Source organism: uncultured Photobacterium sp. (assembly GCF_947502415.1).
Classification (GTDB): Bacteria; Pseudomonadota; Gammaproteobacteria; order Enterobacterales; family Vibrionaceae; genus Photobacterium.
On sequence record NZ_CANMZV010000004.1, the window covers coordinates 115,343 to 173,013 of the forward strand.

Sequence of the window (57,671 nt, forward strand, 5' to 3'; positions counted from 1 at the left end):
TAACAACGCGAACAACTCCGCTACCAATTCGCTGTCCGATAGCCCGTCCTTCAATCAGCGTCTTACCAGCATCACTTAAATGGAAACGCTCCATGACTTGCGCATCATCTCGTGATCGAACCGTTTCCGGGCGGGCCTGCACGATAAAGAGCTCACCGGTAACACCGTCTTTTGCCCATTCGATATCCATCGGGCGACCATAATGTTTCTCAATGATCATCGCCTGTTTGGCCAACGATTCAATTTCATCATCAATCAGAGAAAATTGCTTGCGTTCCTGGTCTGTCGTGTCCAACACTTCGACCTGTGTACCTAACTCCCGCCCCTCGGCATACACCATCTTAATCAGCTTCGAACCGATAGTCCGACGCACTACCGCCGGGTTGCCGGCCTGAAGCATTGGTTTGTGAACATAAAATTCATCCGGGTTAACAGCCCCCTGGACAACCATCTCACCCAGTCCCCACGATGAAGTAATAAACACGACCTGATCGAAACCGGACTCAGTATCCAGCGTAAACATTACGCCTGAAGATGCCTTGTCAGAACGCACCATACGCTGCACCCCGGCAGATAGTGCAACGCCTCTGTGGTCAAAGCCCTGATGAACACGGTAAGAAATCGCACGATCATTGAACAAAGATGCAAAAACATGCTTTACGGCTTCGATAACTGCATCAATACCGCGCACATTAAGGAAAGTCTCTTGCTGACCGGCGAACGAGGCATCAGGCAAATCTTCAGCCGTAGCTGAGGAGCGTACAGCGACAGAAAGCATCTCATCGCCTTCAGCCAGTTGGCTATAGCATTCCCGGATATCCTTTTCCAGTTCGGCCGGAAGCGGCGCTTCATAAACCCAATTTCGGATAGTTTCCCCGGCCTGCTGCAACGCATTCACATTATCGACATCCAGCTCATCGAGCAGATCATGGATTCGATCATTCAGGCTGTTTGCTTCAAGAAACTGATTGAATGCATGAGACGTCGTTGCATACCCGTTAGGGACCTTCACGCCTGCATTTGCCAGGTTAGAAACCATTTCACCCAGTGACGCATTCTTTCCACCGACTTTGTCAACATCGCTCATTGACAAGCCATCATACCAAACAACGTTCTGTTGCACGGCCACTCTCCTTTCTTGGATTCAACAGTTTATGTGGGCAACCTCCCAACGAAAACGATTGCGCTAGCAGTAAAAAAAATACTGCGTCACAATAAGCTTTCGCTAAGGCATTTCTTCATTACATTAGGAAATGTAACAAAAGCATAGATGCCCCGTAAGGTTATTGTTATAAGTATTAATGAGCCTTACGTTACAGGTATTTTTTAAGGATTCAACTTTTTATGCAGCGCAAATCCAATTTTCGTGATGTGTTTTACGTTTCTGACGCAACAGCGATTACTTCTGAGACACTTGGCCATGCTGTTTTAGGGCAATTCCCTGTCGAGATCCGCCAGCATACCCGCCCGTTTATTGAGACCGTTGAGCGGGCTTTAGCCGTCCAGAAACAGATCAACCAGACATATGAAAAAACCGGTATCAAACCTCTGGTTTTCTATTCCATTGTACTCCCGGAAGTCAAAGCAATTATCGAACAAAGCCAGGCTAACCTCTATGACGTACTGAGTGCCCTGGTCGAACCACTCAAGCATGATCTGCAAATGGAGCCGAAACCCATGCTTCAGCGCTCCCACAGTATCAACCGCGATGCAGCCAGTTACAACGACCGTATAGCTGCCGTCGAATATACGCTTGCCCACGACGATGGGATCTCACTCAATAACCTGGATCAAGCCGACGTTATCCTTCTGGGTGTTTCCCGCTGCGGCAAGACGCCAACCAGCCTCTATCTCGCAATGCAGTTCGGTATCCGCGCCGTTAACTACCCTTTCATTGCCGAAGATATGAAGAACCTGAAACTGCCTTCGGCCATTGAGCCCTATCGCTATAAAACCTATGGCCTCACCATTGATACTGAGCGTCTGGTCGAAATACGTAATGGTCGCTATGCCAACAGTGACTACTCCAGTGAGAAGCAGTGCGACAGCGAACTTCACAAAGTAGAAGCGATGTTCCGCCGTGAGGCCATTCCTTATCTCAATACGACATCTTTATCGGTAGAAGAAATAGCAACCAGACTGCTTGATATCAGTGGACTCAAACGCCGCATGTGCTGATAGCAATCATCATCTAGACATTTTAATGCTTGAAAATTAACCCTTACAGACGGGCTCATTTATGCTCTGGTATGAGCCCTGAATAAAGAAATAACTACTGATAGCTCAGATCCTACACCCTCTGTTCAGATCGCCATTCTAATGGTCAATCTCTCTGAATTAGCTCTGTGACTCATATAGGATAAAAAGAGCTAACAAAAAGCGTTCCAACTTAGATCTCACCTCAAATTCTCATTCTTGAGAGCAAAATAACCACTAAATTTCAGATGTTTATAAAATACTCAATTTTCTCCCTCTGATTCGTCAAAAAATCACCAGTTCTTGAAATATGCTTACTTTGAGCTTCATAAATAATTACAAACAAGGTTCGTCACATGATTAGGTCAGCGCTTACAGTTTTGTTTTCTCTTTGTGTTGCATCATGCGGTGGAGGAAGTTCATCAGACACGGGAACAGCACAAGATTCATCAGCTCGTCAAGTTGACATCGACTTTATCAATACAGCAGGTAAGTCCATCGATTATTTTGTTGCCGATGCTAATAATCAGGAGTTACTTTACGAAGAAAGCAATAAAGCAACCTCCTGCAGCAACAAAGAAATTAATAAAAAATCGTTTAGCTGGAATACGCCGACGCCATTAAGCCTTAAAGTTGGCGCACGTGACACAAATACCCAATCACAAACCAGTGATATAACTCAATTAACACTAAATAGTTCAGAGAAGGCCTGGGCAATTGCCTGGACAGATAATGATAAGCTGATGCTTTCAACCACAACTCAGCAATCATCAAACCTAGCTAACCATTATCGTATTCGTGTTTTTAGTCATCAGGACACACGAGTACAAATCGTATCGAGCATGGTCTCTACAATGGAGGTGAAAAAAGGCCAATTAAGTACCTATATGACAATGGAAAATTGCAGCGGGGAACTGTTTTTTGGCGCAGAGGCTATCAGCCTATGTGATTTGGACGCAGGGAAGTCGTACTTACTGATCACCAACGGGGAAGACCTTTTGGTAGCAGCAGAAGAAAAATAACAATAAAAAAATAACTTGGGGATAATAACAACAAAAAAAATGACTCAGTGCGCTATTACAGTGGAAACACTGTTTTGAAATCGCAAGGAATGCCTACATCAAACAACAGATGCGTTAAATAACGAGCTCAATGTGCTTTAGTACTCTGTGCGGGCGATGGGGAAAGAGCTCAAAAAAACAAACGCAACGAATTCGTAGGCAGCGGTGGCAAAAAGCCCCGGCATTAACTTTAATGCCGGGGCTTTCTTTCAACTGTCGTAAGCTTGCGACTTAACTACGACGATTGGGCATTCATCAACCAAAACCACTTTTGAATTAACGTTAAACAAATCCCAGATTAACTGTGGGGTGATCATTGTTAGTGGTTCTCCGTAGGCGAATAGCTCACCATTGTGCAAGGCTGCCACTTTGTTTGAATATTGAATAGCCAGATTTAAGTCGTGGATGACCATCAGTACACAGGCTTGCTCACGTTTCGCATAGTACCTAACGTACTCCAGCAGCTTTAGCTGGTTCTGCATATCAAGCGCCGATGTTGGCTCATCCAGAATTAATACTTTAGGTTTGTTGATTACCGCGTGCGCCAAACCGACCATCTGGCTTTCACCGCCAGATAGCTCAGTACAAACTTTGTTGGCAAGATGCAGGATCCCTATCTCTTCTAACAAAGCTAAACTTTGTTTAGCACTGTTTGCTTTAGTAAATAGTGAGCTCGAACTTATGTTTAACGTTGTAATTAAAAGCTCTAGCACGGTAATACTGGCTGAAATTCGGTGGTCTTGAGGTAAATAGCCGATATCCTCGAGTTTTAAAGGAATACCTTGATAGCGAATATGCTCAGGGTTAAGCCGGAGCAGTTTGGTCATTTGCCGCAATAACGTTGATTTACCGGCACCGTTTTTGCCAATTAGCGATACCATTTCCCCATCAGCTATCTCTGGAATAGAAAGCTGGTTTAGGACTCGTTTATTACCGAATGTCACTGAAATATTCTTAATTTCAAGGCCCATTAGAAGCGACCTCCTTTTTTAATAATTAGGAAAATAAAGAACGGTATACCGACGATTGACATCACTACAGTCAGAGGCAAAATTATACCCGGCATAATCGCTTTACTGGCGATTGAAGCAAGCTCTAGCAATACAGACCCTACTAAAACCGACGCCGGAAGGAAGAAGCGTTGGTCTTCTCCTAGGATCATTCGCGCAATATGCGGTGCAACTAAGCCAACAAAACCAACCGCTCCGACAAATGATACTGACAGTGAAGTGATGACTGACACAAGCAGTAATGTTTTAATGCGTAAGCGTTTAACATTAATACCCATTGATTCTGCGCGTCCTTCACCAATTTTCAGCGTAGATAGCTTCCAGGCATCTTTCATCATAATGGCCAGAACAATAGGTAGAACAGTCGCCAGTACCGTGATTTTTTCCCAGCTACCGCGATCAAGCGAACCCATTTGCCAAAAGACTAAGGTTTGTAATTGAGTTTCGCTGGCAACAAATTGCATCATGGTCAACAGACTATCGTAGGCAAACATGACAGCGATACCGAATAACATCACTCCTTCAATTGAAATTCGTTTTACCGATGAAATACCGGCGATCATAAACGTCGTAAGCAAACACATCACAAATGCCATAAATGCAATTTGATATTCCGCTGGTATGAAAGGAACCGCAATAATGTTGGTGATTACCAAGGATGCTCCGAACCCTGCAGCAGCAGATATACCAAATGTGTAAGGATCTGCCAATGGATTATTAAGGGTTGTTTGCATTTGAGCGCCAGCTAATGCTAATGCTCCACCTATAAACGGTGCCATTAAGGACATTGGCATTCGAATATCCCAAACAATTATTCGGCTCGAGATATTACTATTTTCTGGATTAAAAATAGCCTGCACTACTTGTGAGAAATTAAGCCCTTGGGAGCCAATAATAATATCTGCAATTAAACAGAAGATGCTCATAATAAAGAAGGCAGCAAGTGCTACCTTCTTTTTACGATTACGAGCCTTGTGAGCATTTAGCTCCAGGGTCATCGTATTCACTATTACATAGCCTCAAAATTATTCTGACCAAATTGACCACTAAGTTTGCGATTACCAAATTTCTGATTCATTTCTTCAAATGTTTTTTCAGGGTCAAGTGAGCTAAATAAATCAGGGTGAATCCATTTAGCAAAGTATTCCATCGCTACCAAGTTGTAAGGTGAGTTATAAAACGGCATGTAGATCGAATAGACATTTTTAGTTTGATAGCCTTTTACTGCCTTCAGCCATTTACGCCCCATTAGCCCTTCAGTCGCTTTTTTGATTGCCGCTTTATTTGGCGAATACCCTAGCGGAATACCATTCATTACATTGCCACTTTTATCAACCCAGCCAGTGGTCTGCATGATGTATACATCTGGCTGTGATGTTATTACTGTTTCTGGCGACATGGTTCCACTAGAAGCACCTTTTAATGGTTTGTCTGCAATATTCGTTGCATTTAAAAATGGGATATATGCCCCCATGTTACCTGTCGCAAAAGTTTTGCAGCATGAATCTGAATAACCGGCGGCACGTTCGATAAATACACGCTTATGAGCAGCTTCAGGATGTTTCGCCAATGTCGTTTCTAGCATTTTTACATGCTGACGATAGTAATCGGCAAAAGCTTTTCCTTGTTCTTCGCGGTCAACGGCTTTAGCCAAAGCTTCAACAGACTGTAGAGTGTGATTGAACGGATCTTCACGAAAATCAATTGCAAGGACTTTGATTCCGGCATCATCCAGCTTTTTGATAAGACCTTTATCCTGAGCTAGCTTGATATTTGATAGATCAACCACAAACAAATCAGGTTTTGGTTTGAGGTTGATAAAACGTTCTGCATCAAACTCCCCTGACTTAATTTTACCAATTACAGGAACATCTTTTAGTGATGGGTATTTTTCAACATAGCTCGCGTACATGCTTGGTGCAGAAAAACGCATATCATCACGCGCAGCAACAAGGTGTTTTGCTGCATCTTGCTGATAAATGATCTCGAGTAAAGGAAATACACGACTTGTTGACAAAGCAATATTTTGCGGCTGATGGTCAAAAGTTACCATCCGCCCAGCGACATCGGTCACTGTCACCGGATATTGAGCAGCCAACGTTGAACATGATAATAATGTACCGATAGAAAGAGTAAGTAATTTAAGCGTTTTATTCACACAAGACACCTTGTAAAATAATTTCCGTAATAATAGCGATAACGGTTATTATGGAGTGGTATTTAAATAGAAAAGTAAACCTATGCAGGTTTCCCGACATGGTTATTTTCTTCTCAAGATTAATTAAAAATCAAAACGTATGCCGACGGCTTCTTGCATTTCGTTATTCACAGTATCGAAATTAACTGCCACGTATGTTCTAAATTGTTTCGTCAATTTAGCGGTAATATCTGCATTAACAGCGCGAGTGGAATCGCCGTCTTCGAAATGCAGCTCACCAAAGCCTAAAGTAGCTTTGTATGTACTATCAATCTTGTAAGAGGTAGCAATGTCATAACCTTGGGCTTTCTTACCTTTGACTGTCTGCTCGCTATAGAGAGCGCCTACATAAACCTTGTCAACTTGATAGCCTAGAGCCACATCAAACTGTGTCGAGTCCTTTTTCTGTACTGCAGATTGCTTAGCGTAACCAATACCCGCTGATAGTCCTGTATCACCGATTTTCTGTGATAAACCTACAGAGTAACCACCGTCAAAAGCACCGCTTTCTGTACCCTCTGCGCTAGCATAGTTTGCGCAAAATAATGTACCAGTAGTGTTTGAGTAAGTAGCGGCTATGCTATTAGCTACGCGTTTACCTACTTTGAACTTATCTGAGGCTACAGCTCCATAGAATGCTTGGATATCGGTAAAGTCAGTAACTACGCCCATAGAACCTTTAGTCTTTCCATAGACTAGCAACGCTTCACCGTCGCCTACTTCTGCTTTTACACCAGCGTAAAGGTATCTGGTTTTATTTAAGTCCTTTTTAAATTCTTCCTCAAAGAAAGCTATTCCACTAATTGTGTCGGTGATTTTGCTTTCTCCTGCAATATTCACACGCGCACGACTCAAATCTTGTATCTCGCTGTCTCTATTTTCTGCGCGAGCCTCAATTCGTCCTCCAATTTTTACGCTAGGGTATTCTACGGTTACAGCATCCGCAGCATTAGCAACACCTGCGATTCCGCCTAGACACAAAACCCCACAAATAAGGTGCTTATTATTCATTTTTACCAAACCTCTATATTATTACATACCCAGCCAGCAAGCCGGTCTTATGTATGCATACCAAATGGGAATGAGAACAATAATCACTTAACTGTGACCCAGCAAGCTTTTTTATTGATTGATTTGCAAATTAATCAATTACATTGCAAAGAAGGCGAACCGTGTTCAAGCTTTCATATATTAACCCACAAAATATTTGCCTTTTCGGAAAATTGATGATAAGAGGCATTTCAACAGTTGATAAATGATGAGGAGAAGGGGATCAACTTGCCAAAAAATTACGTCCATGCTCATCACTATTAGTTCAAGAAATAAATGGTGAAATCTTTGAGGTGACTATATAAATATGATCTTTCCCACCCTATCTCAAGGTATTGGACTAGCTGTGAGTGCAGATAATAATAATGAAATATGTTTATCTTGCATTATTGCTAAGCGTTATCTTGCTATATTATAAATATACATGAATGACAGGTGACGATCTAAATACAGAAGTATTAATAAGCAAGTCAATTAGGCATTGGATTATTATCTTCGGTATTTTGTCTAATTAAATTTTACGTTCTCCAATAAACGATGAGTATATTAAAGAAGTGATAAGCAACATCATGTCAAAATTATTTTTGACAATTGGTTAGATAATCTTATTATGCAATCAGGCTCATTAATTACATTAAACATATGAATTTCAAATTTAATATCCCAACTTTAATTATCATTGTTTGTATTTCATTAACCTTTACTCCGCTATTCTATACAATTGAGCAAAAAGGAATGGAACTCCCTCAATGTGTCGATGAACCACTTGTCACAACCACTGTACACTTCTTCATCTCACAAGATGCCATCAAAAATCGTTCTATAACAGATGTTGAAAATCAGCTAAACGCCGCGATAAAACAAAGTAATAGAATATTAGCTAACTCTTGTATCCCAATGCGCAGACAGTTAGGCAATATTAAAGGCGTTGATTTTAGCCAATACACTCTTACCAGTATTAATCAAATAGACAGCATTCTGAAAAGAATAGTTGGTCAGCCATTAATTCAACAAATTCACACGAAACCAAACCATTTTTATGCTGTTATGCTGGGTAAAAACGACAGCTACTTTGATGATGAATTTTGTGGTGAAGCTGATGTCGACGCAAATGATCGTTTCTTCATCATATCTGATGATGCCGATGAGTACACTGTCGAGCATGAGCTGGGTCACCTTGCCTGGGCGCAGCATCTTGATAGTTCATGGTTTTCTAATTTAGAAAAACGACTTAAAAAGTACACATCGGCAGAAAATCAACACATGCTCAAGCCCTACGCGCGTGGCTATAATTGCGCTGGTAAAGGAACTGTAATGAGTTATGAATACGATATTCTTCCTATTTACTCGAGCCCAGATATTTTGTACCAAGGTGAAGCATGCGGGGATATGAAAGAAGCGGATAATGCTCGTATGGTAAGAGATTACGCGCGTGAACTACGACAAAAAGTAGCAGACGATGAAAATCGTTCTGTTCTTGGCGTATACTCGAGTAAAACCTAACGCCTCGAACTGCCAAAATTCCATATCACAAATAGCAAAAAAACCCGGCATTAATCTAAATGCCGGGGTTTTCATTTATGACTTGTCGTTGACTTTATTACTTGGCAGTTGCCGCTACTAATTTCTCTTCATCGGATTTTTTCAGGAAAGCGTATGTCACGCCGGTAACCAGCGTACCAGCCGCAATCGCAACCAGATACATCAGTACAGGTGTAATTGCATTCGGAATAAACAAAACAAACAGACCACCGTGAGGTGCCATCAGCTTCGCACCGAACAACATTGAAAGCGCACCGGTCAGAGCACCACCCGCCATACAACTTGGGATAACTCGCATTGGATCACGTGCCGCAAACGGAATTGCACCTTCAGAGATAAAGCACAAACCAAGCACAAATGATGCCTTGCCTGCTTCATTTTCACTTTCAGTAAACTTACGCTTGGCAAGGAATGTCGCCAGTCCCATACCCAGCGCAGGGACCATACCCGCCGCCATTACAGCAGCCATTGGCGCATAAGTCTGAGATGCCAGCAGGCCAACACCAAAGGTATATGCCGCTTTGTTTACCGGACCACCTAGATCGAAACACATCATGCTACCCAGAATCACACCCAGCAATACTGCATTGGCTGAACCCATGTTATTCAGGAACTCTGTCAGACCTGTCATCGCCGCAGATACCGGGCCACCAACCACATAAATCATGATAAGGCCGGTGATCAGGCTAGATGCCAGAGGAATGATCAGAATTGGCTTCAGCGCTTCCATGGACTGAGGTAACTTCACATTATCAGCAACCATCTTGGCGCTGTAACCAGCCAGGAAGCCCGCCACGATACCACCAAGGAAACCGGCACCGGTTGAACTCGCCAGCATACCGCCGATCAGACCCGGAGCCAGACCAGGACGATCTGCAATCGAGAATGCAATAAAACCGGCCAGAACTGGTACCATCAAGGCAAATGCCGAACCACCACCGATAGTCATCAGCGCCGCAGCCAGTGTGCCCTCTTCTTTAAATGCTTCGATACCGAAGACAAAAGACAGAGCAATTGCCAGACCACCCGCCACAACAAGTGGCAGCATGTGAGACACACCCGTCATCAGGTGCTTGTATGCACCAGTCTTTTCTTTCTTCTGATCTTCAGCACTAGAAGATGCGCTTCCCTGATGCTGATAAACCGTTGCTGTTGCAAACGCTTTCTCCAGTTCCTGGCTTGTTTTCTTCAATGCCAAACCGGTGCTGGTTTTATACAGTTTCTTACCGTCAAAGCGAGATAAATCCACTTCAATATCAGCAGCAATCACAACCAGATCTGCCGCCGCGATTTCCTCTGCTGTCAGCTGGTTTTTCGCCCCTACAGATCCGCGGGTTTCAACCTTGATTTCATGTCCCTGACGCTTGCCTTCATCTTCCAGCGCTTCAGCAGCCATGAAAGTGTGAGCTACGCCGGTAGGACAGGCTGTAATAGCAACAATTTTCTTGGTACCGGTAGCAGTTACAGAAGTGACTTCTTTAACTTCGCTCAACAGAGTCGCTTCAACAACCGCCTTTTCCAGAAATGCTTTCGGATCAGTCAGGCATGCATCAATCGACGACTGATAAACCATCTTTCCTTTAAAACGGCAGGTATCGACGTCAGTGTTTGCCGCAATAACGATGTAATCAGCATCGTTGATCTGAGCCGATGTCAATGCCTTAACCGGCATTACCGTTGACTGGCACTCGATGTCTGCCGTCCATTTCAATTCCGCTGCGGCTTTTTCCATTAAGCCGGCAGCAATAACACTATTTGCAATACCGCTAGGGCAAGCTGTTACAACTGCGATTTTCATCTTGATACCCTCTGATCCGAATTAACTCTTCACACTTTGATTTGAGATTAGGACACTTTCTTTTACGGTCAGTACTGCATCGATATCCTCAACGCCGACCCCCACCTGACTTACAGCTAACGCCGAAAGTGCAGTGGCAAAACTGAGTGTCTCTTGTTTGGTCCAGTTCTTGAGTTTCCCCCAGCACATCCCGGCAACCAAAGTGTCACCTGCACCAACGGTACTCACCACATTCATTTTTGGCGGGCGAGAACCCAGCCAGCCTTCACTGTCGAGCCACATCACACCTTCTGCGCCCAATGACACCACAACGTTCGCGATGCCTTTGTCGGCCAGCTGTTCCGCCGCTTCGATCAATTCCTGTTCTGTTTCTAACTTACGACCAGCCCAGTCTGACAATTCCTCATCATTCGGCTTAACCAGCCACGGCACCGCATTCAGGCCTGCAGCCAATGCAGCTTTACTGCTGTCGAAAAAGACAAACTTTCCTTGCTGCTGCAACCGCGCCACCCAGCCTGCGCACTGCTCAGGGGAGAGCCCGGCAGGCAGGCTGCCTGCGATAACAAACACATCATGGCTTTCTGCCAGTTCAAACAGAGTCTGCTCAAAGTTAGCGACATCCTGCTCAGATACAGTCACACCAGGGAAGTTGATATCGCTGACCTGACCGCTGGCTTCCACCAGCTTGACATTAATTCGGCTGGCCCCACGCACACGAACAAATTTATCTGTTACACCAAGCTCTTCGAATAACTGGCAGAATGGCTCCTGATTATCTGCGCCCAGTAAACCGGTTACCGTTACATCGGCACCCAGCTCTGCCAGCACCTTGGCAACATTCACCCCTTTACCTGCCGGGTGCAGGCTACCTTTTTCCACCAGGTTTACGGTGCCTGCTGTTAAGGCATTCAAGTTCCCGGTCAGATCCAGTGCCGGATTTAAGGTGACAGTGACAACTTTTGGCATTTCGTTTTTACTCATTACTTACCCTCACCCAAGCCATCTGTGATAGCCTGTCCGATGGCCTGAAGTGCCTGATCTGCATCCGCACCATTTGCTGTAAATTCCAGTTCGTGCCCCTGTTTCACACCCAAAGCAATCACCTTCATCAGGCTCTTGGCATTTACGGCTTTACCGTCACCGTTAAGATTGGCAACCAGAATGTTTGATTCGAACTTCTTAGCCACACTCACCAGCATTGCGCCCGGACGCGCATGAAGACCATGAGGATTACGGATTTTGAAAATTTCGGAATTACCCTCAACCAGCTCCTGGGTCAGCAAAGTCACAACCTTGTCAGCATCTCCCGCAAACAGCTTGCCTGCCTGCTGCTTATACAACAGCTGCGTCAGGTAGTTGATGTTGTTAATATGGGAGCCGTTACACGCTGCAACCATCAGCAAACCTTTTACCGGGTTGCCCTGTTCAACAAACGGTACTTGTGGGGTAACAAAAGAAAGGGTCGTCTTAGTCACATCTTTGCCCGTTTTCGCTAACCATAACCCCTGACCGAGATAAGTCGCCCCTGAAGCAATCGCATCAGCAACACTGACATTACCTGCGGCCTGACGGTTCTTGATTAGGCCGGCTGCAACAGCAATCAGCTGAACCAAATCGGTTGCAGGAAAGTCCTGCTGAACCAAAGTCGTATCAAAATCTGCTTCAAGCTGTGATTCACCGTTCAGAATCTTAATCAGTTCATCAGCACTATTGCTCTGCTGAAGTTTCGCTTCAACGCCGTCACTTGAAAGCACTTTGGTCAGCTGCTTGAGGATGCCAAGGTGCTCATCGGATTTAGCCGCAATACCGATTGCCAGATAAGCGGTTTTACCATCCCCCCAATCTACCCCTTGCGGAAAATGATGAACACGGACACCGGTCTGCTTTACCAGGCCTCGAGTATCTGTCGACCCGTGCGGAATGGCGATACCGTTACCCAGAAAAGTGGAATTCTGATTTTCACGAGCCAGCATTCCATTAACGTAGCCAGTCTCAACAAGCCCCTGCTGTTCCAACCCTGTCGCCAGAGCCTTAATCGCTTCTTGTTTGTCAGCTGCTGACTGCCTCAGCTGAATATCATTGGTTGATAGTGACAACATACCCTCTCCAGTATCCGGTTGATGCGGCAAAAGCACTTTCGCTCTGTCTTTTACCTTTCCCTACACACCTAAAATTAGTTTAAATCAGCTTTACTGAATCGATTCAGCAAAAGCTGAAAATAAAAGCTCCAGCAAAACCCATTCGGTTTTATTTGCTTTGCTGAAACCTTTCAGCTGACATGCTGAATGGTTTCAGCTAACATTGCAATTGTTCCGTATCAGATCATTTGCCAATATATGATCCGCCGCACAATTCTGTTGGGATCGAGAAAAAACCAGAATGAAGTTAGATGAAATTGCAAAACTGGCCGGGGTGTCGAGAACGACCGCCAGCTACGTTATTAACGGCAAGGCCGCTAAATACCGGATCAGTGAAAAGACACAACAAAAAGTCATGGCTGTCGTTAATGAGTTTAACTTTCGGCCTGATCATGCCGCGACATCCCTTCGTGCAGGCAGCAGCCGTTCTTTCGGCCTGATCATTCCTGATCTCGAAAACAGCAGTTATGCCAAGCTGGCCAAGTTACTGGAGCGGGATGCCCGTAAAGCCGGCTATCAACTCATTATCTCCTGCTCGGACGATAATGCCGAAACCGAGATGAAAGTAGCTGATACTTTACTCAGCCGCCGAATTGATGCCCTGCTGGTTGCGAGTGCCCTGCCGCCGGATCACCCTTTTTACAAAAAGATCCAGGCTAGCGGCGTTCCCGTTATCGCTCTCGACCGTGCGATGGATGATGAGGTCTTTGCCAGTGTGATCAGTGAAGATTTGGATGGCGCTTTCGAACTGACCCAAAGCCTGATCAATAAAGGTATTAACAGCATCGGCCTGGTTGGTGCTGTACCTGAGCTGGGCGTATCAAAAGAACGTGAACAGGGATTCCTCGCCGCGATTCAAGCCAAACAGCCAGAGATAAGCACACTGGTGTCCTATGGTGAACACTTCAGTCAAGCTCAGGGACAAGAAATGGTTCAGCAATGGATTAACGAAGGCACGATGCCGGATGCTATTCTGGCAACCTCCTATACCCTGTTTGAAGGCGTGCTGGATTGCTTGCTTGCCAACCCGGAACTAATGCAAAAAACGCAACTGGCAACCTTCGGTGACAACCGCCTGCTGGACTTTCTGCCAATCCGAATTCAGTCACTGCCACAGCAGTTTGAATTTATTGCCGAAAATGCTCTCGAACTGGCACTCAACGCAACAGCCGGACGCTACAGAACGGGTGTGGAAGTAGTTCCGCGGAAAATAAAACATCGCTAACACCAGATGCCCTGAGATGAATACGCTTTAATTGGATTGGTCAGGGCTCAATCTGTCAGTTCCAAAATCACGATGTAATCGGATCTGACAGGTTGCTCTAAGTCGCCTTTGTCGGGTAGACGACACCACTATCAAAGTAGATTACAACACCCTTGATACTGCGGTGGTAATTTCAGAAGATGCGCGTGACACCCTTGCACAGCTAAAGGCTGTTCTTAATGATGAAACCAAAACAACGAAGTAAATTGTGCCTTTGCTATTAGCGAAAATGTTCTATAAGGAGCACTGAGATAATGTAGTTAAGTCACCAATGTTGATAGCTGATGACTCAAAAAGAAGTACACTATAAGTGTGCTCCTCTTTTTGTTCTGGATGTCTCGTAATCTAATCAGGTTTTCTATCTCATATGCACAAACTGGACTGTTCTGAAGTGGGCAACTTCCCGCCAAAAATCTAGATCATGTTTGTCCCGATGTGTGCCAGCTGAATCTCTGCTAACTCGCCTCTTTCCCTGAGCGACTTAGGGCGATCACTCTAAGTCTGTGAAATTTCCAACGCCCCTTTTAGAAAAATCGGGCTAGGAAAACCAGTTCAAAAGCGCCTCACCCATCAAATATTCATCTCGACATAAAGCTGCGTTTCTCAATAGTTATTATCACTATTAAATTAGCCATTTTCACCACCCCTTCAGTCACCACACCTAATGATAAATAATGTATTATTACCATAAAATCATGCAATTAAAACCAGCAAGATGACTAAGCAGAGTTATAGTGAAGGCATAAACGAATGGGGGTGGGATCGCGACCGCGAAATCACAAAACCGAAGCATTTTGTGAATGCTGCGTTCACTCCCCTTCATTTACGAGAAACCTATGTCCCTGAAACCAACCAGCCCTTACCAAAAGTAAAAGTAAAAGAAACGGCTGAGCCAGAGGCGCAATTTGAATACACCGTAGAAATTGCTTGCACAGAAGAAGAATTACAGCTCTCTGGCATTCAGATGTTTGCGCTGGGAAAAACCCAGAATGAAAATTCTGTCGCCTCATGGAAACAGAAGCTACACCACGAAACGGGTCATGTTCTATTTACTTGCTCAGTGATGGAAAACGAACCGAAAACACTTCATCACTCCTTTATTATTGGCGTGAACAGTGCTCTTCGGGTTCAAGATGTTATGCCATCAGAAAAAGGAACATCTGTCGCCAAAGAATCGTTCATTCCGATAAAGCCCGCCGTTCAGGTTGGGCAGCTATTAGGATGGCCCGCGGAAGGATTCTTTTATCACTTTATTGATGGCGAGCTTATTCATGAATACCGACTGCTAGGTAAAGGGTGCCTGGCTTTTCAAGTGACCGCATCTACCGCGGCGAAAATTTCAGATCAGCTTCTCTTTCCACATTGGCAAACGGTCATATTGCTGCCATGGAAACGTAAGGAGCAAATTGTAGCAAGGCAACACATCCTGTACTCACAAGAAAAGATGTCAAACCAACAGCTTGGTGAGATCACACTAAGTTGGTTAGATGAGCACGGTTGTGCATTGGACATCGAAAAGATTGTAGCTTCCCGTTCATTGCCAATAATGCCACGTGAAAAAGAAGACGAAAGCGAGGCCGATGACGCTGCTTCCGAGCCTAGTTACCATGTCGTCGCGATGAAAGATGATAATTCAGCGAGCGAATGGTGGAGCGATATTGCACCTAAATACAACCTTACGGCAAAAGGGCTACTGGATTTAAACCCAAGTTTTGATGACGATCCAATGGCACTAAAATTAGGCGATGTGCTTTCAGTGGTATCGAATAAGAACCAACAAAGCACAATGAAAACAAAAAGTACGTTACCTCCATTGAAGCCTCCTTATACCGTAGCTCCATTTGGGAATCTCCACTATCAATACTGGCAACGGATGCTTGCCTCCCAGGTAGTCGCGCTACATTCTTCAAGCCAATTGACACCTACATTTCCTGTTGTGAACGTTGCGCAGACAAAACATTGTCAATCCGCCCCATTTACCTTTTCTGGCTAACAGGTCATTATGAAATTTGTATCTATAATCCCGAAGGCTGACGGCACCAATTTTAGCGATCAAGCCGAATTGGAAAATCAGCTAAAACAGGAAACCAAAGGGCAATTTGGTTTCAACCCATCGAACCACTGTTGGCACGGTGGCCTTCATATCACTGAAAAGAATGCACCATGGGTGAAACATAAGCACCCCGTGCGTGCCATTGCAGACGGCGAAGTGGTGGCGTTTCGTATGGGATCGGAATATCAAACCTCGACTTTTAAAAACGAAACGCTCTCATACAGTAATGGGTTCTGTTTGCTCAAGCACCAAATCAAAGATGAAAACAGCAGTTCGTTTACGTTTTACTCGCTGTATATGCATTTAAAACCACGCTCATCAGGCGAACCACCACGTTATCAGTTAACAGAAGAGCGGAACGTACGTTTTTCCCCGCCGCCTTATGACGGGCAGACACGCACATTACCGCTAAATAAAGAGGCTATTTTAGAGCGAACCACTTCCGCCATTGTCAGTGGTTATTTGTCCGGTAACCGCTATAAATTTGCCGAATTTACCGTGGTTGATAAAGGTGAGCACAATGCATCCACTGAGATTGCAGACGGTACTAAGGTATGGATCGCCATTGAAAAAAGTGCAGAAAACGATCTGTTTAAGAAATATCTAAAAGAAACACCAAGCCCGCAATGGGTGTATGACAAAACCGAAGCGAAGCTAAAAACCGCGATCAGTGGGCGAAAAGATCCGCACGCAACCCAGAGGGGGGATTCAGGATGTCTACTGGCAGGGGAAAGGCAGTATCAAATACCTGCTGGAAGCCGTATTCGTTTCCACATGCACAAAGACAATGCCCTGCAAGACATTAATAACCGCGCGCGGCAAATGGCAAAATGTGAATTGCTGGATGAAACACCCACTAAAACAGCGTGGGTGTGTGTAGAAGCTGAAAATATTACTATCACCAATCAGGAGCTGGTTGATTTAGATAGCCTGATAACACCAACGAGCAAGGTCAGAATCAAAGCAGGCGATCCGATTGGCTACCTTGGTCAGTTTGATGCAGCACAAATTGACAGCGACGACGGGGTGAAAGAAACCCGCCATCAAATTCATTTTGAGCTGTTCTCGTTAGCGAAACCGCCCCTCTTCTTTCTGAAGAAATTCTTCGGGGAAGAGGCGGCAGCACAGCTACAGTTTCTCGAAAATAACGACGGCGATGAAGAATATTTTGATATTGATTCGCCGTCCGATTTTTTCAAGCTATTGTCAAACCTGATTTCGCCCACCGACGATGAGGAACAAGTCTCTGGCTTAGATATGCGAAACAACCTCACGCCTTGGGATAGTGCAAAACAAATAGTCGCCAAACACAACAGTGAGTGGTACGGCAAAGCCGAAGAAAGGTCGTTTTTGAATAAGCTGATCGACAGGTTTATACATCCCGATTTTCCCGCGCTCATTGAACATGAAAAAACGCGAATGGATAACCTTGTCTGGATTCAAGATGCGCCCAGCCTGAACTTAAGCAAAGAGATCTGGAATTGGTGGCCTGTGGGTAAAGATATGGGGAGATATGAATTTACCCTTGATGTGATGAAGCGACTCTATCCAGAAGTCGCGACAAGTAAAGCATCGGAGCTGCAAGCGATTGCGGATGAGTTAAATGCCCATATTGATTTTTATAAGCTGGATACACCGCTAAGACGTACCCATTTTTTTGCGCAGATACTGCAAGAAACCGGGCCAACCCTGAAACTAGAAGAAAATGATTTCATGTATTCTAGTTCATCTTTAATAAGTACATTTTCTTATTTTAGGAATAATCCCCAAAAGGCGAAAAAGCATGGTTACATGCCAGGGAATAAGCCATATAAACAAGATGGTAATAGATTTTCATTACAGGATAATATTTATATAGCTAATGCTTCTTATTCTAATCGAAATGGAAATGGAGATTATGATAGTGGAGATGGGTGGAAGTATAGGGGGCGTGGTTTGAAGCACCTAACAGGTAGGATTAATTATAGTGCATTCAATGACTGGCATGCGACAAATCAGAATAAGTGGTCTGATGAACGATTGGATTTTATAATTACCCCTAATGTGATAAATAATGCAAAATTTGCAGCGAGATCTGCGGCATGGTTCTGGCTAAACACAAAAAACAATGAAGGTAAGCGATGTTATGAGTTGGCAGAAGAAGCTTCAAGTAGTGCAGTAGATAAAATAACAGATATAGTTAATTATGGCACACGTAGTCGGCAGTTACGCAAGGATAACTTTAAAAAACTATGGGATGGAAAGGTTGTTTCATGAAAGTTAGAATGATTTTGATCTCATTTCTGGGGTATTTGGTAAGCGGTAGTGTTTCACTGGCTAATGTTTCTGAAAGCTTAAGTCAAGGTACATTATGTTTGGTGAGTGAAGATGTCTATTTTAGTTGCAAGTTGAAAAACAGTAAAGTCGTATCTGTTTGTGGATCAATAACCTATCCACAAGAAGGATATTTTACTCCTAATGACGGATATGTTCAGTATCGATACGGAAGTATTAATAATGTAGAGCTTGAGTATCCTGAAAATAAAGTATCTCCAATTAACAAATTCACCCTGATTATTAATGATATGAGTAAGCAATTTGCTCATGATAATGGTGTCGCATGGTTTAATACGAATAAGTTAAAGTTTAACAATGGGAGTTTTCAATATGTGTTAACTAGTTCTAAATTTGGCTCTAATGAGCTAGATAATGCATTTTTAGATGTTTACAAAAACGGTGAGAATATATTTTCACAAGAGTGTCAAATGGAAGTGACTAGTAATTTCTTTGAACTATATAGATACAAGCATAGATTTGATTATAAAACCAAAATAGAAATATGAACCGGAATTTGGGGGCATGAGCGTATTTTGTGACCTTTTTTGATTTGTTTATCCCATTGGTCAGCCTCGAAATAATATTTTCATTTTGAGGCTGTGCCACAAACTTAAATAAACAAGGGTTAACGGCTGATGGGTTAATGGTATCGTTGTTTTGCGTGGCATTATGATTCGTAAAAGGTCGTTAAAAATGCCACTTTAGGGGCTTTGTTGAAGCAGGCGAACCGATTGGCTACCTTGGACAGTTTGATGCGGCACAAATTGACAGCGACGACGGGGTGAAAGAAACCCGCCATCAAATTCATTTTGAGCTGTTCTCGTTAGCGAAACCGCCCCTCTTCTTTCTGAAGAAATTCTTCGGGGAAGAGGCGGCAGCACAGCTACAGTTTCTCGAAAATAACGACGGCGATGAAGAATATTTTGATATTGATTCGCCGTCCGATTTTTTCAAGCTATTGTCAAACCTGATTTCGCCCACCGACGATGAGGAACAAGTCTCTGGCTTAGATATGCGAAACAACCTCACACCTTGGGATAGTGCAAAACAAATAGTCGCCAAACACAACAGTGAGTGGTACGCCAAAGCCGAAGAAAGGTCGTTTTTGAATAAGCTGATCGACAGGTTTATACATCCCGATTTTCCCGCGCTCATTGAACATGAAAAAACACGAATGGATAACCTTGTCTGGATTCAAGATTCGCCCAGCCTGAACTTAAGCAAAGAGGTCTGGAATTGGTGGCCTTTGGGTAATAATTCAACGTGTATATGTGGTTCTCCATTAACTCTAGTACACTTAGAAGCGATTCTTTCTCCACAAAGAGTTAGAAATGGTTTATTTGAGCAATCTTCCTACAGTACGATGAAAAATATTTCTTCACAGCTTTTCCTTGACAAGCTTAATGCTGCTATGGATGCTTTTGGTGTTAATACCTGCTTAGATAAAATCCATTTTTTAGCACAAGCTCTTATTGAGTCAAACAATTTTAAAACAACTGAAGAATATCGAAATAATAATGGCAGCATTCCTTCTGGATGGAACAATTATCGTGGCGGCAACTTTTATCATGGACGAGGAATTATTCAAGTTACGCATAAAGATAATTATGCCAAGTATTGGCGAAAAATGGATGTGGCAACAATGACTGATAACCATGTCATTAAATTATCATCAGACCTTCATCATTCACTTTATTCTGCATTATGGTTCTGGCGTTTTGGTTCTGCTTGGGGAGATATTAGTAACTTTGCAAAAGCAAATGATTTCCTTAAGGTTACGATTGCAGTAAATGGCGGATACAACCATGTTTTCGAACGAAATAAAGCACTACTGTCATTATCACGAGTTATTCGCTGCAATACCGTTAGTTGGGGAGATAATAGTTTCAAAAACTTCAAATTTGAAGATAGCTCCATTTCTAATTCTAGATGGTATAGAAACAACACATCAACAGTCAACTTAGCAAAAGGTAAATTAGAAGGAATAAAACATGTATAAAACGTTATTTTGGGTGAGCTTGCTTGTTTCTAGCCTTTATAATCCATCAATAGCTCAAGGTATTGATGATACAGTAATGTCATATGATATAGAGCCATACATTGCTGATGGTGAGCCATTATGCAATCTCAATATTGCCTACAAGAACAATTATTTCAAACGAACTCTAACAATAGGGTGCGGCAACGTAACATCTAGAAAAATAACGGATTTAATAACTTCAATATCTGTGATAAATGACAGAGGTAATATCAGCAACCAATTCTTTTTTTTAAATGCATTAGGGAAATTTGAATATATTGGCAACATTGAACTGCATCACGATCACGGACAGCTTAAATATAAAGGAATTGGCTCCATTGAATATGGGAACATCACATTATCTAAAGAGAGTTTTAACGGCATTACTAATCAAGAGGATCTAATCTTACTTGGTCATTTCAGCAAAGAAAAACCAAACATCAATATAACCCCACTTAATAAACTAATAAATGATGAGAGTTATTTAGCTATAGACTATCAAGCAGAAATTCAAAACTTAAAGATATGCGATGATGCTGACAAGGCGGTTTATTATTGTTCGCTGAATAAGAATAAGATCCTAAACCTATGTTGGAACCCATACACTTTAAGCTTAAGCTATCAATATGGAACCATCCATAATAAAGAGCTAACTTTAGATGAAACAAAACGTATAAACAACGATTATACTAATTTGTTTGAGTTTAAAAATGGAACATATAAGTATTCAGTAAACACTATTAATAACACGATAAGTGTCTATAAAAAAGACAATCTCATTATGAATGAGTTATGCAAGAATTAATTTACAGGCAATTAATTCTAATCATATTGTCTACTTGAATCGTTTTTCGTAATAACTAACCAATTACAACTACCACATATGAAAATGGCGACCACTTAAAAAGTCGCCATCCCTGCATAGAACAGTGTTAATGCTAAATATCGCTGATTCATACTGGAAATTAGGTGAATTTGACTTGGCGAAAAGTTATTATCGAAAATATATAAAGCGCATGCAAGCAACAAACAAAGAAGGAAGAATTCCGAAGTTTGTTTTTAAAAGAATAAATTAACCCGTAACATTAATTTTCATAGTTACCGATGAGTTAAGTGATTAGTAAGTCGCATTTTGTGACCTTTTTTTGATTTGTTTGTCCTGTTGGTCAGTCTCGAAATAATATCTTCATTTTGAGGCTGTGCCACAAGCTTGGTTACTCAGAGTAAGGAAGCCTTAACACGAAAATGTCCAGAGGCGTGCTAGCATGATCATTGAAATGGCATGTCATATCAAGACTGAATGCTTACTAACCCTGATTGATATAAGTAAGGCAATGCTGTGAACAACATCTGAGCAAAGGTTTGAGTTACATACATATTTTGGTGGTTATATCAGGTCGGGATGAGTATATTGCACTCAGAAAAAACTCCTTTAATGAATAAGAAGCTCAGTCAATATGGTTAGCACTTACCCTCGTAAAGCAAAATGCGCAATGTGTGGATTTGCCTGTGTGAGTGCTGTTAATCCATATGATTGATTAAAATAGAATAATATGAACATATCTTTATATAACTTAGGTTTTAAGCAACGAGTTATTTTGACCGTTGCGACATTGGTTACGATTTCTTTATCTATTACGAACTGGATGGCGTATAGCAAATTTAAAGCGGATAAAATTGCCGCTATTGAAAATAAATCACGCTTGATTGTTGAGAATGCGAGGCATGAAGTCGAGCTTTCGATGAAAAAAGCGACTGACGCATTAGAGTCCACCAAGATGTTTTATGCCGAAGAGCATTCAGAACAAGAATATGTTGATGTTGCCCAGATAATTACCCGAGCTGCGGGTTACTCCGGTTTTACCGCTGGTTATAGTGATGGCCGTGCTTATGGTGATTCTGGCGGTCATGATGGCGTTTTTGATATCAATAATTTTGATCCTCGTACCAGAAATTGGTATCAGGAGGCGCTTGCCGAAAATGGAACTATCTTGACGGATATCTATACGGATGTGACAACCAATAACCTTATGATCAGTATTGCAATGCCGATTAGCAGTAATAAAAAAGGCGTTATTGTTGGTGATCTTTCATTAAACAGTCTTAATGAGTCAATAAATCGGGTTGATTTTCCTGGCGCTGTTGCTTTGATCCTGAGCGAAGATTTCGTGAAGTTAGCATCAACTGATTCTAGTGATGATCTTGGATCTGCATTCAGGTTACCTGGGCTGGCAAGAGTAATGGTTGAACGGGGAACGGGCGCAGAGGATTACCAGTGGAATGGTGTGGAAAAGCGTGCCTACTTCTCAAATATATCATTGGTTGATGGTAGCAAGTGGTACTTGTATGTCGGTGTAAACAAATCAGTTGTATATGCTGATGTCAATAAAGCCTTCAAAGAAGCAGTGACAACATCTGTTGTTATTTTGCTTATTTCCTTAACAATTGTATTTGCTGTACTGAACCAACTTTACAGACCAATTACAGCACTTAAAGAAACCGTCGTGGATCTTTCTGCTGGTACAGGTGATTTAACCCGCCGTCTTGAAGTGACTAGTGAAGATGATCTTGGTCAGATCGCTGAAAGTGTGAATATTTTTATTGCTAATTTACAACAGATGATGCTGGAGGTATCGCAGGCAACCAGCCATATTTCGGCCAGCGTCGAAGACTTGAGGCTGCAGTCTGAACAGAATGCCAACGTATTGCAGGCACATGTTGATGAAACTGATCAGGTCGTGACGGCCATTAATGAAATGAGCAGTACGGCAGAGAATGTTTCGACGAATGCTGCGGATGCTTCATCTCACCTTCACAGTATCAATGATCGTGCGAAGGAATCTAAAGGTAGTGTCATTAATGCAGTAGGTTCAGTTTCGGCATTAGCCAATGATGTTGATTTGATGGGTGAAAGTATTAGTGATATGAACGTCCATATTACTGATATTGCCAGTGTGCTAAAAGTGATTGGTGAGATTGCAGATCAGACCAACTTGCTGGCGTTGAACGCGGCAATTGAAGCTGCACGTGCAGGTGAGCAGGGACGAGGCTTTGCTGTGGTTGCTGATGAAGTACGCGCCTTAGCGGGACGTACTCAGCAGAGTACATCAGAAATTGAGCAGATGCTGAAGAAGCTGACTTCAGGGGCTGATGTGTTGGTTAGCAATATGAACGTTATCAAAGACAGCTGTCATCAAACCTCGACGAATACTGAGCAGGTTAATACCGATCTTGATCAGGTGGCTAGCTCGATTAATGAAGTGAATAACCTGGCGACAGAAATTGCCACAGCGGCAGAGCAGCAAAGCTCGGTATCGGAAGAGATCAGCAAGAATATGACATCTATCCGCCACATGGCAGATACTCTGGCCGAAAGTGGTCGACTGAATCTGGAAAACAGCCAGATGTTGGCAACCGCTAATACTCAGTTATCGATGATAGTGAGTAAATTCAAACTGAATTAGTATTAGATATGATAAAAAATTATCAGGGTTAGCTTTTGCTAATCCTGATAATATCTGTCTTGCAAACGAGTCCTGCCATTTTTCCATACTTAAATGTACTAATTGATAACTCTCTAAATTAGTAAAATCACTAACTCACTTCTGTCCAAAAGCGAGTTGGATGGTGTAGCAGAACTGTAAGATTAATTAATGCTTAAGCTGTTTATATCTATTTCTGAAACTCTTTGAATGCGCGCTCGACCAACCGGTATAACCTTGTGATCTGATCACCGAGCGCTGCACTCTTATGCTCTATCCGACGACGGTTTAACTGCGTATTTACCCCATCCGGATAGTTCTCCAGTAAAAATTCGACAATGTGTTCAATGTTGTAATCCGGTTGCCCTTCAAGCACGGCAACCGCCATGATCTCATCCGGAATTAATTGCTGACGGTTATATTCCAAAGCAGCGCGGATCACCTCTGCTTTCGCTGACTTCGGCTGAACAATATCATACGGCGGGGCCCACTCTTCTGTCGGTTTTAACCTGTCAATCTGGTTCACCAGAGCCAGAATCATCGGTCTTTTCCGCTTTCTGTGTTTTTCATCCTGATAAAAAGTATCCAGCTGTTTTCGTAACTCAACATCCAGCTTTCTAGCCGGTTGGTTCGCTTTAACAACCCAAAAGATCAAATCACTGTTAGTCATTTGATCTATAAGTAACTCTGCGGTTTTCAGGTTTCCGTCAATGCCGGGAAGATCAACCAAATGCACCAAGTCGATCCCATCGAATTCACAACGATGTACTGTTACCTCATCAGTCGAAGGCAACACATGCACCTCTGCCACCATATTTCCCGAAATAGCGTTTATCAGTGATGACTTACCGGCGCTGACCTGCCCCACCACCGCAATCCACAGCGGCTCAATTTCAACCGCAAACCTTAATTGATCATCAGCTAAAACCTGACTTTTGCCGAGTTCACTCTCTCTTGCAGCAAAGCGTCCGCTGTAAAGATCGATAGCTACAGCCACCACTTCCTGTAGCAGTACCCGTTTTAACTGGCCCTGAACCTCTTCACTTATATCCTCAAAAATCCGCCCGAGGATCTGGCCGCGGGCTTCAGCAATTAATCCGGCGGGCGTCATCGCCCTGAACACCCGGTAAATATCGTAAGCCTGTTTAGCAACGCCTATCTTGTCTTTTTGCTCATAGCCCTTAACCAGCGTCCGTAACCGGACTCTCTCAGCAAAAGGTACATGCTCTAACAGAAAATGACGGTAACGATGGCTCACCTCTTCCACCATCAATAAAAATTCAGGAGCAGTAAAAGCTAGCTCTTTATCGGCTTTATCAGGAAAATAATAACCGGCGGCATCAGCAACAAGCTGAAAGGCATGGGGGCGCATCATCCCCCACTCAGAATTTAACGCCAGCAGAGTCTCAATGCGCAGGTTCAGCTCGTCCCACACCTTGTTATCGAAGTCACTCCATTGCCCTGATGGCTTCACCTGATAACCGGGCAAAGCTTCAAGTACCAGCTTTTCTGCTTTTCTCTGCCTGACCAGATAAAGATAAGGAATGGATACAATGAGTGAAGAGAGAGCTAACAGCAGCGCAAACCACAACCATCCGCCCAGCTGCACTAAGGTCACCGCGCCTACAATTGCCAACATCAGAGTTGGTATCACCAGCAAAGCGAGAAACAACGGTACAATGCCGCCGGACAGCTCAGTAAGAAAATTAATCCCGCCGCGTGTTTTTTTCATGTCGCTCCTTTGTATGAGTGAAAGCCTGCTCAAATGCCTGCCTGATATCCTGACTCGACACTGGCTCCTCTTTATTCAGGTGATACAAATACATACATGCTGCCCGACCAATTCCATAAGTTGAACCAAAACTGATGGCAACCGCTGAGGCACTACCGATGGTCTGGCCATATACAGGAATGATCTTTACCAACTGTCGCAACCCCAGTTTAGAGGCGTACTGAAAGGCAAAACTGGAACCGAGTAATCCGGTAAATTCACTGAAACGTTGCCAGTTCCATTCAATCCCGTAATGATTTGCTAAGCTATGAAGCATCTTGCCCTGAATTGCAGGCACAGACACCAACCCGACAACCGGTATCGCATCCGAAGCTCCCGCGATACCTGCATACCAGATCACTTCCCGTTTCAACTTGTTGAAATTCGCTTCTTCGCGGTTGTGATGCTCTTCTTCCTCCATCAGCAAAAATAAAATCGGCAGCATCTCCCCCAGCGATGATTTAAGGACATCCAATCCAGCCGGTTCCGGCGTATGGGCAAAATCAACCGCTACTGACGGCACCTCCCCTTTCCAGGCGCTTTCAACCTGAGACTGGTTGTAAGCAATGGCATTTTTCCTTTCATCAGCATTAGCAATCGACATCACACCGGTATGAACAACCAGTACCTGCTTTATCTGACCTGTACCGCGAATTTGCTCCAACGCCTTAATGATATCGCTCTGCTCCGGCTCTTCGGCTTTCATAACAACCAATAAGGCATGGCTTCGATTCTGACAGGCGGCAATATCTTCCTGGGGATCATAGTCAGCTTCAGACAGTCCCCGGGTATCAAGGAAACAAAGCAAAGGGTTGGATTGAGGATAAATGTAGCTCATGGCGGTAGGAGTACAGGGCTGAAAACCATTACCGATATCAATGACCGTATTACCGGTTAACGACTGAATCAGAGAAGATTTCCCCGCGCCGGTTTTCCCCAGCAACCATAGCGTTGGCAAATGAGCCTGCCACTGAGAAACTGCAGGCTCAATATCCGGGCTTTCCGGTGGACTGATGTACTGATAGATCGTCTTGAAAAATTGCTGCATTACCAGTGGCCCCTTTTGCTCCTGTGCACCAATATACCCACAACTATTTGAACCCCAGGTCAAACAACTGACAATAACACTCTGAATATTAAAGCCGAAATATTAAAGCGGCTCCCTACCTACTGATCTTATTCGCTGCTCAGTGATCAATTAAGTTCAAAGTTAACCGCTGTTGCCGTCAGTTTAGCCGTTCAGGAACAAATCACGCTGCAGGCTGGCTCCGGGCTGACAGGCGTAATGAGAAAAGTCCGTCATCCCCTGATGCTTGAGAACCTCTTCGTCAATAAAGAAGTTGCCGCTGCATTCTCTGGCGTCCCGGGTAATAATTTCATAACAGGCATCAGCCATGATTTCCGGGTGGCGAGAACGATCTTTCAACCATTTCCCCTCTTTCATGTTCAGGATCGCTGATGTCGCAATTGCCGTTTTAGGCCACAAGGCATTGGCAGCAATATTGTAAGTTTTAAACTCTTCCGAAAAAGTCAGCGCCAGCATCGACATGGCGTATTTTGACGTTGTATACGCCCCGTAGTTTTTGAACCACTCAGGCTTAAGGTTGATTGGCGGGGAAAGAGTAAGAATATGCGGATTATCGGACTTTCTCAGGTAAGGCAGACAAGCCTGAGTTAATAAGTACGTCCCGCGAACATTAATAGAAAAAATCAGATCGAATTTTTTAGCCGGCGTATTTTCTGTATTTTGCAGATTAATACAGCTGGCATTATTGATCACAACATCGATTCTTCCTGTCTCCTGACAGACAGCATCGACAGCTTCTTTTATCGCCTCTTCATCACGAATATCTAGTACAACTGGAATTGCTTTGCCTTTGCCCACCGCATTAATTTCATCAGCTGCGGTGTAAATGGTGCCGGGGAGCTTCGGATGAGGTTCAGTTGTTTTCGCCGCAATGATGACAGTTGCTCCGGCTTCAGCACAACGCTTGGCAATAGCAAAACCGATCCCTCTGGAGCCACCACTGATAAAAACGGTTTTGTTCTCAAGTGCGCTGTGTTTATCCGTGAGCGGTGGGCTGTTATTCGGTTCATCCGGTTTTACTTTCGACAACCTAAACGTGCCAGTGATCACTTCTAACCGATTAATCAACCTTCTTGCCTTATCAAAGATGGTTTCCATTGCGACTTTACTCCCTTTGGCCTGAATATCCATTTTTTTACGTCAATCACTTAACGTCACTCCTTCGATTCAGTATAGAGCAAATATTCAGATATCTATTATTCGTATCGATCATCCGTATTTACCACACGAGCTAAGCGAATTAACGAAAACCAAACGCAACTAAAGAGACCGGGCATTACCCGGCCGGATGCACCTATTACACCACGTAGATTACTTCGATGAAGCTTCAGCCTGAGCTTTATCTCCTGCCGGTACCTCTTCCGGTTCAAATTGCTCCAGCTTAAGCCAGGTATTAAACAGTTCATACCAAATTGCCAAAACAACGGCACCGAGAAACAGACCGATAATTCCGGCGGTAATCATCCCCCCGATAGCACCAAACAAAATCACAGGCATCGGTATTGAGACTCCCCGCCCCATTAGCATGGGTTTCAGCACATTATCAGACAAACCGGCCACAAGTACCCACACGGTAAAAATGGTCGCCGGTGTCGTATCCTGAACTGAAAATACATAGGCAATAACGGGTAATGCCACCAAGGTTACAGGTAACTGAGCAATACCAAAAATAAACACAACAAGCGTTAATAACCCTGCCGCAGGTACACCAAAAACGAAAAAAGCCGAACCAACAAGCAAGGACTGAATAAACGCGACACCCACTACCCCGAGTAAAACACTACGAATAGTGGCAGCAATCAAATTCGCCCACTCTTCACCATGCCTGCCGACAATGCGAACCGACAGATTCTGTACTGCCTTTGACATCGCTTCAGCATGAGCCATGAATCCGGCTGCAATTAATAGCGAAATAATAAACATAACCAGCGAAGCTAAGCTGCTACCCAGCAAACCGGCAAAAGCACTGACGGCACCCTTAATCTCCGGCAGGTATTTCTGCATCGCGCTTTCAAGGTTAGACGAGAACAACGCCCAGACTTCATACAGCTTGTCGCCAATCAAAGGAATTTCAGCCACACGTGGTGTCGGCCCCGGAAGTTTGACATTGCCCTCCTGCAATATCTCGGTCATTCGTGCAACAGCCTCGTATATTGAGCCGGATACAATCACGAAAGGTGCCACCAGCAAAGTAATTCCCAGCAAAGCCAGAATGGTGGCCGCCAGCCCTCGCTTACCATTAAGAGCCCGCTCCAGCTTCATCGTCAGCGGCATCAAAGCTACTGCAATAATTGCGCCCCACAGAACGGGAATAATAAATGGCTTGATAATATCGTAAGTCCAGACAACCAACACAAACAATAAGCCAATCCGAATCGAGGATTCGACCATATTGTTAACAAAGATCTTGCTTTGATGCTTTTCAAGTTTGTTATCCATTGTTCTTATCCTGATGACTTTGGCTTGCGCCAACCAGACTGGCCACAACAATGGCCATATAGAACACACCCACGATGGCTTCTAAATACACAACCACCTGAGCAACCGGTGAAACAGGGCTGATATCGCCATACCCTAATGTTGTCAGGGTGACAAAACTAAAATAGGCGGCATTAGAGAAATTGTCGCCCCAAGGCAACTGAGTCATGCCTGTAAACGCGTCGGGGGAAAATTCAAGGATCAGCAGGTAAAGAATCGCCCACATCAATCCGAGCAACAAAAACAGCGCCAAAGAGCCGATGACTTTATTGGTATCAATACTGCCCGTCATCAGAATTTGTCGGAAAATCGAAGCAAAAGTGCCAAGGAAAAAAGTGAAGGTAAGCAGCAGCATCACCACATCTATCTGCTTTATACCCATCAGTTGCCGGCCTACAGCCACAACCAGCCAGCAGACAAACAGAGCAATCAGAAATCGATACCACTTTTTGTCAAATCGCAGGCTCACCAGACAGACAATAAAATTCAATACGGTGACAAACTGCAAAAGCAGATCGAGCAAACCGCTGGTCAATACCTGCTGAAAAGAAGAACTGATCAGCAAAATAATCAATGCTAAAGTCAGATAATAGAAGTTATTCTTTTCACTGATTTTATTGCCCATAATCCATCTTCAGCCTCACTCACGGTTCTGAGTCTCATCCGCCATCACCATAATGGATGCCGTCAGCCCAAATCTCAGATCAATGCCGTCCGGCAGATCTTTCAGTGATATCCGCACCGGGATCCGCTGCGCCAGTCGAATCCACTGAAAAACCGGATTCACGTTCGGCAGCAGATTATAACCAACCGTCCCGTCTTTAGGTGCAATTCCCCAGCCCAGCGAATCAACGACCGCCTCAATCGGCTGTTCCGGATAAGCCATCAGCGTTACCTTTGCCACATCGCCGATGCTTATGTTTTCCAGCTGGCTTTCTCGAAAATAACCAAACACCCAGAAACTGTTTACATCAACCAAAGCCAGCAGAGGCTGATTCGCCACCGCCTGTGTACCTTCTTTAATATCCAGATTCGAGACATATCCGTCTACTGAGGCATAAACCCGGGTAAACGCCATATTCAGTTTTGCCGCATTCAGCTGCTGCTCGGAAACTTTTATTTGCAGCAATGACTCTTCATACGCAATTTGCCGCCGAGTCAGATCTTTGAGCGACACTGCACCTTTATCGCGCGCCCTGATATCCAGCAGCCGTTCATACTCAATTTTCTTACCGCGGGAGCTAACGACAGCCCGCTCCAGAGAGGCTTCGGCCTGTGACAGTGCGACCTCATATGTGCTGTCATCAATCTGGAACAGGAGATCTCCTTTGCGCACAAACTGGTTATCATTCACCGCCACATAAACCACTGGCCCGGAAACCCTTGGGGCAACCTTGATAACATTAGCCCTGACCTGGCCGTTTCGCGTCCATGGGTTATTAAAATACTCTTCGAATTTCTGATAACCCAGCCATACCGCCCCGCCAATAATCAGGACATTAAGCGCGATAACGAATAGCTTTTTTATCTTCTTCATCTTCACACCTAAAACCGCAGGAAAAAGGCATCAATCGCCACCACATAAAACATGGTGATGGCCAGAAACATCAACGACGGAAAGGCAATCAGTCGAGACAGCCGGATTTTATTCAGAATCACAACGGTCACCCAGGTCGCAATCACCGCATAAATCACCACCAGCAACAACGGCGAAAAATACACATCCCCAATGGCCATCTCATGAGGCATATCCATCATGGCTCTCCCTGCTCAGCCGGAGGTTCTGATCCGTCTTCCTTTTCCGTCTCTTCGGTCGAAGCTGCCTTAGGCTTGCCGAAAACCCATGGGGCTGTCACGACGTTATCCGGAGACAATGACGGCAGTACCGGATCATCCAACATATTTTCCCAGTCTGTTCTGGCTTTCATTTGCTCTGCGACATCTTCCCGTACAAACGGCTTCCCCGTATTGGCTTCCCACCCACCACCTAGAGACTTATAAAGTGTAATCACCTGATTGGCGACATTACCTTTAACCTGAGCGTAAGCATCTTCACTTCGGGTCATCTTCTCGACCGAACTGAGCAGGCGTTCAAACGTAATTTGGCCATTTTCATACTGAGTCAGAGAGATGTTAAATGCCCGGATAGAAGCACTGACTGAGCTGAATGCCAACTCCTTTTGCAGACTGTTTAGCTGGTAAGCTTCAAGCGCATTGCTGACTTCCTGAACAGCAAGTAACACCCGTTTGTTGTAGTTAGTCAGGATTTCCTGAAAGACGGCATCCTCAAGGCGGACGTTGTTTTCAACCCGACCGTACTGAAACACATTCCAGGAAAAAGCAGGGCCTAATGACAAAGTCAGCGAATCACTAAAACTGAACTCATTACCTGCTGGCACCGTGCTGTTGATCCCTATGGCCCCGAACAATGAAAACCGTGGATAAAATTCTGCTTCGGCGATACCTATCCGGGCACTTTGTGCATGAGCCTGAAGCTCTGCCAGCTGTAAATCTGGCCGTCTTAATACCAGCGAGGCATCGACAGTTGTACTGACCAGTGGCGGACGAGGAATAAGGGAGTGACGATCGTAAACATCAAACTGCTGCTTCATCTGCTTACGCTCATACTTCTGATCAAAGGCTTTGATTTTGACATCAATCAGTGTTGAGGCCAGCATCGGCTCGATCTCGTCTGGCAAGGTGCCCAGAAGTACAGCCAGAGCATTTCTTGACTGCATCATGCCAATCCTCAGCGACGGAAGCGCAGATTTGGTGTTATAAAGCTGTGTTTTCGCCTGCTGCACATCCAGCTCGGTGACGTTTCCGGAAGCAAATTGTGCTTCGGTGATCTCCACCACCCGCTCCTGAATTTCAATATTGCGTTCAGATAACAGTACTCTTTCCTGAAAAGTCCGGTAGTTCACATAATTTCTGGCCACTTCAGCCGTAATGCTCACCATAATGTCGTGATAAGACGCAATGGTGGCATAAAGACTGGCTTCAGCCGATTCAACACCACGGGCGAATTTTCCCCATACATCCAGCTCCCACCCGGCATCGAAATTCAGTGTGGCATTGTCGAATGTATTTTCATTTTGGTAGATTTTGGCTAAATTTCCGGAGAAAGTTTGCGCCTGAGGATAATTAAATGAGTCGGCAACACCTAAAGCCGCCCTCGCCTGCAGAATTCTCAGTCCGGCCGATTCCAGATCCAGGTTTTGTTTCGCAGCCTCTTCGACCAGACGGTTTAAAACCTGATCCTGAAACTGAAGCCACCAGCGAGCGGTTTTCCAACTGGTGTCAGTTTCTGTATCTTTATTCCAGCCATTCGGTAATTTGACAGGTTCCACCCCCTCAAACTCCGGCCCCAGTACCGTGCATCCGGTCATCAACAATAAAGAGAACAACGCAACAAAAGGCGACCTCACTTTTTGCACTGTTCCCCCTAAAAACGATTCTGATTTAGTTGCTGCCAATAAATTGCCTCACTGGCAACTTTGCATTTAATCAGCGACTGGAAAATATTTTTTTTCAAGTTTAGGTAAATATAGAAACCGGCTATGTCTGATTTTGAATAATCCGACCATTCAATATTTTCCAAAAAACTATCCAGTTGATTTTCCAGCAGACGATAACTGTTTTTTTCATCAGTAATATATTGCTCAACATCACTATTACTCGAATTTGAGACATTCTGCTCAGCCAGTCCAAAGGCGATTTCAGGAATGACTTTATCCTGATATTGTTCTCGGGCTATGGAGACCAATCGGTTTTTACTCAGACGAGACTCAGCCGCAGACAAAATAAATAAGTGATGACTAAGTACTTCACACTGATGACAAAAATCTTTGAGCTGCTGCGCAGTAACCAAGTCACAATAATCAACATTGACCTTGCCAGACCATAAGGCCAGCTTTTTAACCGTCGCCTTCATTGTTATCAGGTGCCACCTTAATAACCACTGTTCCCACCTGCTTTTTTTCCTCATTTGAAACCCGACAATGACGCTGTAGACATGTCGGAAATAACGCTCCTTCATTACCAACAAAAGATGTTCTGGCCTTGAAGAGAAAGGAAAATAGTAGGAAAAAATAACCATGAATACGGTAAGGTAAAATAACATCACTATGGTGATGGTTATACCGAAGTGATAAACCATGTTGTTATCGATTCCTAACGTAAACATGCCTATCAGGAAAAAGATGGTGATCGGCCCTTTTAATAAATAAAACCCGACAAAGGTATAAGTGAAAATAAACACTGCCAGCTCTGAACCAAGTGTTAATTGTGGCAACAGAAAAACATAAGCAGGCACGGAAAAGATGAACCCGAGAGTAAACAATATAAACAGCATCACCGGGTGAAGCGGCATAAATGAAAGGATTGAAGCAAACAGAGTACTAAATACCACCAAGTTATAACCACCAGGCGGGTTAAATAAAATCCAAATCACTCCCGTCAGCCAATAGATAAAAAACGCTTTAACAGCAGATTTGGCATTTTCGGCGTCCCACCAGTTAAACCGGGCTTCTTTTTCCACCAGATCTTCGTGATGCTGCATCCGACCTGTTACTGAATCAATACAACAGACACTACTGTAGAGTCGCTCCAGCTTTTCACGGATATTATCCAGTAAATACCCCATAGTAATAGCAGCCCCTCGTTCCAGGTGCGTGGCAACTTCGAGTTTTGCCGACGAGTACGCAACCGAGGGCGTTTCTTGTTCACTAACCGGTGAGCTGCTCTCCCACCCCTGCGGTATCTGTTGATATAAGCGGGTTATTTCATCGATTTGTAGCTGGTAATTATCAATAAACGTTGAAGATTTCTCCGCCAGATGCTGATGTTCACGCGTGGCAAATACCAGCAATTCGGTTAATTTTCGGTAGTAATACAGTACATGATCCCATTCAGATTTATAGGATGAGATATCACTACATTCAGCACTGATGCTTCTATAACGGGCTTCCAGTGCTTCCTGCGCGGCATACATTTTTCCAACCAGTACGGGAATATCGGCTTCCGATTGAGACGGCCCACCTCCTTCCGTTAATTCACTTTCTTGCTCTGAAACATCCGCACAAGTCCGAGTGATCTGTAAAAACAACTGACTCTGGATTCTGCTAAGGCTATCGGCGAGCTGACGAAGGTTTTGTTCGACCTGTGGCGGAAAAATAAAGATACCGACAAGGGTATAAACCACCACACCGAATATAGTCATATAAGTGCGGTCAAGACCGTAAATAAAGGCCCCTTCCGGTTCACCGCCGTTGAACATCATCAGGATCATCACCCCGGTGAGCATGAACAGGGTCGGATCTGCCAGGTAAGCATTACGGATATAGAAAACGGCAGTCACAGCCAGCGAGACTGCCAGCATGTAAAGCAATCGGTCCTGAGCAAAGGCACCAACTAATACAAGGCCGATAATCGCACCAACAATGGTTCCCATTACCCTGAGTGTCCCTTTAGCAAGTGACTCTCTACGACTGCCGGTTGAAGCAATCAGCATCACTGTTGTGGCCGCAGTTGAAGCCTGTGGCCAACCTAAAGCCATAGGTATTAAAAAAGCCAGAGTTAAACTAATAGCGACTCTGCAGGCGAACTTGAACTTTTCGCTCAGGCAAAAAGGAAACAGCCATTTTCCGGGATAAAGTGAAGAAAAGTCTCGTGCCAATTGCGGCAAAAACTGTGCTTTGTTATCGGCCATTAGCTTCTCAGACTAACTACAGGTTAAATAATTAGACTAGGTGAAGATACTGGGTAATAAGGTGAGAAAGTGTCTTAGTTGTAACGCAGCTAAGTGAAGGAAAGGGATTTATCTTCCTGATAAAAAAAAGCCTACCGGAAGCATCAATAAAATGTTCTCAGGCAGGCTGATTAGCGATTAATTAACGGTGATTAAGAACCGCTATCTGTTAACGATGTCTTCCTGTGAAATCGTCGAGTGAAGTTGGGTGATAGCGTTGATGAATAGCTTTACAGCCGGCAGCATTCGGCTCTCATCGATATCAAAATCACCGTTATGGTGACCGGCTGTCAGATCTGAACCAATCAGGCAGTAAATTGCTTTGCCACCTTTCGCCTGCACCCTGTCGACAAGATAACCGGCATCTTCACTGGCACCAAAATCTTTCTCGCGAACAACCTTAGTAAAGCCACTATGTGGCCCGACACGTTCTAACAGCTCAACCAGCTCGGGATCATTGTCCAGGCCAATCGCCTCACCCTGAGCTTTGATTTCAATCTTAACGCCGTGCATAACAGCTGAAGCCTGAGCAATTTGCTCTACCTGCTGATACATATAATCGTTAAGCTCGCGATTCTCGCCGCGGGTCTCCCCCATCAACACTGCATTGGCTGGGACGACATTACGGCCATCACCTGCGTGCATCTGACCGACATTAACTCGTGTCATGCCATCACGGTGGCGCGGAATTGCCAGCATTTGTGATACTGCGGTACATGCTGCGGCAAGGGCATTTCGACCGGCATTAGGCTCAATTCCCGCATGGGCTGGTTTGCCCGAAAAGTGAAGGTCAAACTTGGAGCTACAAAGGAAATGTTGCGGGTCGCAAACTAAAGTACCGCTTGGCACATTCATACCGATGTGGGCAGCAAATAGATAATCAACATCATCCAGCCAGCCACTTTGGGCAATCGCTTTACCGGCACGACACCCTTCTTCTGCGGGCTGGAAAATAAATTTGATCGTGCCACACAATGACTCTTTATGCTCTGCGAGGATTTCGGCAATACCAAGGCCGATAGCCGCGTGAGCATCATGTCCGCAAGCGTGGGCAACCCCTGGGGCCAGAGATGCAAATCCCAGGAAGCGCGGACGATGGGAATCATCCTGGCTTTCCATGACGTCAACTGCATCAATATCAAACCGTAGCGCTATCACAGGGCCCGGTCTCCCCGTATCCAAAATAGCACCAACTCCGGTAATGCCATCCATCTGAGCGAGGAACTCAAAATCCGCCCCCCAGCTCATCGCTCGTTCCTGGGCTTTGGCGACGTTGGCATCGTCGCGTCCCATAATGGTATCTCGTGCAATAATGGCATCAGAGAAACACAGCTCAAATCCCAAAGATTTCAGATGTGCCGCGATGCGGCTGGTGGTAAAAAACTCACACCAAGCCGATTCAGGATAACGATGAAACTCACGGCGATAACTCATTAATCGCTGTGCCAGTGCCTGTTCATCAATAGTTAAATTATTTACCAATTTTCTGTGCCCTATTCGTTTTATGGCAATTTCGGCATCTAGTAACCGGTTAATTCCATAAATCCTTGTCCCGAGTGACTGCCACTAACCTTAATCGGGCCTTCCCAATAGGAAAATACAAACGGCAACCACTGCTCCTTGCGGACAGCATCCACGTCTAGTTGTATCTGATGCGAAGGTATATCGACGCGCCAGCTTAGCGGGGTATCTTTCCCCTCTATGGTTGTATATGACACTGGCGTCAGCCGGATATCCTCTGGCTGTAATTGTATTGTTTTACCATCAGACCAACTCAGCGAGCCAAAATAATACGGTTTGGCATCTTTTTCCCTGATCTGGTATACCATCAGGGCTCTTCCGTCGTCTAAATGTACAGAAAACCAATCCCATCCCTGTTGCTTGTCAGATAATCCTTCGCTACTCCATTCCCGATCATACCAGCCATCGCCTTTAACTCGGAAAGTCTTACCATCAAGCTGCAAAAAGCCGTCAATTTTAAGAAACGGTGCACTGAAATAGTAAGAAGCAATGTCTTGTGTCGGGTGTTTCTGGCTAAAACCGTTGTCACCCTGGAAAACCAGTTCACCTTGATTGCGAATTTTAAGATCTGCTGTCATATCCCCGTCAGCAAATTGCAAGCGACCGGGAAAAGGTGAATCACCAAATGAGCTCCATGACCAGTTATCTAACCATGCGCGGTAAGGGTTAGATGCGACACCGGCCTGACCAATCCCGCCACGGGCAAAACGCTCAGCCTGCCAGTTCTTTTCTTTGCTCGTAACAACGATATGGGCCATATATGTTTGTGGACTATTCCAGCCAGTTCCCTGTCCGGTACTGTTGGCAAAACGAAACAACGTCCACTGTACGCCGAAGGTTTCCCCTTCCTCTGATTCAAGGTTTGCCGTCAGATACCACCACTCAGTCCGAAATTCCGGGTGGCTCAAATGATCCTTAGGAAATTGCCACTTCTTATCAGGCACGACAGCGGCAAACTGGCCGCTTTCATCCTGGCGAAGAATCTCTGCTGTATTAGCATCCGGTTCTGCTTGCTCGCACCCCGCCAACAACCAAGAACTCAGGCACAATACCAACAGAGCAAAGCGCCCCTTTGCTACTTTCATCAGAAAGCCTCCCGTAGCGACATAATGGCTGAGCGTTTTACCAAACGCCAAACAGGCCACGCACCGGCAACCAGTAACACTAATAATGCAGATCCCAGCGAAGTGAGGTATTCGAACGGGAAATACTGAACCGGCATCGTCCAGCCGAACGAGTATTTCAGTACCACATCAATCAACAGCTGCGCCAATACAAGTCCCATAGGTAATGCAATTACAGCTGTCATCAAGCCGATCAGCAACAACTGGCCACCGCCTAATGCAGCCAGCTCTCGTCCGGTCATTCCCATACAACGAAGCAGCGCAAACTGTCTCTGACGAGAGACTTCACCCGCGACAGTAGCAAAAAACAAACCGCAAACCGCAATAAATAACGTCAATCGACCAAGAGTTGAAGTCACAACAAAGGTACGGTCAAATACCCGCATTGCCTGCTCCATTAACTCAACATTATTGCGCACGCGTTCAGGCGGCAAACGGAAACGCTCACCAAGCTTATTCATCAATACCTGACTGTCAGCGCCTGGCTGAAGATGAATGGCGAGGCCGACTTGCCCCTTATATAACCAGAACTTCTGCCAGCGTTTTTGAGACAGCATGATCTGCCCGTACGGGTTACCATAATCGTAATACACCCCGGCAATGAGCCAGTTACCGTGCATCGGTGCCGGCAACTCAATCTTATCTCCCGGATGCCACCCACGCTTAAGCGCCAGTGATTCACTCACCAAGACAGCTCGCTGATGATGAAGGTTCTGCCAGTACTCAGGCATAGCCACTTTGATTGAAAGAGCCTGTTGCTCCTCCTTGCTCACGCCAATACTTACCACTTGTAAAGTACCGGAATCTGTCGGCAATTCTTTACGTAGCTGCCACCACACCTGTTTTACTTCATTCTGACCTTCCAGCCAGTACGCAATTCGTGGCGCAACATTCAGTGACGGCCGAACATAAATATCTGCTGCTAAACGCTGATCTAACCAAGTTTCGGTAGTGTTACGGAAGCTCCCGACCATGGTTTCCATTCCGATATTAGAGGCCAGCGCCAGCATAAATGCCATTGCCGCTACCCCTCGATAACTCAGGCTGGCTGCAGCATCGGTAAAGAACCAACGCAAACGGGCCGAACGCACAACAAGCCCCAGCCACTGGAAAAGCTGCCATAACAGGAATGGCATACCCAACGCACTGGCAATCAAAATCAGAGCAATCAATACGAAACCGGCCGTTTGCCCATGGGGAAGCTGATAGACCGCAATCGCGGCACCAATAAACATGCATGAAAATAAGGCTTGCCACGCAAACTCACGGCCACTGAAACGGACCAAGGACATATGGGTAGACAAACGGGCCGGTTGTGTTTTGATCAGACGTATCAATGGCCAGCCACAAGCCAGCAGGCTACCGCCAATGGCAATTGCCAGAGATGCCAGTCCCCATTGCCAGTGCCAGCTGACAGATAAACTGACATTCGCCCCATAGAGGTCACTCAACGTCTCGGCCACCGATGGCAAAAGCTGTTGTGCTAACATCAAACCGAGCAGGTTGCCGCCAACCATACCCAATACTATCCACACCAGCAGTTCTACAAAAAGAGCCCTTGCAAGCTGCGCTGCTGACACGCCCGCCTGACGCAACAAACCGACTAAAGGCTGACGCTGAGAAAAAGAAAGGGACATCGCCTGATAGAAAATAAACAGGCCGACAATGAACGCCAGCATACCCATAGCGAAAAGATTAAGGTGAAATGCATCTGTTAGTGGTTCCAGCGTCGCGCTCTTATGGCGATCCAGCTTCAATGCAGGAGGAAGTTGCTCTTCCAATGCGACTAGCTGTTGCGGTGTCATCTCACCACACAGGATCGACGTCAGGCCAGAGCTCGCATAGAGATTTCGAACCACTGACATATCGGCAATCATCCGCGTGCCTCGGATACGCTCTTCTTTAACCACTTTCAGCGGGCCAATCTCTTTGCCGTTTTCCAACTTGAGATACTGGCCATCCACCACCCCCATGTAGCCAGCCAGCTGCTCACCGAGCATGATCGGATATGGCGGACGGATTAGCTCCATCATCTGTGATTGCTGTGGTGTCGTAACTTGATCCCGGAAATTGGAGAACATCGCGATAGGATCGATACCAACAATTTCAAAATCGCGGTTTTCTTCGGTAACGATGCGATGCTGATCCATCGGAACGCATTGACTGAAGCCCGCACGGCGAAGCTGGATGTAAAATCCCTGCGGAACTTTTATGGCTGGTTGACTATGGCGGATACGATAAGGAAATGGGTTCGAAAAAAGTTGCTCGCCCTGCCGATAGCTTTCTCGCGCCTGCTGGTTCACTCCCATGACACCAACCAATAGCGCGATACCGAGAGTCAGGCCCAACCATACCAACACAATCTGGAATGGGTGGCGCTTATAGTGCCCCCAGAGCGCTTTAGCTACGGGGTTTGACATGGAGTTGTCCCCCTTGAAGTCGTATACAGCCGCTCATATGCTCAGCAACTTTCTTACTGTGGGTAACAAGCAGCAAGGTGCAATCAAGTTGGCGGGTCAAGCTGACAAGCAAGCGAATAACAGCACCGGCATTACGCTCATCCAGACTCCCGGTCGGTTCATCGGCTAACAGGATATCCGGCTCCATATACAAAGCCCGGGCAATCGCCGCACGCTGCTGCTGTCCACCGGACATCTCTTCCGGATAGCGCCCAAGCAATGGCATAAGATCAAGTGCCGAAATGATTTGCCGCCAAAGTTCAGGCTTTTCATCCAGCCCTTTCAGCTGTCGGCAGAAACGAATGTTATCAGCAACAGTCAAGGTAGGCAGCAAGTTGAATTGCTGAAAGACGAGACCAATATTATTACGACGAAATGCAGTTCGCTCACGCTCAGAAATAGCGTGAATCGGCGTATCCCCCAGCCAGATTTCACCGGAATCAACCGTATCCAAGCCTGCAATGAGGTTCAACAAGGTACTTTTCCCTGAGCCGCTCTCACCCATCAAGGCCAGCTGCTCTCCCTGTTTTAGCTCCAGCTCTGCGCCTTGCAGGACAGAGTGGTATTCACCGCCGTCCTGATAGCCTTTGCAGAGCTCTACCAGTCGTAACATCCTAATCCCCAAAAATTCAAGGTGTTTTCCGAGAGTGAAATTTACAGCAAACCCCGGATTCGAGAAAGTATTTTAAAACACTCTTCCAGAAATAAAATGCAAAGGGTTACAAACCGTCCATAAATCGAACAATACGTCTACAGGGAGTTCACAACTGACTGATCTATAAAAAAGCTTATCATCAATTATCGTCTTTATTGCATGGCTATCAATACTGCGTGAAAACTAAATTTATTCAGCTTCAATGAGTATTCACTCAATGTGTACCTGCAACCAAATTATTCATCCAAGCCCGGGTTTTAACCCGGATAGTTGAACCTACACACTTGACCAGTTCTTCCAGCATCAACATCGCATAGATCCACTCTAAAGGTAATTTTAAGACAAGGGCTGCAAAAGCCGTAACCGGAATACCGATTAACCATTGAGCGGCAATATCCTGATAGAAACAAAAACGAATATCTCCCCCTGCTCGCAAAACACCGACAATCATGGTCATCGGAATACTTTTCACAATAATCGCGATAGCAAACACGATGAAGAAACGCTCAGCCAATTCACGGGTATCGCCCGACAATGCCGAAAAGAGATCAAGCACAATGTCTTTCATTAACAGCATAGTTAGCGCAACCAGCACGCCACAGAAAAGGTTAAAAAATGCCACAGCCCAGGCCTGGTAATACGCCTCTTCCATCCGGTTAGCTCCAAGCTGATTGCCAATCATCACCGCAGAAGCATTGGAGATACCAATAATCAACGCCAATGAGAAAGACTCTATCGGCGTCATCACTGAAAGTGCGGCCAGTCCCTGAACACCAGCCTGACCAATAATCGCATGGTAGACAAAAATACCAGCAGACCATGCCAGGTGATTCAATGTTGTCGGCAGTGACAGAGACAAAAAGCGTCTGATTTTGCTCCACTCAAGCGCCTCAAGCATTACACTGAAACCGAATGCCAGTAAATGACGGCGAGAGTACAGATAACCATAAAGCAAACTGATTTCGACCAAGCCGCTCGCCACGGTTGCCAAAGCAGCACCGGCGATCCCCATAGCAGGCATTCCCAAATGACCGAAAATCAGCACCCAGTTAAGAAACATGTTCAGCGCGATCCCTATCGCACTGAAAAAAGTACTAATGCCAGGTTGGTGCATCGCCCGCAGGCCGACAGCCATGCTGCTGCCCCAAGCTACGGCAAACATACTGAACGAAGTGATCCTAAGATAATCAGCACCGAGCTCAATAACAGCCTGCGACTGGGTCGCCAAGCCGATGACCTGCTCAGGGAAGAAAAGGAAAACACTACCAGCAATCATCGCCGTCAGCGTTGTCATCACAACCGTCAAGGCAGTACTTTGCTTTACTCCCTGCTGATTACCTGCCCCCCAATACTGAGCAGTAAGCATCGCACCGCCGGTTGTCACCCCGAACAACATAATGGTTGCCACAAACAGTGCCCTACCGGCAATACCGATAGCCGCAACGTCCAGCTCGCCTAACTGCCCCAGCATCAGGATATCAACCAGACTCCGGCTCGAGAACAACATGGTCTGAAGTGCAATCGGAAAAGCGATCAGCAGCAGGCGACGTACGAAGTCACCTTTGAAGTGGTGAAAGACCAGATTAAACATTGATATCCTTAAAACAGCAGGAATACCCAAGTGAACTTGCATGGGTATAACAAGAAGACAGGTCGAATTTTATCCACTACATTTTTATAAACAACATTTTTTCAGGGGAAAAATCAATCGCATATTCAATTTATCCTAAAAACTGCATTACAGCAGGGAGCATGTAATCAATGATAAAAACAATTCTGGTTGTAGGAGCCTCCGGTTATGTCGGCAGCCATCTGGTACCTGAACTGGCAAACAGCGGTTACCAGGTTAAAGCCACCGGACGAAACCTGGATTTGTTGAAGAAAAGGGGCTGGGAAGCAATCCCCAACATCGAACTGATTGAGCTGGACTTAAACAAACATACAAACCTCGATAGCATTCTCACAGATGTCGATGCAGTGTTCTTTTTGGTTCACGGCATGAATCAAGCTCATGATTTTATTGATTTCGAACTAAATGCGGCCAACAATTTCAGTCAGGCCCTGAAAAAAAGCCAGGTACAACGGGTGATCTACTTAGGTGCTTTACAAGCCCAAAGTGGCAACTCAAGACACCTGGCCGCCAGAAAGGCGACAGGAGAAATCCTTCGGGAAAGTGGTATTCCAATCACCGAATTGCGTGCCGGGATCATTGTTGGGCCTGGTTCGGCTGCATTTGAAGTTATGCGGGATTTTGTTTATCACCTGCCCATTATCATTGCCCCAAAATGGATCAAATCCCATAACTCACCTATCGCATTGCGTAATTTACTGCACTACCTGTTGGAGCTTCTCCATTTTACTCCATGCCGCCACCAAATCCTTGATGTCGCCGGGCCAGAAGATCTAAGTTACGCCAGCCAGATGCGCAAACTTGGAAAACATATTGGCAAAAAAATACATATTTTGCCGATCCCGTTTTTAACGCCTTCATTTGCCGCCCATTGGCTCAAATTTATCACCTCGGTTCCCAACAATATCGCCCGAGCACTGGTTGGTGGGCTACGCTACGATTTGCCGGCTGATGGCAGCGCCATACAATCCCTCATCCCGCAGTACCTCCTCACCTACGACGAAGCTATCGAAGAGAGCCTCAGCCATGAGAACGAAGTAGTTCGCAATGAAATCTGGGGCTACGACCCCGATGCCCTCGCCCGCTGGCAACCCGGCTATGGCTATTACCCTAAACAGGCGGGTTATACCTTACGTACCGATGCCACCAGCGACCAGCTGTGGCAGCAAATCCAACTGGTCGGGGGAAAAGAAGGTTACTTCTATGCCAACTTCCTATGGCGTATCCGAGAGTGGATGGATCACCTCATCGGCGGCGATGCGCGAAACCGTTACCGGCGCGATCCGGAAAAACTTGAACTGGGTGATAAAATCGATTCTTGGAAAGTTATCCATATTGAACCAAACCGATTCCTCTCACTGTTGTTCGGGATGAAGGCCCCAGGGCTTGGTAGGCTTGAATTTAAGATTGATGATAAAGGGGAATATCGAGAAATAGATATTCGCGCATGGTGGCACCCTGCCGGTTTCTCCGGGTTACTGTACTGGTTTGCCATGATGCCAGCCCACTTGTTTATCTTCAGAGGGATGACTCATGCACTAGTCAAAAGGTGCAAAGCGAAGGCTCAGGAAGGGAAGTCGGTAACGCTTTGAATATGAGATATGTATATGGGAATGACGGAACAATAATGAGGAACAAGTGAATTCATCACTTGCTCCTCTTGTAGATTCAGAACTTTGGTAGTTCCGGCAAATGAGGGCCACCATTATGCGGGTAAACAATGTACTCGCCGTGGTACTTCACTTTTGACTTGTAATCCGTCACTTTATACATCAATAAGCCCAGCTCATAAGCCATATCAATCAGGAATGGTGCATCACCGCGAACATATAGCGACAATGGCTTAACCACTTCACCTTGCTCAGATATTGCTTCTTGATATTGCTTAGCACACACAACCAAAGATGCCTGACCATCGGTATGGTGCGTTACCTTTCGGTTTACCTCATACTCAGTTGTTATCAGCCAGCCTGATTGTTCCAGTTTTTCATATAACGACTGAACCTGTGCCGCCGTGGTTGGCAATGCTTCATCACCTTCACGAGGAATGCCGGCAAATGTCTGCTGGATATGCTCGAACTGCTGCTTTAGCTGGGCATGTTTACCCATACTACGCGCCTGCTGCTGCCAGGCTAGCAAAGTCTTGGCCGTGCAATGATGGTAGCGTTGCTGCTTGATAACCTTGGTAACCCAGGCGTTTAGAAAGTGCGTTTCACTTACTGGGTTTTTTGGTGTCTTACCGGATTGCACCGACTCTGTCAGTTCCTGAAGCCCGTCTGAGACCAGTTTAAAAACTTCTTGATAAAAATTAGCCATAGGGTTCCTTAAGCATCGCGGGACATAAACCAATAGAATACGGCTGAAAGTAACGCACATGACGCCATCGTCAACGCCATCGGCCAGACTGTTGCATCAGGCATCATCGCCACCATACCACCAACTACGGTTCCGGTTCCGAAACGCATTGTGCCTGCCAGCGACGAAGCCGTCCCCGCCATATGCGGATACTTAGCCAGCAAGCAAGCCATCGTGTTACTACCAATGATTGAAATCGTTCCGACAAAGAGCATGACAGGGATAACTACCCCCCACAAGCCAAGCTGAAACAACTGCCCACAAATCAACCCAATCCCGGCGATTAACTGAACAAGCAGGCCAAAACGCAACATCCAGTGTGAACCCATTTTCTTAACCATCCGGCCATTGATACTGGTCATCAGGATCAGGCAGATAATATTCAGTCCAAATAGAAAGCCAAAGTTTTCAGTACTGACATGGTAAAGGTCAATATAGACAAACGCGCCCACAGTGAGGAAAGTAAACATACCGGCAAATGAGAAACCACTACTGAAGATCAGCCCGACCGCGACTGGTGTTGTCAGCATCTTGGCATAGTTTCTCAACGTCGTTCCGAGGTGGAAAGGTAGGCGTTTCTCTTTTGGCAAAGTTTCAGGGATCTTGCCAAGCACCGCAACAATGATGAGGCCTGCAAACAACGCAAGCACCCAGAAAACAGATCGCCAACCAAACCAAATCGACAGATATCCCCCGATCATCGGCGCAGCCAATGGGGCAATCGTCATAACCAGGGTAATGAACGACATGGTACGGGCAAACTCTTCCCGTTCGAACATATCCCGAACCAGAGCCTGGATAATCACTGCCGCAGCTGCTCCTGCAAAGCCTTGTGCCGCACGGACCCAGGTCAGCGCTTCAATACCCTGACTCATGGCACTGAAACAAGCAGCCAAAGCAAACAAAAGGACGCCGATAATCAGTATCGGCTTACGACCGTAACTGTCAGCCAATGGGCCATGTAACAACTGGCCAATAGCAAAGCCTGCGGTATAAGCCGTCAGTGTTGTCTGTACAGCGCTTGGAGTAACAGCCAAATCTCGTGCAATACTTGGCATGGCAGGAAGATACATGTCGATTGCTAGCGGGGTCAGCGCCGCAATAGCCCCTAGAATAAGAATTAATTGCAAGCTCAGTTTCTGACTGTCTTGTGTGGTCATAAGCTCTCTATTTCGGTGGTTCGGAAGGAAAGGGATTTATTGTACGATGAATTTATCAAGATAACTCTTTTCTGTTGGGAAATTATCTGTTTCTACTTTAGCCGACTAATTAACCATATATATCAAAGCCGTAAATAACATCACCCTGAATATGCCGCGACGAGCATTCAGCAACAACAAAAAAAAGGCGGTTATAAAAACCGCCTTTAAAATCAAGCTAACAAGTTTATTACTTCAGGAACGAGGCAATTTCTTCCTCAGTCAAAAGACGGTATTCGCCCGGCTCCAGCTCTTCATCTAGCTCAACACTACCAATTTGTTCGCGATGCAATCCAACAACCTTGTTGCCCACAGCCGCAAACATTCGTTTCACCTGGTGGTACTTGCCTTCAGAGATTGTGATCAAGGCTTCACGCTCTCCAAGAAGTTCCAACTTGGCTGGACGGGTCAACGATTTTTCACCACGCAGCTGTACGCCTTCAGCAAAAGCTTCTACAACGTCTTCTGTAACCGGATCAGCCAGCTCAACGTAATATACTTTTTCACAAACATGGCGAGGCGACGTAATACGGTGCGACCACTGTCCGTCATCTGTAAGCAGAACCAACCCCGTTGTATCGCCATCCAAACGGCCTGCAACATGTAATTTTTCCGGACTAACTTCATCAATCAAGACAAAGACCGTTGGGTTGTAATCATCGACATGGGAACAGACAAAGCCCTGTGGCTTGTTCAGCATCAAGTACCTTGGTCCCATAAAGCTCAGGGAGCGACCGTTGAATTCAACGTCACAATCATCCGTCACTTTCAGCGAACCATTTTTGACGATCTCGCCGTTCACTTCGATTTCTTTGTTTTTTAATAGCTTACCGGCTTCTTTTCGGGTGATACCCAAAGTGGTACTCAAGAATTTATCAAGCCTCATTACTGGCTCCGCATGACACAAAAACGCACATCATACCAAGTTTAGTGTTGAGTACATAGAAACTACTGTACCGAAAACTTTTTTGTAACCAGATTCAACAACTGGGCTTAATTTTGCGGCATTTTATTCAAAGGCAAACTAAGCTCATTTCCGTAGAACATTTCTGCTTTTTTGCGGTCTCTTATTATAGACATTTTACAGATTGGCTACGTATATATAATCATCCGGTAGGATGAAGTTACTAACAACAAAGGTCACACTATGATGAATATCACTCTTGTTGCGCCAAGTTTGTCATCCGTTGACATGCTACTCGACCTCGTTGAGGAGCTTTTTGAATACGAAGTTCTACCCCAGAAAATCGAACAAACTAACCAAGCAATCCACCAGCTAATCAGTAATCCAGAACTCGGCCAGGCCTGGCTTATTGAAATTGAACAAGACGGTGAGAAACTAATTGCCGGTCATATCATTATCAGCTATAGCTTCAGCCTGGAGCACGGTGGACGAATCGGCTTGATTGACCAGTTCTACCTCAAGCCAGAATGGCGACAGCAAGGCATAGGTACCGATCTGATGCCACAAATCGAATACCACGTCACCCAAGCAGGCCTCCACGCTTTATCGCTGGAAGTGAATATAGGTAATGCCGCTGCCAGAAGTTTTTATGAAAAACACGGATTCGTTCCCCGTCGTCAATTCTGCATGATGACCAAGGTTATCAAACCTGAAGAAATGCCGCTGAACATCGCTTCCTAGCTAACCTACGACGCAAGATCGGCAAAAGACGTTATAACGTCCATCCAGTTTCTGTCTGGCCCACAGCTTGTGGGCCTTATCACTTCAAAACCTGCACCTATTCTCGACCTGATGTACCTATTCCACCTGATGTACCGATACCGTAAAGTAAACCTATAGCTGAAAAATAACTGGCTATCGCCATAGGCCTCTGATTTCGGTTACACTCCAAGCCTGTATTTGATGACCGGCCCACAGTGTGACGTCGATAAATTTGTAGCCTATGTATACCCTCCGCCCTTACCAACAAGATAGTGTCAAAGCGACAATTCATTACTTTCGCAAAAACAGTACCCCTGCGGTGTTGGCCTTGCCTACCGGCGCAGGTAAAAGCCTGGTCGTAGCTGAATTAGCCCGGATTGCCCGAGGGCGGGTACTGGTGCTCACCCATGTTAAAGAGCTCGTTGAACAGAACCACAGCAAATATGAAAGTTACGGACTCAAGGCTTCTATCTTTTCTGCCGGATTAGGCCGGAAAGAGACTGACCGCCAGGTTGTATTTGCTTCTGTACAATCGATGGTCAACAGCCTGGATCAATTTGCCAATGAGTTTTCGCTGCTGGTTATCGATGAGTGCCACCGAGTTCCTGATGATGAAAACAGTGCGTACCGCCGTGTGATCAGCCATCTGCAAACGATCAATCCAAGTATAAAGATCCTTGGTTTAACGGCCACCCCTTACAGGCTGGGGATGGGATGGATTTACAAATACCACACCCGTGGACAGGTGCGAACCGAGCAAGACAGGTTCTTCCGTGACTGTATTTTCGAACTGCCAATCCGTTATCTGTTGGATGAAAACTTCCTGACAGAGCCCAAGATTATGGATATGGCGGTAATTGGCTATGACTTCTCTAGCCTAAAACCAGCTTCAACCGGAAAATACCGCGAAGCAGACTTAGATAGCGTGATCGAAAAATCCGGCCGGGCAACCCCGATGATCATCGAACAGGTTATCGACTATGCAAAAGATCGCCGGGGTGTGATGATTTTTGCCTCAACCGTCAACCACGCCCAAGAAATCATGGGCTACCTCGCCGGGGAAAACGCGGCCTTGGTGGTTGGGGATACTCCGCTGGACGAGCGTGACAGCATCATCGAAGCGTTCAAACGACAGGAGATCAAGTACCTGGTTAACGTATCAGTGCTAACAACCGGCTTTGACGCCCCGCATGTGGATCTCATTGCTATCCTTCGTCCTACCGAGTCAATTAGCCTGTACCAGCAAATCGTCGGCCGAGGCCTTCGCCTGTTTGAAGGTAAGAAAGATTGCCTGGTTCTGGAGTATGCCGGGAACTGCTACGATTTATACCAGCCTGAAGTTGGCGATCCCAAGCCAGACAGCGACAGTGAAGTGATTATGGTTCCCTGCCCTGCCTGCGGGTTTAAAAACAGCTTTTGGGGCAAACTCGATCCGGCGGGTTTCCTAATCGAACATTATGGTCGACGCTGCCAGGGTTACTTTGAAGATGAAGATGGTGAACGGGAAGAATGCGGCTACCGCTTCAGAGCGAAATACTGTGAAGAATGTGGTGCAGATAATGACATTGCAGCCCGTCGTTGCCATGTGTGCGACGCCGTGATGGTTGACCCGGACAAAAAGCTTCGTGATGCGCTGAAACTGAAAGATGCCATGATCATGAAATGTACCGACCTTCGTCTCGAGCCGGGCAAGAACAAGTTCGGCAAACCACAACTGAAAGTCATCTATATCAGTGATGAAGGTTCTGAAATCAGTGAAGTCTGGTCTCTTTCAACCAAAAGCCAAAAAGAAAACTTCCTGAAAAAATTCATTAACCCTCACCTGGTGGATCGCCATCGCCCTTTTACCGATACCGCCCCGACGAAAGTGGCTAATAACGAACACCGGCTACGACCACCGGAGATTGTTATTGCCCGTAAAAATGGCCGCTTCTGGGCTATCAGGGACAAGCTGTTCGATATTGACCAGTATAAAAAAAGCTAAGCGATTTTCATGCATGCTGGTATAAGAACCAAAAAACCAAGCGCTCAAATATCATACAGCACGAGACGATAACACCTTAATTGCTGGAAATATAAGTAATTAGCACATTATCCAGTGATTTTTCCTTGCCGGTTCAGCATTACGGTGTTAGTATCCGCGCTCGATTTAGGACATTGAGTAAGGTCGCGTTACTCATTAGTCCGATTTAACTAACTTAAAGAGTATTTAAGATGAAATTTGAAGCAGTAGTACGTACTGACCTAGGTAAAGGTGCGAGCCGCCGTCTACGTCACGCAAACCAGTTCCCAGCAATCGTTTACGGTGGCGAAGAAGCTCCAGTATCTATCGCTCTGAACCACGATGACGTGATCAACCAGATGGACAAGCCTGAGTTCTACGAAGCAATCACTCTAGTGATCGACGGTAAAGAAGTTAAGGTTAAGCCGCAAGACATCCAACGTCACGCGTACAAGCCAAAAGTTGAGCACATGGACTTCAAACGCATCTAATTGCGAGTTCATACTCTTCAAAAAAGCGCCTTTAAGGCGCTTTTTTTTCGCTTCATCATCCGAAAAACACTATCTATTCGTCACAATCTACTCATCAAACAAAGACTGCTGGGCTCCAAGCTCTTTTTTCTTCTGTTCAGAGGATTGCGAAACATACTGCTGTTTACGCTTCATCCTCAGATATCGCTGGCGACATAAACGAAGTGTATTACGCTGCTGATCAGCCGTCATCGCCTGCCAATTAAAACGCTCTTCCCTGCTGCGCATACAACCTTTGCAATAACCACGCTCATTAACCTGACAAACGCCGATACACGGGCTAGGAATCGAAAAAAACTCAAGCTGTTCCATTCACTTCCTCCCTATCTATTAGATAATAATATCAAAACAATCCCAATACTGGTCAGCGAGCAAAATTATTAATACTTTTAGGGCGTGTTTATCCAAATAATACCAATCGGGATAAGTAATGGCTCAGATTCTGACGCTGTAATAGGCGATTTTAACCAGCAAGGATGATCATATACTTATGCTAATTGGCATAAACATAACGCTTGAATATTCAGTTTACTTGCGAATCCATGCTGCATTTGATACCGTTTTTTTTGGTTATCAGGAATGATAGTTTGAATAATTATCTGCGTAGTATGTTTCTTAGCGCAAGTTACATCACTACGCTTCACAGGAGGGAACCATGGATTTTTTCGTCCCAGCGGCATCAAGCAATCAGCAGGCTGAATCAGTTTTTTCATCAATAGCCAAACACATCTCAGCGCCAGATCAATCTCAACGTGTTTATAAATTAGAATGGCAACATGAAGGCCAAACGTGCTATTGCGAAATCGGTAAGCCTTTACCTACAGTATTTCGTACTGACGAAATAGTATTGGCTATATTCGACTGTGGAGACGTCTACAAAATTTGTACACCAAATCGCGGAGCCATTAAGTTTGCTCCGATCCATACGATCAAGTCCGCGGTGACTAATGTTGAGTATTTCGACTGATCACCCTAGATCATCAGCGATCAAAAAAACGCGCTTCTTAGCGCGTTTTATATTAATCAGTTTGGTATTAGAACAAGCCTAACTGCGGTGCAGTGATCTCATCAAAATATTTACCGATAAATGGCAAAATACCATCTGCGACAGGTTTTAACTGCTTTTCAATATAATGGCTGTAATCTACCGAACTTTGCAGTGCTTCTTTCGGCTCAGGTCCATTAACTGTAATGAGGTATTCTATCCAGCCACCATTCTGATACTGAAGTGACCTGCCCAACTTCTGATTTACTTCATCAGCCATCCGCGCAGCACGAACATGAGGTGGAACATTTTTCTGATACTCAGACAAATTACGCCGTAACCGCTTGCGGTAAACCAACTTATCATCAAACATTCCGGCATTGGCCTTCGCTACATATTCCCGAACATATTCCTCAACATCCTGCCCATGAAATACCTTGTAATATAGCGCCTTCTGAAACTCCTGAGCCAACTGGGTCCAATCTGTTCGTACCGTCTCCAACCCTTTAAATACAATTTCTTCGTCATCACCGCGCTTAACTAAACCGGCATAACGTTTCTTACTGCCAGTTTCCTGGCCCCGGATCGTAGGCATCAGGAATTTGTGATAATGGGTTTCATACTCCAGTTCAAGTGCGGACTCCAAACCATATTCATTTTTTAAATGTTCACACCACCACTGGTTTATGTAAGCCACCAATTCATTACCAATCCGGTTTGCATCTTCAGCTGAAAAACTGGCATTCAGGGATACAAAAGTAGAGTCAGTATCTCCGTAAATCACCTCGTACCCTTTTGTCTCAATCAGCTCTCGTGTCGTTTTCATGATCTCATGGCCGCGCATTGTTATTGATGAAGCCAGACGGTGATCAAAAAAACGGCATCCGGATGATCCCAGCACACCATAAAATGAATTCATGATGATTTTAATTGCCTGGGAAAATGCTTTTTCGCCATCGCGCTTGGCCTGATCTCGTGCAGCCCATAGCTCCTCGATCATTTTCGGTAAGAAATGCTTCTGACGATGGAAACGGCCGCCACGAAAACCGGCTATCGCCTGCTCATCACCTCTCCCTTCTTCAAGCAATAAACCTTCCACCAGCCCCATAGGATCAATCCGAAACGAACGAATAATCGAGGGGTACAGCGATTTAAAATCCAAAACAAGTACCGAATCATATAAACCGGGTTTTGAATCCATAACGTAGCCACCGGGGCTGGCTATCCAGTTTTCACTGTCTAGGTTTGGGGCTACATATCCCGCACGATGTAGCTGCGGTAAATACAAATTAGTAAATGCAGCAACCGACCCTCCGACTCGATCCAGCTCAACTCCTGTCAAACGGCTACGCTCAATGGCAAAATCAAGCAAATGTGTATGCGCAAAAATACGCGAAACCAGTTTACAATCTTGCAGGTTATATCGTGCCAACGAAAGTTTGTCGTAACGGAACATCTGGTTGATTTCATCCATACGGTCATGGATATTGTGGATCTGCTTTCCTTCTCCGAGCAGCTCTTGCGACACTGATTCAAGTGACCAGGAACGAAAGTTATAAGTCGCCGTCTTCAGAGTATCAATACCATCGAGAACAACTCGCCCGGGTATTGTTATGAATCCCTGATTAGGATTTTGCGACGACTGGCGCCAGTGAGGTCTCTGTTTCCCGCGAGCGAGCCGCAAGCTAAGCTTGTTACATTCCGCTCGCTTGAGCAATAAACGGAAATCAAAATCTACCACGTTCCAGCCGATAACAATGTCGGGATCAAACTGGATAAACCAAGTTTCCAGGGCCAGCAATAACGCTTTCTCCGATTCCACCCACTGAATCCACATTTCCTGCCGTTCATCTTCCTTCGGCTCACCAACCATGATAACTCGGCTGTCCATCTCGCTATGCAAGCCTACTGAATACAAGATGCCCTTTTCAGAACACTCAATATCAAGCGATACCACCGATAACTTTGGCAGATAATCAGCGGATTTCGCCTTCACCTGAGTAAACTCGATATAACCTGATTTGGACTGGCTAATACCGGTAAAAGCAATACCACCGCGAATAAAACGCTCCATCAGATAACGATCCGCCAGCCGGATATCGGATTCATAGGTTTCGATACCCTCAGCACGCAATAGCGTCGCCACTTGCAAGCTATCACGAACCGTTTGGCAATAACAGGCATGCATTGACTGATGCTGAAAACTCTTGAGCGGCAGAGGCCGCCAGATAACGGGAACATTAGCAGTGCGCAATATGCGCTCGGCTTGAAGCTGATCGTCACTGGAGATAAAACAAACCGGTTTGTCATCCTGAATTGTCAGTCGACATGGCCCCTGTTCGGTTTTCACCCACAGCACGAGCTCAGTTTGACCGCGAACATCCCGGCTTTGTCTTGTCAGGACAAAGCCGGTCGATTGAGTTTGCCCTTTAGATTGACTCTGCAATGATACCTCGGCTTAGTTACAACAATATCTGAGGCCGCCAAATAAGCTTCCTCAAACAGATTAACCTATTTTACGTTCAATCTTTTCGAATTCAGAAACTATCCAGCCTCCAAACGACTCGATCATAAACAATGACGCTTTTTTCGGTACCTGATTACCAGCTGCCAAAATAAACAGACGTTCAATTTCTAATTCTTTGTCTGGATAATATTTCAGGAATATTTCCGCACCCTGCTCAACGGACAATGCCAATGTTTGCTCCCGGTGCATAACCAAAGAAAAACAAGTCCACAGCATTTTCCTGGCGATATGTTCACAATACTCCAAGTAATTTTGCATTACTTTGGTTGACATAATTTTCTTACGATATATCTGCAGTTCTTCTTTGATATCACCATTTAGTGACTTAGCAATATCCCAACTGGCCTCAAAACATCCAAAACGCGTCGACAAATCATCGCCATAAAGGCAAATACAGCAATGCTTAAGCCAAAAGCCCCAAGTGAAGATCGATTCTAACGACAGTACCTCTTCCATTGCCCCAATCTTAAAATCAACTGCCGTCACGGCAGGATGACGTGAAGCAACCCGAAAACGCACGGTACTCAGTACCGATTGTTCAGAAGCATTAAGTGGACGCTGAACAATAACTGTCAGGTTCAAATCTGACTTACCTGGCCGGGCCTGCCGACGGGCAACGCTACCGTGCACATAAATACTGTGTAGCGCTTTCCCCAATCCGGCTTTGATCAGCTTTACAGCATCAAGCAAAGCAGGCAAATATTCTTGTTGAAAAGGCATTTCGCCATCAAGTACGGGCAGTGCTCTCGCCACACGTTTTTCCTTCAGCTAGTTGTACCATAATCTATCAATGTCAGGATCTACCTGTACTATTCATTCTAACAAATCCTTCCTTTGCAACGCTAACCTTCAGAAGATAATTGATAATATTGATTACATGCACACCTTATATCCATCACTGTAATGATATCTATTAATTATTAACTAATACAGCCAGTAATACGTCACTTACAAGCCAATCCTCGCCAATAAAATGACTTATTGTGAAATTAGTTATTATTTTTTAATTATTTATATAAATATAGCTCCAACTAATATATTCTCTGCACCTAATTAACTAAATTCGCTTGTTTTCTGTTCATAATGAAAAATTCTCATACTGTGACAGTGCTATTTTTTTCTCTTACACTTGGTATTATCTTAGATATTGCCTGGGTGAAACATACAACAAATCAAAATACGGAAAGCTCTATTTCCTATTTAATCACCAGTATGGAAAAAACACTAAAACAAGTTGAAAACCGACTATTAGAATTAAACAAAAACTATTCTCCATGTAGTGTTGAAAGTAGACAGCAGCTTGAAAAAATAATCTTTGATTCTAGCGTTATTCAGGAAATCACTTACATTGAAAATAATCACGTTATTTGCAGTGATCGTGACCTTTCTGTGTTTTCTTCTGTTGAATCTAAACACTCAAACCATGTTGACAAGACTAACAATTACATCATCTATCGCGCTACCAGCGAGCTTCGAAATGTCGAAGGAATCTTTTTTATGGTTCCTACTAATAACGGCTGGTATCAAGTGCTATTCAATGCCCGCTATATGGACTTTTGGATTAAAGAGCTTGCTGAACATCACGACATCTTTGCTTGTATTGTTAGTAAGAATGATGAGCACTTATCCAGTTGTGACAAAACACAAACCAATCACAACATATACTCAGCTTCTCAGCACTCCGAAAAATATCCTTTTTATGCAATTGGCGGATATACCAATAAAATATTTATTCAAGTATGGTTCAATCAACTACCATATGCTGCGCTTATTATTAGTCTTTATCTGATTAGCATTTTACTAATTAATTCATATTTAAACTGGCAGCATTCACTTTTAACGGATATTCAACGAGGCATAGATAAAAAAGAATTTTTTGCATTTTATCAACCTATCGTAGACGCCAAAACGGGTATATGGCACGGTGCCGAGTTACTTGTAAGGTGGCATCACCCTAAAGCAGGCATAATTTCACCAGCAGAATTTATACCAGCGGCAGAGCAATCCGGGTTAATCAAAGACATCACGTTGCAGTTACTTGAGCGTGCAGCATATGAAAAAAGGGAAATCAATGAGTTGTCACCTAACAGCTATATTTCAGCCAATGTCACTGCATCTATGATTGCCAATACCCACTATGTTGAAACGTTAATCCGACTAATAAAAAAATATCCCGCTTTGCAGCAACATGTCGTGCTGGAATTTACTGAACGCGAGACGTTTTCGAATACCGAATTAGATCTATTACTATCCGGCATGGAAAGGTTAAGACAAGTTGGTGTACGTTGGGCGCTCGATGACTTTGGTACAGGCTATGCCGGACTCTCTACCCTGCAAACACTGAGTTTCGATATTTTAAAAATTGACCGCACATTCGTTGCTTCTTCCGTAACAGATGCAGTAACGCATTCAATTCTCGGGAACATTGCAGAAATGGGCCATGAACTGAAATGCTCGCTTGTAGCCGAAGGTGTCGAAACAGCCGAAGAAGCAGAACATGTGGCTCAGCTAGGAATTCAATTGTGCCAGGGATTCTACTTCGCTAAACCTATGCCGTTTGTCGACTATTTTGCCGAACTCGAAAATCGACTTCTACCAAGCAAAACTCAGCCAGCAGAACTCAATGAAAACCTTGGTATTCAACAGTAACCATGATAATTTCTCGTTTTCTTTATTTCGAATAAGAGCGTGATTTATGCCAAAAGCAAGTGAGATTAAAAAAGGCGCAGCCGTTGAGTACAACGGCAAGTTACTTCTTGTAAAAGATATTGATGTTCAGAGCCCAAGTGCCCGTGGTGCATCAACGCTATACAAAATGCGCTTTACTGACGTGGCAACCGGCCTAAAAGTTGAAGAGCGCTTTAAAGGCGATGATATCCTGGATTCTGTTGATCTATCACGCCGCATTGCTACTTTCTCTTACATTGATGGCGACGAGTATATCTTCATGGACAGTGAAGACTATACACAGTACACCTTCAACAAAAGCGACATCGAAGAAGAGCTGCTTTTCATCACTGAAGATATCAAAGGCCTTATTGTCCTGGCTGTAGATGAAAAAGCCATTGGCCTTGAACTACCCGCTTCCGTTGAAATGGTTATCGAAGAAACTGATCCGTCTATCAAAGGCGCTTCAGCATCTGCACGCACCAAACCGGCTCGCTTCGCGACCGGCCTGACCATTCAGGTGCCTGAATATATTTCAACCGGTGAAAAAGTGAAGATCAACATTCAGGAACGTCGCTTCATGAGCCGTGCTGACTAACGGTTAAGCTAATCTGAGGGATGCAATTCGTTGTATCCCTTTTAACGGTCTCCTCTACTATCCTCTTTTCTTCTTCTCTCCATAACACTTCACACTCACCCACTCTGTTATTTTAGTGACAATTACCATTTTGCAATTCGATAGGTATAATGGCGATTCACTCAACACCAGAGATTTATGTAGTTCATGGAAACATCAAACCTGATTTCTTACGACGACGTCATTGATGCGGCATACGATATTTTTCTAGAAATGGCCGCTGACAGCCTAGAGCCTGCAGACGTGATTCTTTTTACGGCTCAATTCGAAGACCGTGGTGCAGCAGAGCTTGTCGAGACTAAAGACGACTGGGCTGACCATGTAGGTTTTGATGTCGACAAAGAGGTTTTCGCCGAGGTACGGATCGGCCTGGTTAACGAAGAAAATGATGAGCTAGACGATATATTTGCTCGTATGCTGGTTAGCCGCGACCCGGAAAATAAATTCTGCCACATTCTTTGGAAGCGCGACTGAGCGATAACCTGAAGCACAATATAAAAGG

Annotated in this window: 47 protein-coding genes (1 of these 47 cut by a window edge); 19 read left to right on the forward strand and 28 right to left on the reverse strand. The window is 44.9% G+C overall.

All coding sequences use genetic code 11. The features are described 5' to 3' along the window. Window positions 1–1,123 carry the start of a phosphoenolpyruvate synthase gene (gene ppsA, locus Q0852_RS05930; RefSeq protein WP_299015244.1) on the reverse strand. Its footprint begins 1,250 nt before the window's first position, so the window shows 1,123 of its 2,373 coding nt (coding positions 1–1,123); it begins with the start codon at window positions 1,121–1,123; its stop codon lies beyond the left edge, outside the window. Window positions 1,124–1,344: 221 nt separating this feature from the next. Between ppsA and Q0852_RS05935 the strand changes: the two genes are divergently transcribed. Further along, a complete protein-coding gene (locus Q0852_RS05935; protein ID WP_299015247.1) occupies window positions 1,345–2,178 on the forward strand; it encodes a pyruvate, water dikinase regulatory protein in 834 nt (277 codons plus the stop codon). 374 nt (window positions 2,179–2,552) lie between these two features. Then, window positions 2,553–3,218: a hypothetical protein gene (locus Q0852_RS05940; protein ID WP_299015250.1), complete on the forward strand. Its 666-nt coding sequence runs from the start codon at window positions 2,553–2,555 to the stop codon at window positions 3,216–3,218. 248 nt (window positions 3,219–3,466) lie between these two features. Here the strand turns inward: Q0852_RS05940 and Q0852_RS05945 are convergent, their stop codons facing one another. The 4 genes from Q0852_RS05945 to Q0852_RS05960 all read right to left on the reverse strand — a co-directional run bounded on the left by Q0852_RS05945 (window position 3,467) and on the right by Q0852_RS05960 (window position 7,475). Further along, window positions 3,467–4,228, reverse strand: coding sequence for an ABC transporter ATP-binding protein (locus tag Q0852_RS05945; RefSeq protein ID WP_299015253.1), 762 nt, complete (start codon window positions 4,226–4,228; stop codon window positions 3,467–3,469). Further along, window positions 4,228–5,265, reverse strand: a complete 1,038-nt coding sequence (locus Q0852_RS05950; protein WP_299015256.1) for an iron ABC transporter permease — start codon at window positions 5,263–5,265, stop codon at window positions 4,228–4,230. The genes Q0852_RS05945 and Q0852_RS05950 overlap by 1 nt, the downstream gene beginning before the upstream one ends. 11 nt (window positions 5,266–5,276) lie before the next feature. Beyond that, window positions 5,277–6,425, reverse strand: a complete 1,149-nt coding sequence (locus Q0852_RS05955) for an ABC transporter substrate-binding protein (RefSeq protein WP_299015259.1) — start codon at window positions 6,423–6,425, stop codon at window positions 5,277–5,279. A gap of 123 nt (window positions 6,426–6,548) precedes the next feature. Next, window positions 6,549–7,475, reverse strand: coding sequence for a porin (locus Q0852_RS05960; RefSeq protein ID WP_299015262.1), 927 nt, complete (start codon window positions 7,473–7,475; stop codon window positions 6,549–6,551). A 681-nt stretch (window positions 7,476–8,156) separates the two neighbouring features. On the opposite strand from Q0852_RS05960, the gene Q0852_RS05965 reads away from it, so the two are divergent. Next, the gene (locus tag Q0852_RS05965) at window positions 8,157–9,017 is read left to right on the forward strand and encodes a hypothetical protein (protein WP_299015267.1); all 861 of its coding nucleotides are present in this window, start codon (window positions 8,157–8,159) and stop codon (window positions 9,015–9,017) included. Between the two features lie 97 nt (window positions 9,018–9,114). Here Q0852_RS05965 and fruA read toward each other — a convergent pair whose 3' ends face one another. From fruA to fruB, 3 genes are read right to left on the reverse strand one after another with little or no spacing between them, the layout of a single operon-like run. Next, window positions 9,115–10,854 carry a PTS fructose transporter subunit IIBC gene (gene fruA / locus Q0852_RS05970; protein ID WP_299015270.1) on the reverse strand — a complete coding sequence of 580 codons (1,740 nt, stop codon included), beginning with the start codon at window positions 10,852–10,854 and terminating at the stop codon, window positions 9,115–9,117. Between the two features lie 21 nt (window positions 10,855–10,875). Then, window positions 10,876–11,835 (reverse strand): 1-phosphofructokinase, encoded by a 960-nt coding sequence (pfkB, locus tag Q0852_RS05975; RefSeq protein ID WP_299015273.1) that lies wholly within the window; start codon window positions 11,833–11,835, stop codon window positions 10,876–10,878. Next, window positions 11,835–12,953, reverse strand: coding sequence for a fused PTS fructose transporter subunit IIA/HPr protein (fruB, locus tag Q0852_RS05980; protein WP_299015275.1), 1,119 nt, complete (start codon window positions 12,951–12,953; stop codon window positions 11,835–11,837). Before fruB ends, pfkB begins: the two co-directional genes overlap by 1 nt. Window positions 12,954–13,233: 280 nt before the next feature. On the opposite strand from fruB, the gene cra reads away from it, so the two are divergent. The 8 genes from cra (at window position 13,234) to Q0852_RS06015 (ending at window position 24,109) form a co-directional block, all read left to right on the forward strand. Beyond that, a complete protein-coding gene (gene cra, locus Q0852_RS05985) occupies window positions 13,234–14,217 on the forward strand; it encodes a catabolite repressor/activator (protein WP_299015277.1) in 984 nt (327 codons plus the stop codon). 754 nt (window positions 14,218–14,971) lie between these two features. Beyond that, window positions 14,972–16,249 (forward strand): hypothetical protein, encoded by a 1,278-nt coding sequence (locus tag Q0852_RS05990; RefSeq protein ID WP_299015281.1) that lies wholly within the window; start codon window positions 14,972–14,974, stop codon window positions 16,247–16,249. Between the two features lie 9 nt (window positions 16,250–16,258). Next, complete coding sequence (locus Q0852_RS05995) at window positions 16,259–18,565, forward strand: hypothetical protein (protein ID WP_299015283.1); 2,307 nt, start codon at window positions 16,259–16,261, stop codon at window positions 18,563–18,565. Then, a complete protein-coding gene (locus Q0852_RS06000; RefSeq protein ID WP_299015285.1) occupies window positions 18,562–19,131 on the forward strand; it encodes a hypothetical protein in 570 nt (189 codons plus the stop codon). The genes Q0852_RS05995 and Q0852_RS06000 overlap by 4 nt, the downstream gene beginning before the upstream one ends. A 275-nt stretch (window positions 19,132–19,406) precedes the next feature. Beyond that, window positions 19,407–20,624 (forward strand): hypothetical protein, encoded by a 1,218-nt coding sequence (locus Q0852_RS06005; protein ID WP_299015288.1) that lies wholly within the window; start codon window positions 19,407–19,409, stop codon window positions 20,622–20,624. Next, window positions 20,617–21,450 carry a hypothetical protein gene (locus Q0852_RS06010; RefSeq protein ID WP_299015291.1) on the forward strand — a complete coding sequence of 278 codons (834 nt, stop codon included), beginning with the start codon at window positions 20,617–20,619 and terminating at the stop codon, window positions 21,448–21,450. Before Q0852_RS06005 ends, Q0852_RS06010 begins: the two co-directional genes overlap by 8 nt. A gap of 130 nt (window positions 21,451–21,580) precedes the next feature. Beyond that, a complete protein-coding gene (locus tag Q0852_RS23945) occupies window positions 21,581–21,721 on the forward strand; it encodes a tetratricopeptide repeat protein (protein ID WP_367278108.1) in 141 nt (46 codons plus the stop codon). A gap of 477 nt (window positions 21,722–22,198) precedes the next feature. Next, window positions 22,199–24,109, forward strand: coding sequence for a methyl-accepting chemotaxis protein (locus Q0852_RS06015; protein WP_299015294.1), 1,911 nt, complete (start codon window positions 22,199–22,201; stop codon window positions 24,107–24,109). 208 nt (window positions 24,110–24,317) lie between these two features. On the opposite strand, the gene Q0852_RS06020 is transcribed toward Q0852_RS06015, so the two are convergent. From Q0852_RS06020 to Q0852_RS06085, 14 genes are all read right to left on the reverse strand, one after another. Further along, complete coding sequence (locus Q0852_RS06020) at window positions 24,318–25,859, reverse strand: GTPase (protein ID WP_299015297.1); 1,542 nt, start codon at window positions 25,857–25,859, stop codon at window positions 24,318–24,320. After that, complete coding sequence (locus tag Q0852_RS06025) at window positions 25,834–26,946, reverse strand: GTPase (RefSeq protein WP_299015300.1); 1,113 nt, start codon at window positions 26,944–26,946, stop codon at window positions 25,834–25,836. Before Q0852_RS06025 ends, Q0852_RS06020 begins: the two co-directional genes overlap by 26 nt. A gap of 183 nt (window positions 26,947–27,129) precedes the next feature. Next, window positions 27,130–28,083 (reverse strand): NAD(P)-dependent oxidoreductase, encoded by a 954-nt coding sequence (locus Q0852_RS06030; RefSeq protein ID WP_299015305.1) that lies wholly within the window; start codon window positions 28,081–28,083, stop codon window positions 27,130–27,132. A gap of 213 nt (window positions 28,084–28,296) precedes the next feature. Further along, window positions 28,297–29,424 carry an AI-2E family transporter gene (locus Q0852_RS06035; RefSeq protein WP_299015308.1) on the reverse strand — a complete coding sequence of 376 codons (1,128 nt, stop codon included), beginning with the start codon at window positions 29,422–29,424 and terminating at the stop codon, window positions 28,297–28,299. Beyond that, a complete protein-coding gene (locus Q0852_RS06040) occupies window positions 29,417–30,088 on the reverse strand; it encodes a potassium channel family protein (RefSeq protein WP_299015310.1) in 672 nt (223 codons plus the stop codon). The genes Q0852_RS06035 and Q0852_RS06040 overlap by 8 nt, the downstream gene beginning before the upstream one ends. A gap of 15 nt (window positions 30,089–30,103) precedes the next feature. Next, complete coding sequence (locus tag Q0852_RS06045; RefSeq protein WP_299015597.1) at window positions 30,104–30,991, reverse strand: HlyD family secretion protein; 888 nt, start codon at window positions 30,989–30,991, stop codon at window positions 30,104–30,106. A 17-nt stretch (window positions 30,992–31,008) separates the two neighbouring features. Then, entirely contained in the window at window positions 31,009–31,212 is a 204-nt protein-coding gene (locus Q0852_RS06050) for a DUF1656 domain-containing protein (protein WP_299015601.1), read from the reverse strand. Between the two features lie 5 nt (window positions 31,213–31,217). Beyond that, window positions 31,218–32,852, reverse strand: a complete 1,635-nt coding sequence (locus Q0852_RS06055; RefSeq protein ID WP_299015606.1) for a TolC family protein — start codon at window positions 32,850–32,852, stop codon at window positions 31,218–31,220. Window positions 32,853–32,908: 56 nt separating this feature from the next. Next, window positions 32,909–35,086 (reverse strand): FUSC family protein, encoded by a 2,178-nt coding sequence (locus Q0852_RS06060; protein WP_299015609.1) that lies wholly within the window; start codon window positions 35,084–35,086, stop codon window positions 32,909–32,911. A 288-nt stretch (window positions 35,087–35,374) separates the two neighbouring features. Next, a complete protein-coding gene (locus tag Q0852_RS06065; protein ID WP_299015311.1) occupies window positions 35,375–36,694 on the reverse strand; it encodes an amidohydrolase in 1,320 nt (439 codons plus the stop codon). Window positions 36,695–36,732: 38 nt separating this feature from the next. Then, window positions 36,733–37,818 carry a lipocalin-like domain-containing protein gene (locus tag Q0852_RS06070; protein ID WP_299015313.1) on the reverse strand — a complete coding sequence of 362 codons (1,086 nt, stop codon included), beginning with the start codon at window positions 37,816–37,818 and terminating at the stop codon, window positions 36,733–36,735. Then, window positions 37,818–40,277: an ABC transporter permease gene (locus tag Q0852_RS06075; RefSeq protein ID WP_299015315.1), complete on the reverse strand. Its 2,460-nt coding sequence runs from the start codon at window positions 40,275–40,277 to the stop codon at window positions 37,818–37,820. Before Q0852_RS06075 ends, Q0852_RS06070 begins: the two co-directional genes overlap by 1 nt. Continuing rightward, entirely contained in the window at window positions 40,258–40,929 is a 672-nt protein-coding gene (locus Q0852_RS06080; protein ID WP_299015318.1) for an ABC transporter ATP-binding protein, read from the reverse strand. Before Q0852_RS06080 ends, Q0852_RS06075 begins: the two co-directional genes overlap by 20 nt. A 256-nt stretch (window positions 40,930–41,185) precedes the next feature. After that, the gene (locus Q0852_RS06085) at window positions 41,186–42,562 is read right to left on the reverse strand and encodes an MATE family efflux transporter (RefSeq protein ID WP_299015321.1); all 1,377 of its coding nucleotides are present in this window, start codon (window positions 42,560–42,562) and stop codon (window positions 41,186–41,188) included. Between the two features lie 170 nt (window positions 42,563–42,732). Here Q0852_RS06085 and Q0852_RS06090 point away from each other — a divergent pair, with 170 nt between their 5' ends. Beyond that, complete coding sequence (locus Q0852_RS06090) at window positions 42,733–44,193, forward strand: SDR family oxidoreductase (RefSeq protein WP_299015323.1); 1,461 nt, start codon at window positions 42,733–42,735, stop codon at window positions 44,191–44,193. A 76-nt stretch (window positions 44,194–44,269) separates the two neighbouring features. Here the strand turns inward: Q0852_RS06090 and Q0852_RS06095 are convergent, their stop codons facing one another. The 3 genes from Q0852_RS06095 to rsuA form a co-directional block, all read right to left on the reverse strand. Continuing rightward, window positions 44,270–44,917 carry a DUF2913 family protein gene (locus Q0852_RS06095; RefSeq protein WP_299015326.1) on the reverse strand — a complete coding sequence of 216 codons (648 nt, stop codon included), beginning with the start codon at window positions 44,915–44,917 and terminating at the stop codon, window positions 44,270–44,272. An 8-nt stretch (window positions 44,918–44,925) separates the two neighbouring features. Further along, complete coding sequence (locus Q0852_RS06100) at window positions 44,926–46,116, reverse strand: Bcr/CflA family multidrug efflux MFS transporter (protein WP_299015328.1); 1,191 nt, start codon at window positions 46,114–46,116, stop codon at window positions 44,926–44,928. 229 nt (window positions 46,117–46,345) lie between these two features. After that, the gene (rsuA, locus tag Q0852_RS06105; RefSeq protein WP_299015331.1) at window positions 46,346–47,041 is read right to left on the reverse strand and encodes a 16S rRNA pseudouridine(516) synthase RsuA; all 696 of its coding nucleotides are present in this window, start codon (window positions 47,039–47,041) and stop codon (window positions 46,346–46,348) included. Between the two features lie 261 nt (window positions 47,042–47,302). On the opposite strand from rsuA, the gene Q0852_RS06110 reads away from it, so the two are divergent. The 3 genes from Q0852_RS06110 to rplY all read left to right on the forward strand — a co-directional run bounded on the left by Q0852_RS06110 (window position 47,303) and on the right by rplY (window position 50,314). Next, window positions 47,303–47,800 (forward strand): GNAT family N-acetyltransferase, encoded by a 498-nt coding sequence (locus tag Q0852_RS06110; RefSeq protein WP_299015333.1) that lies wholly within the window; start codon window positions 47,303–47,305, stop codon window positions 47,798–47,800. A gap of 262 nt (window positions 47,801–48,062) precedes the next feature. Then, window positions 48,063–49,805, forward strand: a complete 1,743-nt coding sequence (locus tag Q0852_RS06115; RefSeq protein ID WP_299015336.1) for a DEAD/DEAH box helicase — start codon at window positions 48,063–48,065, stop codon at window positions 49,803–49,805. A 230-nt stretch (window positions 49,806–50,035) separates the two neighbouring features. Continuing rightward, complete coding sequence (gene rplY, locus Q0852_RS06120; protein WP_299015339.1) at window positions 50,036–50,314, forward strand: 50S ribosomal protein L25; 279 nt, start codon at window positions 50,036–50,038, stop codon at window positions 50,312–50,314. An 87-nt stretch (window positions 50,315–50,401) separates the two neighbouring features. On the opposite strand, the gene Q0852_RS06125 is transcribed toward rplY, so the two are convergent. Continuing rightward, window positions 50,402–50,665, reverse strand: coding sequence for a DUF1289 domain-containing protein (locus tag Q0852_RS06125; protein WP_299015341.1), 264 nt, complete (start codon window positions 50,663–50,665; stop codon window positions 50,402–50,404). Between the two features lie 343 nt (window positions 50,666–51,008). Between Q0852_RS06125 and Q0852_RS06130 the strand changes: the two genes are divergently transcribed. Then, entirely contained in the window at window positions 51,009–51,320 is a 312-nt protein-coding gene (locus Q0852_RS06130; protein WP_299015344.1) for a hypothetical protein, read from the forward strand. A gap of 67 nt (window positions 51,321–51,387) precedes the next feature. Here Q0852_RS06130 and Q0852_RS06135 read toward each other — a convergent pair whose 3' ends face one another. Together Q0852_RS06135 and Q0852_RS06140 are read right to left on the reverse strand one after the other, a co-directional pair. Further along, window positions 51,388–53,784, reverse strand: a complete 2,397-nt coding sequence (locus Q0852_RS06135; protein WP_299015346.1) for a DNA polymerase II — start codon at window positions 53,782–53,784, stop codon at window positions 51,388–51,390. Between the two features lie 60 nt (window positions 53,785–53,844). Further along, on the reverse strand, window positions 53,845–54,618 hold the full coding sequence (locus Q0852_RS06140; RefSeq protein ID WP_299015349.1) for a nucleotidyltransferase domain-containing protein: 774 nt from the start codon (window positions 54,616–54,618) through the stop codon (window positions 53,845–53,847). A gap of 330 nt (window positions 54,619–54,948) precedes the next feature. Between Q0852_RS06140 and Q0852_RS06145 the strand changes: the two genes are divergently transcribed. The 3 genes from Q0852_RS06145 (at window position 54,949) to Q0852_RS06155 (ending at window position 57,643) form a co-directional block, all read left to right on the forward strand. Continuing rightward, window positions 54,949–56,514 (forward strand): EAL domain-containing protein, encoded by a 1,566-nt coding sequence (locus tag Q0852_RS06145; protein WP_299015352.1) that lies wholly within the window; start codon window positions 54,949–54,951, stop codon window positions 56,512–56,514. Between the two features lie 46 nt (window positions 56,515–56,560). Then, window positions 56,561–57,130 (forward strand): elongation factor P-like protein YeiP, encoded by a 570-nt coding sequence (gene yeiP / locus Q0852_RS06150; protein ID WP_299015354.1) that lies wholly within the window; start codon window positions 56,561–56,563, stop codon window positions 57,128–57,130. 186 nt (window positions 57,131–57,316) lie between these two features. Continuing rightward, window positions 57,317–57,643: an HI1450 family dsDNA-mimic protein gene (locus Q0852_RS06155; protein ID WP_299015357.1), complete on the forward strand. Its 327-nt coding sequence runs from the start codon at window positions 57,317–57,319 to the stop codon at window positions 57,641–57,643. Window positions 57,644–57,671: the final 28 nt, after the last annotated feature.

Coding starts and splice junctions, on each gene's coding strand:
- Q0852_RS05935 (WP_299015247.1), top strand. CDS start 1,345: ATGCAGCGCAAATCCAATTTTCGTGATGTGTTTTACGTTTCTGACGCA.
- Q0852_RS05940 (WP_299015250.1), top strand. CDS start 2,553: ATGATTAGGTCAGCGCTTACAGTTTTGTTTTCTCTTTGTGTTGCATCA.
- Q0852_RS05945 (WP_299015253.1), bottom strand. CDS start 4,228: ATGGGCCTTGAAATTAAGAATATTTCAGTGACATTCGGTAATAAACGA.
- Q0852_RS05950 (WP_299015256.1), bottom strand. CDS start 5,265: ATGACCCTGGAGCTAAATGCTCACAAGGCTCGTAATCGTAAAAAGAAG.
- Q0852_RS05960 (WP_299015262.1), bottom strand. CDS start 7,475: ATGAATAATAAGCACCTTATTTGTGGGGTTTTGTGTCTAGGCGGAATC.
- Q0852_RS05965 (WP_299015267.1), top strand. CDS start 8,157: ATGAATTTCAAATTTAATATCCCAACTTTAATTATCATTGTTTGTATT.
- fruA (WP_299015270.1), bottom strand. CDS start 10,854: ATGAAAATCGCAGTTGTAACAGCTTGCCCTAGCGGTATTGCAAATAGT.
- pfkB (WP_299015273.1), bottom strand. CDS start 11,835: ATGAGTAAAAACGAAATGCCAAAAGTTGTCACTGTCACCTTAAATCCG.
- fruB (WP_299015275.1), bottom strand. CDS start 12,953: ATGTTGTCACTATCAACCAATGATATTCAGCTGAGGCAGTCAGCAGCT.
- cra (WP_299015277.1), top strand. CDS start 13,234: ATGAAGTTAGATGAAATTGCAAAACTGGCCGGGGTGTCGAGAACGACC.
- Q0852_RS05990 (WP_299015281.1), top strand. CDS start 14,972: ATGACTAAGCAGAGTTATAGTGAAGGCATAAACGAATGGGGGTGGGAT.
- Q0852_RS05995 (WP_299015283.1), top strand. CDS start 16,259: ATGAAATTTGTATCTATAATCCCGAAGGCTGACGGCACCAATTTTAGC.
- Q0852_RS06000 (WP_299015285.1), top strand. CDS start 18,562: ATGAAAGTTAGAATGATTTTGATCTCATTTCTGGGGTATTTGGTAAGC.
- Q0852_RS06010 (WP_299015291.1), top strand. CDS start 20,617: ATGTATAAAACGTTATTTTGGGTGAGCTTGCTTGTTTCTAGCCTTTAT.
- Q0852_RS23945 (WP_367278108.1), top strand. CDS start 21,581: ATGCTAAATATCGCTGATTCATACTGGAAATTAGGTGAATTTGACTTG.
- Q0852_RS06015 (WP_299015294.1), top strand. CDS start 22,199: ATGAACATATCTTTATATAACTTAGGTTTTAAGCAACGAGTTATTTTG.
- Q0852_RS06020 (WP_299015297.1), bottom strand. CDS start 25,859: ATGAAAAAAACACGCGGCGGGATTAATTTTCTTACTGAGCTGTCCGGC.
- Q0852_RS06025 (WP_299015300.1), bottom strand. CDS start 26,946: ATGCAGCAATTTTTCAAGACGATCTATCAGTACATCAGTCCACCGGAA.
- Q0852_RS06030 (WP_299015305.1), bottom strand. CDS start 28,083: ATGGAAACCATCTTTGATAAGGCAAGAAGGTTGATTAATCGGTTAGAA.
- Q0852_RS06035 (WP_299015308.1), bottom strand. CDS start 29,424: ATGGATAACAAACTTGAAAAGCATCAAAGCAAGATCTTTGTTAACAAT.
- Q0852_RS06040 (WP_299015310.1), bottom strand. CDS start 30,088: ATGGGCAATAAAATCAGTGAAAAGAATAACTTCTATTATCTGACTTTA.
- Q0852_RS06050 (WP_299015601.1), bottom strand. CDS start 31,212: ATGCCTCATGAGATGGCCATTGGGGATGTGTATTTTTCGCCGTTGTTG.
- Q0852_RS06055 (WP_299015606.1), bottom strand. CDS start 32,852: ATGACCGGATGCACGGTACTGGGGCCGGAGTTTGAGGGGGTGGAACCT.
- Q0852_RS06070 (WP_299015313.1), bottom strand. CDS start 37,818: ATGAAAGTAGCAAAGGGGCGCTTTGCTCTGTTGGTATTGTGCCTGAGT.
- Q0852_RS06075 (WP_299015315.1), bottom strand. CDS start 40,277: ATGTCAAACCCCGTAGCTAAAGCGCTCTGGGGGCACTATAAGCGCCAC.
- Q0852_RS06080 (WP_299015318.1), bottom strand. CDS start 40,929: ATGTTACGACTGGTAGAGCTCTGCAAAGGCTATCAGGACGGCGGTGAA.
- Q0852_RS06085 (WP_299015321.1), bottom strand. CDS start 42,562: ATGTTTAATCTGGTCTTTCACCACTTCAAAGGTGACTTCGTACGTCGC.
- Q0852_RS06090 (WP_299015323.1), top strand. CDS start 42,733: ATGATAAAAACAATTCTGGTTGTAGGAGCCTCCGGTTATGTCGGCAGC.
- Q0852_RS06095 (WP_299015326.1), bottom strand. CDS start 44,917: ATGGCTAATTTTTATCAAGAAGTTTTTAAACTGGTCTCAGACGGGCTT.
- Q0852_RS06100 (WP_299015328.1), bottom strand. CDS start 46,116: ATGACCACACAAGACAGTCAGAAACTGAGCTTGCAATTAATTCTTATT.
- rsuA (WP_299015331.1), bottom strand. CDS start 47,041: ATGAGGCTTGATAAATTCTTGAGTACCACTTTGGGTATCACCCGAAAA.
- Q0852_RS06110 (WP_299015333.1), top strand. CDS start 47,303: ATGATGAATATCACTCTTGTTGCGCCAAGTTTGTCATCCGTTGACATG.
- Q0852_RS06115 (WP_299015336.1), top strand. CDS start 48,063: ATGTATACCCTCCGCCCTTACCAACAAGATAGTGTCAAAGCGACAATT.
- rplY (WP_299015339.1), top strand. CDS start 50,036: ATGAAATTTGAAGCAGTAGTACGTACTGACCTAGGTAAAGGTGCGAGC.
- Q0852_RS06125 (WP_299015341.1), bottom strand. CDS start 50,665: ATGGAACAGCTTGAGTTTTTTTCGATTCCTAGCCCGTGTATCGGCGTT.
- Q0852_RS06130 (WP_299015344.1), top strand. CDS start 51,009: ATGGATTTTTTCGTCCCAGCGGCATCAAGCAATCAGCAGGCTGAATCA.
- Q0852_RS06145 (WP_299015352.1), top strand. CDS start 54,949: ATGAAAAATTCTCATACTGTGACAGTGCTATTTTTTTCTCTTACACTT.
- yeiP (WP_299015354.1), top strand. CDS start 56,561: ATGCCAAAAGCAAGTGAGATTAAAAAAGGCGCAGCCGTTGAGTACAAC.
- Q0852_RS06155 (WP_299015357.1), top strand. CDS start 57,317: ATGGAAACATCAAACCTGATTTCTTACGACGACGTCATTGATGCGGCA.